Origin of the sequence: Maribacter chungangensis (assembly GCF_042676845.1) — a bacterium.
GTDB classification, from domain to species: Bacteria; Bacteroidota; Bacteroidia; order Flavobacteriales; family Flavobacteriaceae; genus Maribacter; species Maribacter chungangensis.
The window spans coordinates 1-57,671 of sequence record NZ_JBHTHY010000007.1; the positions used below are offsets into that span (position 1 = coordinate 1).

Sequence of the window (57,671 nt, forward strand, 5' to 3'; positions counted from 1 at the left end):
TACGATCAATCGCCCCATAGGCAAAATCGAAAAGCAACTTTTTTGCCTATCTTGTGCAACAGGCACACCGTATAAAATTAGTTGCTTAAAACAAGCAACTAATCATACACGCAAACCGTTGGGCTTAATTAAAACGATGTACTTTCCTGAAATAGGTTGACCAAAAATTAAACACTTTTAGTACCCTATGGAAACACCTAAGAATGGTGCCTGCCGAAAAAATATTTCACGCTCCCAGGAAATTCCATCCTTTACTTGCGATACCAGGTTAACCTATACCAAAAGAGGAAAGCGTATTTTAGCGTGGTTTAGGCGATGACAAGGAAACTTACTCGGAGTACTTTTCAACCGCAAAAATACCCCAATTTGTAATGGATTGTATTACTGGAATTAAGGTTTCTCCAAATTCGGTTAAAGAGTACTCCACTTTTAACGGTGGTTTTGAAGTGTAAACGGTTCTTTTAATTATTCCGTCTTGTTCCAAGGTTTTTAACTGTAGGCTTAAAGTCCTTTCAGTAACTGTTGGCATTTGTTTTCTTAACTCATTGTACCTTAACTCGCCTTCCATTAAATGAAATAAGATTACGGTCTTCCACTTACCCCCTATCATTCCCATTGTTAAGCTTGCACAACAAGGATACTGCTTCCCTTTAAATGTATACATAATTAAAATTATACTATCATTTTTGACCGTTATTGCAAAGGTAAAATACTATACTTACTTTTGCAACTATAAAAAATATAGTAGTAAAATGGATATACCGAATGTTTCAAAAAAAGATATTATAAAAGCATTTCAATATAGACACGCAACCAAAGAATTTGACGTTACCAAAAAATTATCCGACGACGATATTAATTTTATACTACAAACTGCTCGCTTATCCCCTAGTTCGTTTGGATTTGAACCTTGGCATTTTATTGTAGTTCAAGACAAAGCATTGCGTGAATTATTAAAACCGGTAGCATGGGGAGCTCCTTTAAAATTGGATACTGCGAGTCACTTTGTTTTGGGTTTGAGCATGAAGGCACCGATGATAAAATGGAATTCGGACTACATTGCCTATATGATGAGAGAAGTAAAGCAATTTTCAGAGGAAGTAATTGAAGTATATTTAAAATTCTACAGAGAATTTCAACAGCGTGATTTTGATTTGGATACTGACAAAAAACTTTTTGACTGGGCTTCAAAACAGACCTACATCGCCTTAGGGAATATGATGACCGCTGGCGCTTTAAACGGAATAGATAGTTGCCCAATCGAAGGGTTCCATCAAGAAAAAGCTGAAGTACTTTTAAGGGAAAAGTTCGGAGTGGATACAGATAAATATGGCTTATCTTTTATGGTAGCTTTCGGCTATAGAAAAGAACAACCGCCCCATGAAAAATCAAGACGAAATTTTAGCGATATTATAACTTGGAAATAAGTTGCTTTTTTAAGGAAGCCATTTAAACTTTTTCCGTTGGCTAAAAAATTGCTCCTTTTCACCGCGCGCTGCAGCTAGCTCCTCATTCAAAAGCCAAATAGTTGGCTTTTGTTTCGGCCCGGTCTTATTTACCTTCCGTAGCGATGCTATGCAACTCAAAAAAGTCCTCAAAGGTTCAAAAAATCACTAATTTTTGCTTGAACACGAAAAGTTTATACAAATTTAAGTTTTGAACGTCGTATTGAAAATTTGAATTAGTTTATTCTCAGTTTAGGAATAAAATCTAAGCATAGCATTAGCTATGGTTCTATTTTATGACGACAAATGAGTAAAAAAGAAACTTGTTTTATGCGACATCTGGAATTTAAATTGGTATTAAACCACTTCAAAAACAAATCACCGATTATACACTAAAACTAGTCCTGCAAAAGTAACAGCGATATGCCTAAGTAATTATGACGGACAATACTTTTGTTTAATCTCTTGCACTAACAAAATCAAGTAAATAAATCCAAGCGATTTTCCACAAAAAATTATGTCTAAACAAACTAGCAGGGTATTCGCAAGAAAACCATCCAATTATTACAGCGCAAAATCCAGTTTAAAACGACCATTGTAAATACTATTTAACGCTCTACCAGAGCGTAAAACACCTGAATTGTACCTCATAAAATATCTATTCCAAACTAAAATATTACCAGAAGTAGCCGCAAGAATCGAATATTGTTAAAATCATTTTGATATGAGCATCCATTCGCCATATATTTTCTTAATTTTATTCCTACTTTAGAATAATTTCATAAAAACAAGGACAATGAAAAAGATATTCAAGTTTCAATTAGCAGCTTTGGCAGTATTGGCAGTCGTTAGCTGTAAAGAGGTAAAAAAAGAAGCAACTGATGCCGCAACGAAGGTTGAGGCTGTTGTAGAAGAGGTAAAAGAAGAAGTGATGGCCCAGAACATCACCTTTAAGATGGAACCAAAAAGCGGCAGCGAAGTTACCGGGGAAGTTAGCTTTACCGAGGAAAACGGAACAGTCTCCATGACCGGAACCTTTAGCGGTCTTAGTGAAGGTGAGCACGCCATTCATATTCACCAGACAGCGGATTGTTCTTCGGACGATGGCACTTCTACCGGTGGACATTGGAACCCTACCAACGAGCCACATGGTGCATGGGGAGACAAAGAAGGATACCACAAAGGGGATATTGGGAACATGACCGCAGATAAGGACGGTAATGCAATCATAGAATTTTCTACAGATCAGTGGTGTATTGGCTGTGAGGATGAAAATAAAAACATTGTAGGTAAAGCGATAATCGTACATCAAGGTGTGGATGATTTTACATCACAGCCTAGTGGTGCCGCCGGAGCCCGCGTAAGCTGTACCGGTATAATTCAGTAAACGAAAGTTCAACAGTTAAAGGCCCTGGTAAAAACGGTTTCCCATATTTTTGGCATTCTGTTTTTACAAGGGCTTTTTTGTGCTAACATCTGCCGATCGGTGTTAATCCCATATTAGAGATTACTTTTTATTCTATGAAGTTTCAAGGTTTTTACCAACCATCTAGGTAGTGCTTTTTCGGGGTTTCGCTTGTTTAGGTTCAAAAATATACCCAGAGTTTTAAGGATAGGGACTTTATGGGTTTCTACAAACTCTATAAGCGTACCGTCCGGGTCTTCCACATAACTAAAGTGTCCGGCCGCATCGCCCATATCAAAGGAGTTGGCGCTATCAACTGTAAATCCATGTCCTAGCTGCGCTGCTTTTTCGCGTAAAGCTGCCATACCATGGACATCAAAACAAATATGAATAAAACCAAGGTCTCCCCAAAGCCGGTTTTCATAGATTTTGTTGGGTACCCTATCCAAGGATTGGATGAGTTCTAATTCCGTAGGCCCCAATAAGTCCCCAAATCCTCCAAACTTGGGTCTTGCGTGTTGCAACAGCACCCTTCTAAACCTACCTTTCGTCCCAGTTTCCGAGGATAATGGCAACAGTACCGTTTCATCTATAATGGTTTCCTTGTACCCAAGCAATTGGCTATAAAATGCGAGGGATGTATCCATATCGGATACACCCAGAACGGCACCCATTACTCCTCCCGAGGCACTAGCAGTAGTACAAAACTCATAGGTATCCTGAACCACTTGCACCCGATTACCCCATGGGTCAACAAAATAAAAGAATTCTCTTTCTGTAGCGTTAGCACCAATTTCAGATAAGTAACTTAGGTCAAGGTTCAATAACGTCTTGTGTGTAGATGAAATATCCGTACTTCTTAACGTCATTGCGTTAATGCCTAAATCGCCTTGCTGAACCCGTTTTTCCGGCGGAGTGGGAACACGATCTTTGAACTGCCATATTTCTAGACCACCGCCACCGGTCATGTTCAAGGATAAGAAGGCTTCTCTTCTTTGTGCTTGACCCTTGGTATAGTTGGTCATTAGGCTAGCCGTTGCTTCGTCTCGAAACAGTAAAATATCAAATCCTAAGTACTTTCGGTACCAATTAAATACATCCTTTGTATCCGCTACTCCAATTCCTATCTGTTGTATACCGTTTATAATGACTTCCATACTATTACCTGCGAATCAATTTATCGTGAATGGACTTTAATTTACTGGTGGGATATCCAAAATTAAAAAGTAACACTAATAGTAAATTGGATATGTTGACCCGAAGATAGGAATTACGTTCATACTTTCGTGCAGATACTACAAGATTGCTTTTTATGATGGTATATGGGACCTTAGCACGTTTCATTCGTTTAAAAAAGTCGAAATCTTCCATCAACAGTTGCGCTTCGTTGAACCTGTTTAACTGTTCAAAAATAGATGTACGAATAAAAAGACATTGGTCGCCCCCACCCGTAAAAATACCATCATGTCCGGTGAAAGAGGCGTTAATATTCAACCAAAAGTTGTCTTTATCAAATATGTAGGAAAAGAAACCTGCATCAAAATTGCTAGTTAGCGTACTTTTTATATCCTTTAAAAAAGTTGCCGGGGGTTTTACATCCGCATGTAAAAAAACCAGTGTATTCCCTTTTGCAAGCATAGAACCTTCGTTCATTTGGGCAGCTCTTCCCTTTTTACGGCACCTTAACCATTGTACCTCTAAATTAACCTTGGCCGTATCCGCCGCTATACTTTCGGGCGATAATGCAATAATTATTTCCGCATCCCCGATACCGGCTACCGTTTCCATAGTTTTAAGCAATGCTATTAAATTATTTTCCTCGTTATGAGCGGGAACAATTATACTGATCATGCAATTAAAGGTTTTATGGAAGATTATACCGTTTTTCGACTTAACCGAAATTAGCATAGCTTTGATCGTTTATAAAACTACATAAAACGAACGTAATGGGTTTAATTCTGCTAAGAAAACGCCTTAGTACGAAAGGTAATGGCATAATTACGACCTATTAAGGAACAGATTAACCTCGTTAATGATAACCAGTATTATGAGCTACATCAATTACCTATTATCCTTTGTCTTTTTGATATTAATCTCGTGCAGCCATCCGGCGGAGGCACAGACGAGCACTGCCAAACCCCTCGATTTTAACGCACTGTCCGAAACACTATTGCAAGACATACAGGCGAACAAAAACACCAAGGCCATACAACACACCCTTGCAAAAACAACCATCTCCGAGCTAGCGAATACGCTCGATACCGATGCAAAACGATTTGCCTTTTGGACGAACATCTACAACGCCTACATTCTCATACTTCTTAAAGAGCAACCGGAACTGTATGATGACCGTGGAACTTTTTTTAAAAAGGAGCAGATAAAAATTGCGGGCAAAAGCGTTTCTTTTGCCACCATAGAACATGGCATACTAAGAAAATCGCAATGGGAGTATGGGCTTGGCTATGTTCGTAAATGGTTTCCCAATAAGTTTGAACGAAAATTGCGGGTAAACAAAAGAGACTATCGCATTCATTTTGCACTTAATTGTGGCGCAAAGGATTGTCCTCCGGTAGCAATTTACGAATGGGAACGATTAGAGGAACAGTTTACAAAAGGTACTGCGGAATTTTTAAAAAATACTACGGTATATTCTGAAGATAAAAAAGAAGTCGCAGTAACCTCTTTATTTAGTTGGTTTCGAGGTGATTTTGGAGGTAAAAACGGAGTAAAAAAAATATTGATGGAACAAGGCTTGATACCATACACAAAAGGTATGGACCTTAGTTATAAAAACTACGATTGGACACTGGATATCGATAATTTCACAAAGCTTTAAACCATTCGAAAAATAGAAAGGTAGTTGAGACACACCAGCCATGGGGTTTATACCCCACAATTGAATTTCTTTCATTAATTTGCGCACCAATGAACGTAAGCACCCCCAACACCCGGAACAGGCTATGAAAAGTCTGGCTTTTCTACGAAAAATAAGTATTGTAGTATTTCTTGCCCTAGGAATCTTGTCGGCCTCCGTCGTTGGGGACCTAAAATTTTCCTTTGATTTTAGTCAATTTTTTCCCGAAGAAGACCCTGACCTCACCTTCTACAATGAATTTGTTGCCGAATTTGGAACGGACGACAACTTTTTGCTCATCGCCGTTAAAAATGAGAACAATGTTTTTGAACAAGCTTTTCTACAACGTTTTAAATCTTTTTCAGAGGAAAGTAGATCCTTCAAATTTGTAACGGAAAACAGTTCCTTAACCACGTTATCCTATCCGCTAAAGACATCTTTCGGATACACCTCCTTACCTATTATTCATATTACCGATACCACACAATACCAAAAGGACTGGAACAAGATACAGGAAGACGACCTCTTTGTAAACGTATTGATAGACGAAAAAGCAAACTCCCTCCTACTGGCACTTAGCACGGAAGACAATCTGGATTACGAGCAATCCGAACTATTGTTGAACCAAGTAAGAACTTCTCTTAAGGAGCATCGTTTTATCGACTACCATATTCTAGGAAGGGCTTTCTTCTATGAAGCCATTGTAGAAATGCAAAAAAGCGAGGTCCTTAAGACCACCATCATAGCATCGATACTCGTGTTTATCATTTTATTATTGGTGTACCGAAGCATGCCCGTTGTGCTCATCTCTGTAAGTTCCATTGCATTATCCCTACTGTTGTTCATGGGCATGTTGGCCGTTCTAGGAAAGGAACTGAACGCTATGGCATCTTTTTATCCCGTACTCATGCTTATTGTAGGCACGTCCGATGTCATTCATCTGACGGATAGTTTTATTCGTAAAATACAAGGTGGGACAGATAAATATGCGGCAATACGTTCTTCTCTTAAAGAAGTAGGTCTTACCACCTTGTTAACCTCGGTAACGACTGCAATAGGTTTTATTACACTTATCTCCTCCAGACTAGTAAGTATACGCGAATTTGGCATCAACGCCGCCATGGGTGTTATGGTCGCCTACGTAACGGTCATCTGTTTTACCGGGGCGCTATTGATCAGTATGCCCAAAAGACGACTTGTTGGACAAAAAAGTGTCTCCAAAAAATGGGTAGCCCATTTATTAGGTGTAAACCATCTTACGAAGAAACACCCCAACACCATAATCATAGGCGCTGTCCTGTTTGCCTTGTTCTGTGTTTACGGGGTAAGTCTTATTACCACCAACCATGAGTTTAAAAATGCCCTGCCCAACCATAGCAAAATAGCCACCGACTTTATTTTTTTCCAGGAGAACTACGCAGGGTTTAGGCCGTTGGAAATTGCGATTTTAGCCAAAAACGGGCATCAAGTGACGGATTATGAGGTAGCCGTGGAAATTGAAAAATTAACGGAACATCTAAACGGCATCCGAACCATAGGGAACCTGCAATCGCCCAACCTGCCCTACAAAATAATCCACAAGGCGAATAATTTAAATAAGTCGGACTTCCTACGCTTACCCGATAATAAGGCAACCTTTATCAAATATCAAAAAGATGTAAACAAACTAGCTCGCAAGCAACTGGGACGGTTCGTAAACAAAGCCAAGGACAAAGCAAGAATAAATGCCAAACTCCAAGATGTAGGTACGGACAGCCTTAAAAGACTATACGCCTACATAGAACACTTTGCCAATACCGAGACCGATACCACAAAAATGATGGTTAAAGTTACCGGAAAGAGTATGCTGTTGGACAAAAACTCCGAATACATACGCAAAAGCCTTTTGGAGGGACTTTTCTACGGCCTTATCATTATAGCAATCATCATGGTATTGGTGTTCAGGGATTTTAAAATGTTCTTGATTTCCTTGGTACCCAATGTCCTACCCATGTTATTTGCGGGCAGTATCCTTGGATTCTTGGGAATCCCTTTAGAAGCGGGATTATCGGTTATTTTTGCTATTGTATTCGGTATCGCTGTAGACGATACCATTCATTTTCTTGGCAAGTACAAACTGGGAATCACACAAGGATTATCAAAAGAAGCGGCGCTGGAAAAAACATTTACCCATACCGGCAGGGCCCTCGTCATTACAACGATTATTCTTTTTTTCGGATTCATGGTAATGTTGTTCTCCATACACCAACCCAGCATAACAATAGGAATAATCATAAGTGTCACCTTGGTCGCGGCCCTTGTCATAGACCTTCTACTACTTCCCGTATTACTGAGAAAGTTTACCTAAACAATCCTGTTTTTTCCGTTAATGGTACGTTGCAGCGAACGGTAGGCCAAGATACTTTTGCCGATCATAAAAGCCATAGCTATAACCCATAGAGAGAAGAGAAGATATTCCATATAGTAGATTAAAGGTTGGTTTCTGTTAGATAATACATTGGTATCCATTTATCGCTAAAAAGCTTATAAAATAGCAATGAAGCGTCTTTCATCGATAAAAATATACTTTTCATCAGTAACATTCTTAAAAAAACCTTAATTTTCGATGAATTACACACTTTTACCATAAACCTCGGAATACAAGCCCATTCTCAAAGCTTTGACCCGTGAAAATGTGCTAATATGCTGAATTTAGAGTAATTTGGTCTCCTAATTATAATTAACCAACACCATGAACCCGTCGTCTAGCGGTTGGATATCGAAATTTGAATCGGTCATTGAGGAGTTTCAGGATACGTATACCGACTTTTCCATGTTGTATTCCGATTTGAAACGTACGGGTTTTGTCTACGGAATAAACACGGAAGTACCATCGTTTATCCTTTCCGAACATACCTTATCGGAAGATGAGAAGGCAAAACTAAATCTGTTCACCGCGTTGTACTATACCTATAGACTGGAAAGCAATAACAATTTTAAACAGTTTTTAGAAGACCTGTTCGCATTCTACGATACCCTACGCGTAGCAAATATGACCTTTTTAGGTAAACTGTTAAGCGGCAATACGACCATTGCTAAACTAGAAAAGCTTATTGATTCACGTGTTTATTTAGAGGACAATGTCATCAGCAAAACCTTTAATAGCATCATTACCAATTCGCTTTTATTTACTGATATTTTATTGTTCAAAAGGTATTTGAACAATTCGGTGGGGATAAAGACCTATGCATATAACTTAGAATACTTAGCGATAAATGTGACGTATCACGCATTAAACTCAAAACAAAAGAACAAAAAGGACGAAAAACTGGCAGAGCTTTTTGGCGCCAGCCTATCGTTTATAAATCCGGAAACGCAATCCTTTGATGGCTCTTACAGGGAACTCTTGTTAAAGGAACGGCCTGTTTGTGAAAATGTTTACTTGTTGGATATGGCCTGCCTAACCGTTTGGGAAGATTACTCCTTGGACTACAAGGAGTCCAAATTCATTTTTGATATTGGAAAGGAGTTGAAAATGTCCTACGAGACCATTGCAAGGTCATTGGAAGATGTAACAAATTTCTTTGACAAAAATGCTAAAATAGTTCCCTTTCTTAAGGACGATAACCTTGCCATAAAGTTTTACGATAGTATGAGCAAGGTGGTGAACAAGCTTATTTTAAGGAACAGTAAACGGCTCCAAAAAGAACTTTCGGAGAGTGCGGAACTGGTAGCCCTTTTAAGCAAATCTACCGTACGGGACCTAACAAAAGAGGAGAAGAAAAAAGTTCAAAATCAGCTTATAGACATCTTTAAAAGCATCCCTTCCTTAGCTATTTTTATTCTTCCCGGAGGTGCTGTTCTACTCCCTATTTTCATTAAATTAGTGCCGAAGTTATTACCCTCTTCCTTTGACGAGAACAGGGTTGAAAAAAACAAAGAAAACAAGTGAATTCATTATAATAGAAAAAATCTATAGCTATGATTAACTATTTTTAAATCAATATATTAACATCTATTACTCTAACCAAAGCTTAAAGTCTTTTACGCGCTCCCTACTCACAATAATTTCTTGGTCCTTAACGTTGTTCAGCTTAATTTGAAGGCGAGAATTGGTATAGGAAATGATATCTTTGATGTGATTGATATTGACGTAAAACTTCCTACTAACGCGAAAGAAAATCTTGGGTTCCAACTCGGTTTCCAAATGCTCTAAAGTAGTATCCAAAAGATAATTTCTACCATCGGTCGTTGCCGCATAGGTTCCTTTGTTTTCGCTATAAAAACACGCTACCTCATCGGCATTTATAATTTTAAGGTGCTGCCCTACCCTGGACGTAAATCGTTTTTTGAATTCACGCTCCACGGGGTTTACCAACAACTTTTTAATATCCTCAAAATCGAGTGCCAATTTTGGTGCAGGCGCATCTGGTTTAAAACGCGACTTGTATTTTTTAACAGCGTTTTCCAAGTCTTCATCGTCAATCGGTTTTAACAGATAATCTATACTGTTCAGCTTAAAAGCCTGCAAGGCATATTCATCAAAAGCGGTGGTAAAAATAATGGCACTGTGCACCTCTATCACATCAAAGATTTCAAAGGAAAGTCCGTCCGACAATTGTATATCCAGAAAAATAAGATCGGGGTGCTCGTTGGTTTGAAACCAGTCTATAGCATCTTCAACGGAATGTAACATCGTCGATACTTCTACGTTCAAATCGGTCAACATTCTATTTAGTCTTCTTGCAGCCGGTTTTTCGTCTTCAATAATTATGGTTCTCATTGGTTGGCTTAATTTAATTACGTCTGTATTGCTATTTGGTTTTAGTCGCCGCTTTCGCTCAAATATTTTTTAATCTGGCGTTGCTCCCATTCCTTTTTGAACAAAGGCCAGTTACCTAGCACGTTTAAAGCATGTATTACGAGAATAACACCCCAGATAATGGTCGTGCCAAAAACGTTCCAATCTATCCACTCCAAAAACTTGGGATTATCAAAGGTGCTTTCATTAATGAGGATAATCGTAAACTTATTACGCAACAGGTAGAGTAAGATATTAACAATTACGAAAACCGCCAAGTGATTATAAAAGCCCCTTAAGGCGATTACCCGCAACTTGGCTCTTTCATATTTTGAAATATTCATAGTTTCTTTTATTTTTAGATTGAAGTCTTATCTGAATTTTTCTGATTCCTTTTTATACTTCTCCATATATTTTTTAATTTGACGTTCCTCCCATTTCTTACTGAAAAGCGGACTAAAATTATAGACCTTGGCAGCGTGAAACCCTAGGCCTATACCCCAAAAGATAGCGGTGGAGAAGGACGCAAAACTAAAAAAGGCTTCACCAAAGCTTTCACCTCCATTGATTCTGGCAATAACCGTTACCGAGGTAATAAAGATATTTACCAAAACATATACAATGAGATGAATATAAAAACCCTTTAGTTCGTCTACCTGTTTTTTGGCACGTATCAGTTTATCTGTACTATTCCTATATTTTAGTTCCATTTTTTGCGTTTTTCGTCTTCCTTCATTAATTCCTGAATCTTGCGCTCTTCCCAGTTCTTTCCCATAAAAGGATTCAGGTTAAAAATTTTAATAGCCTTGAAGAGCAGACTAAGACTTACGCCGAACACTACCCATAAAAACCAAGGATTGGCCCATTCGTTAAGATAGTAATTAATACCTCCGGTAATCGCTATTGCGGTAAGGCCGGAACCGACCTTGCCATAAAATTTTTTAAGCGTATCGACTCTTTCTTGTGCCCTATAATATTTATGCTCTTCTTGTTTATTTTCCATGATGATATGTTCTTTTGCTTATTGCTTTTGCATGAACTCTTTTATTTTTCGCTCTTCCCAATCCTTGCCAAAGAACGGATTGTATTCGTAGGCACTTAATCCGTGCATAAGAAGACCAAAGCCCCAACCCAAGGCCGGGAAAAGAAACCAGGCAAAACTTGTGGTATTATAATTTATAAAAGCGAGTACCGGTATCACAATACAATAGGCCAATAAATTCCCATAAAAGCCTTTTATGTTTTCCACTTTTTCCTTTGCTTTTAAATACTTGTTGTTTGCGTTTACATCTTGATTTTCCATTTTTATATGTTTTAAAATTAATTTTTCTTACACTTCAAATTTGCGAAAGAAAGCCTGTAATCTAAAAAAGGAAATACCCAATTGTAATTTATTACCGCTGAACTGTTATTACCGGTGTTATACACCCCATACAGGTTAGGGGTAAATCAAAAATTTTCGTCATCCATATACTGTTTGATCTTGCGCTCCTCCCAAGACTTTCCTAAAATAGGATTGTAACCATACGCCTGTAAACCATGCCCCAATAGCCCAAAACCCCAACCAATTGCCGGAAATAGAAACCAAGCAAAACTAGTAGTTCTGTAGTTTATATAGATCAATATGGGTATAACAATTAGGTAAGAGGTCAAATTCCCATAAAAGCCTTTTATGGCCTGTACGCGCTCTTTTGCCTTCTCGTAACGCTTATCCTCAATATAAGATTCCTGTGTTTCAATAACAGCCGTACTTTTGGACAGCATAGGTAAATGAACATTAAAGTTAGACGTGGTTTTTTCTATGCGTACCTCCCTATCCGTAAGTATATGGTACCGTTGCCGTATGTTCTGCAGACCAACACCGGTACTCTTTTTTACCACCTGCTTTTCTTGCAGATTATTACTGATCACCAACATATTGTTAACCTCTTCCACTTTGATCAACAAAGGTTTTTTAGCAGTTACGATGTTGTGTTTTACCGCATTCTCCAATAATAATTGAAGGGATAAGGGAACGATTTTGGCCTCGGGATTTGAGCAACTATCCGGAATTTCCAGATGTATACTGTCCTCAAATCGCATTTTCAATAATTTCATATAGGTCCTTGCGAACTGTAGTTCCTCATCTACCGTAACCAAATCCTTGTTCTTTTGTTCCAGCACATAACGATACACTTTGGATAAGGAGGTGGTAAACTTTTGTGCCTGGGTAGGATCTTCTTCAATAAGACTTGTGAGGACATTTAAACTATTGAACAAAAAATGGGGGTCCAATTGATTCTTTAGTGCATCGAATTTTGCAGATGCAGTACCCGCAATGATCTTTTGTTCCTTGACCTTGGTATCTTGGAGGGCTTTGTAGAAATAAAACGCATGTAAAATAGCGGATACCAGAATAGCAATGACCAATACGAATACATAGTCGGAAATTTCCTCGTTATTGATAAATTGCACAACACTGGCACTATAAAACACAACCTCTTCCAGCATCCTTGCGATACCATAAGCGAAAACCGTTAGTAAAATAGATCCAATAGCACCGGACCATAATCGTTTTTGGGTCTCTTCTTCCCAACTATATCTTTGGGTTATATACTGATGAAAGTAAATGTTGGTAGCCGTAATAATTAAAGCATATACAAAGCTGATCGCCGACCCGATAAGCTGGTCCATCCAAACGATGCCCTCATTAAAACTGCTGAGGACCCTCCAAACGAATATCCCAGCGGTAATGTATAGACTTACCCTTAAGACCCTCCAAACAACTATTTTATTTTTGTTTTCCATCTTTGCCCGGTTGGAACTTTTCATTCACGTACACTTTAGAAACTATCCATAATTATCTGATCAGGCTTTCCTTTAATTGATTTTCGAATTATTGCCTGCAATCGTCAAGTACCTGTTCCGCCCTTTCTTTGCCCCAATTTGGGTAAAAAGCCGTTTCTGCCTTAAAGGTATCAAAAAGTTCCAAGGAACGCTCAATATCATTACAGTAGGGCGCGGTGTCCTTACCAAAATATGCAGCTGATCCCATATCCCATTCCGCCTTTGAGAAGACCACCCTTGGGTTTTCTGGCGCCAATTCCAGTGCTTGAGCATAAATGGCCGCTACTTTACCCGAAAGTGTCATGCCATAAGTGGCACCGTCAAAAGCGATCCATGCGGTGTGGGTCATGGCCTGCTGCACCAATATTTCCGGGTTGTTGGGCGATATTCGGTTGGCTATATCTATAAACTGCTGTGCCTTTTCCAGCTTTTGGGTTAATTTCTCCTTGTTTCGCTCCCCAAAAGCGGCGATGGTATTTATAGATGCCACATAATAGTGGGGCAACCAATTATCCATTTCCGCATTTGCAATGCGTTCGAACATATTGGAGGCCTCTACATTTTTACCTTCGCCCCAAAGCTCAAATGCTTTTTGCATTCCTTTGGTATAGGCGTCTTGGGCAATCCCTGCTGTAGTTATGAATAGGAATAAAATCAGAATTACTTTTTTCATGATATCGGTTTTTATGAATGATTAGATATCAAATTTCAGCCTATGATGGCGTGTACAGAAAAAAGATGCGCCCAGTTGTCGATTTTAAAGACCGAATTGCGGTAATTTTGTACTGTGATCAAAAACCTACAGCTACGATTGTCCTTGACCGAGGAAGCCCAAGAGGGCAGCCTTAAAAATAGAACGGCCCAATTTTTAGGTTTGGGCGACCAAGCCTTCGCCGTAAAAATACTTCGAAAATCGATTGACGCCCGAAAACCGGAAATCGTTTTCAACTATAAGCTAGCCGTTTATATTGGGGAAGATGCACCCAAAGAAAATTACGCATTTGATTACAAGGATGTTTCCAAGGCAAAACCGGTGCATATCATCGGTTTCGGTCCTGCCGGTATGTGGGCTGCCCTACGTTGCTTGGAATTGGGCTACAAGCCTATTGTCCTGGAACGGGGCAAAGACGTACAAGAACGACGAAGGGATTTGAAAGCAATAAATCGCGACCATATTGTAGGTGAAGATTCCAATTACTGTTTTGGCGAAGGCGGTGCCGGTACCTATTCGGACGGAAAACTGTACACCCGCAGCCTAAAACGCGGCGATGTACGCCGTGTTTTCGAAAGTTTGGTACACCACGGTGCTACGGAACAGATTCTCATAGATGCCCATCCTCATATTGGCACCAATAAACTTCCGAAAATCGTTCAGAATATTCGCGAAACGATTATCGAATGCGGAGGTGAAATTCACTTTAACTCGAAAGTAACGGATTTCATCATAGACAAGAATCAACTGAAAGCCATTATCTTAGATGACACCAAAGAACTAGAAACGAAACGGGTAATCCTAGCCACCGGACACTCTGCCCGTGATATTTTTGAATTGCTGCACAAGAAAAACATCGCCTTAAAGGCAAAATCCTTTGCCATGGGCGTGCGTGTAGAGCATCCGCAACATATCATCGATTCCATACAATACCATTGTTCAGGAGATCGGAACAAATTGCTTCCGGCAGCGGCCTACAGTCTGGTGCATCAGGTAAAAAACAGAGGGGTATATTCTTTTTGCATGTGCCCTGGCGGATTCATCGTGCCCGCGGCAACAGCTCCGGGTGAAGTCGTTGTAAACGGCATGTCGCCATCCAAAAGAAATAATCTATATGCCAATTCGGGTATTGTCGTAGAAATCAATGTCGACGAGGACATTCCCAAACTCGAGAAATTTGGTGCTTTAAAAGGCTTGGAATATCAAAAGAGCCTAGAACGCTTGGCCTTTACATCGGGCGGAAGAACACAGACCGCTCCCGCACAACGATTAACGGATTTTGTGGACGGTAAACTATCCTCCGACCTCAACCCCACCAGTTACCAACCCGGTCTAAAATCCGCACCTATGCATTCTTTATTACCTAAACTGATTGGCAGTAGATTGCGACAAGGCTTTGCGGAATTCGGAAAAAAAATGCACGGCTACCATACTTCCGAGGCCAATATCATTGGTGTGGAATCGCGTACTTCCTCTCCGGTGACCATTCCCAGAAACGAACACTTGGAGCATCCACAGATAAAAGGGCTTTTTCCTTGTGGAGAAGGTGGTGGTTATGCCGGTGGCATTGTATCCGCGGCCATGGATGGCGAACGATGTGCGGAGGCCGCAGTTGCGGGTTTATAAGCTAATTGTCTCGAACATAAATGTATCGATATTACATTCCATTGTAAAATTCAAAGATGAATTGGATAAGGTTTAAAAGTTCATAGGTTTAGTCGGGATTTAGCCTAAATGTAATTCTTCTGTTCGTAATCACAGTACCTGGGGAAACCGCAAGTAGGCTGTTCCCCGAAACTAATGGCGGACAAGATGAAGCGGAATGAGACATCAACACACGATAGAGGTATCCATTTTGAGCAGTTGTGACAATACTGCCATTTAAAGACAACATACTACTCTGTGCACCTGAATACCCAGCTCCGTTAACGATGTTGGTATATGTAGTACCGCCATCGGAGCTTAATTGCCACTGAAATGTGTTTACATTGGATGCAACGACCGAAATACTGACCGCGGTTCCCACTATAGCATTTATAGTAGGTTGTGGCTGTGTAGTTATTGTAAAATTAGAAACGGTAATTATCTGCGTTACGTCGGTAGTATTACTGGCGCTATCCGCAATACGATAGGTTCTTGTAATGGTTTCCGTAACGGTTCCTCCATCGGAAGAATCACCAACATGTGTTACAGTAAGACCTCCCGCACAATTATCTGCTCCGTCCGTTACTACGGTTATATCCGGTGAGGGTACATTCGAACTACAAAAGACATTTATAGCTGCGGGATTACTGGCTGTTGGGTCTATGGTATCCATCACGGTTATCGTTTTCACGAAAGGAACGGAGGTGTTACCCGAGGCATCTACCGCCTGATAGGTTATTACCCTAACGAAGTCGTTGGTGCCGTTGTTAACAGTTATGGCATCACTCAATTGGCTAACGGTAACAGTACTACAATTATCGGTAGCTACAGGAGGAGTAAACGGTGGGCTCCCGCAGAATATTCCCCTTGATGAGGAGGAGATGCCCGCTCCAAAATTAACTCCCGGCCATTGAATTGCCCCGCCGGGAATTCCACCCCATGCAGGGATAGCCGATGTCCCTGTCAGCAGTAACTCATAGGTGCCATCACCATTATCGATCTCCGTATAGGTAAACGCGGAAGAATTGCTCAATTGACCTGCATTTAATTGATAGTTTGCACGCGAAATGCGAACTTCCCAGTTAGGCACTGCAGTTCCGGTATTGTTTTGTATTCCAAAGCCCCAAGCATACTGCTGTTCATTAAAAAAAGTAAAGCTTAAATCGGAACAGTTGCTTAGTGAAGGAAGATCGGAGGCGCACTGAAAATTCTCGTCCAGAGCACCGACACTGGTTACCCAAGTAGGTGCCAGATTATCGATTGTAATGCTTGTAGTAGCGGAAATATTAAGAACCGGATCACCGGGCATGCCGCCGTATTCCACAACATAGCCTTGGGAGGCATAAGCACCGCCACCACCGTTATTAGGCAAATCGTTCCAAGCCCCTATGGGTGCTCCACCACGAATAACAGATGCCGCTGCAATATGAGCATAATCCTCTCCTCCACCGCCTACATTGTTAGGTTCTCCCCCGTTCCAGTTTGCAAAGGTCAACTCTGTGCCATTGGCCAAGCCTTGCCAAAATTGAGTCCCGGCTTCTGGCCCGGTTACCCAACGCCATTCCCCTTCTACAGCTAGATCGGTGGCACCTATCCAACCAAAGCCACTGGCTTGTGCTCCGGAAAAATCGGCTTCTTCTTGGGACGTAAGCGTAACCAGATAGCCCTGTAATCCAAAGTATGTTCTCGACGAAGCTGCGGCTTCAGCATCTGTCCAGGAAATCCCTGGGTCGGATACAAACTCGTAATAGTGTTGGGTAGCGGGTAAAAAATTAGCCTCCCCCACCGTAATGGAAAACTGTCTGCTACCTGATGGGTTTGGCGAACTACTAGAAAATTCAGTAGCTAAAACTGCTGCCTCAAACTCCGTATACGTGGCCGGGCCCTGCAGTGTTAATTCACCTTGGACGACATCCCAACTTGGTGTAATGTTCGGATGACTACCCGTAAGGGTTAATAGATCTTCCCCGTTTATATATCCGTTTGATATTTGAATGTACACGGCAGATGTAGTGGTATCGTCCGGATCGGTTATACTAATGGTCTGTGCTATGGGAATAGAAGACCCAGCACAATAATTTTGATTCCCGGTTGCCGATACCACTGGGGGCTGATCGGGATATTGTACCGTAAAAAGAATATTATCGATTGTTGCGGTCTCAGAACCAGACCATCCTCCACTAGCGGTTACAAAACGGATACCGGCACTTGCTGATAGTTGGTTTGCGTTCAAGTCATAAGTAACATTGGTAGACCCCCCTAAGGTTTGTACCGTTGCATAATTGGAACCGTTATGCAATTGTAAAGCTATGGACTCATTCCCGCTTACCCGTGTATAGTTAAATGTTAATGTTGCCGATATAGCAGTGGACAGATCTAAGGTTCTTTCAATGGTTCTGTTGTCTAAATTTCTGAACCGAAGTTGTCCCGAAACTATTTGAATTCTACCTGAACTTGAATTATTTGATTCTCCTGTTTCCGTCCATCCAGTGCTAAAATTCATGCTACCGGTATTGGAAGTATAGTTTCCCGACTGAAAATCATCTGCAAAAGTATCCTGTCCATAGCCGGTTAAGACCAAAGAAAGCAATACCAGGATACTAAGCAATAGCTTTTGGGACATAACTCTTGAGTCAAGATTAGTGTTAAAAGTACAAATACCTAGCTGCTACCCTGTATAAATGTTGTGTAACGGACAGATTGCGATGTAAAGTTTAATTAATTGTGAGTCAATACCCTATGCTATAAAACTTTGAACAAGAAATTGTTTTATTGCTAGTAGCTAGAATAGCTGTAACTTCGCGACTTATTTGAAATTATGACATTTAAAGAACTCGGCCTGGCCGAACCAATTCTTAAAGCCTTGGAAACAGAAGGCTACACCAATCCCACTCCAATACAACAACAAGCCATTCCCATTTTATTAAAAGGCAAGGATTTATTGGGCGTAGCCCAAACAGGTACGGGAAAAACAGCCGCCTTTGGTATTCCCATATTACATCACTTATACGAACGCATCAGTTTAAGTCAGAACAAACGAAAAGTGAAGGCCCTAGTGGTAACACCCACTAGGGAACTCGCCATACAAATAGGCGAGAGTTTTACCGCTTATGGCAGACATACCGGGTTAAAAAACACCGTGATATTTGGCGGTGTAAAACAGGGAAAACAAGTAAATGCCCTGCGGGGAGGTGTAGATATCATCATCGCTACCCCAGGACGCCTCTTGGACTTAATGAATCAAGGATTCATCACCTTTAGGGACTTGGAATTCGTGGTACTGGACGAGGCCGACCAAATGTTGGACATGGGTTTTATCCATGATATTAAAAAAATAATTGCCAAACTACCGCCCAAAAGGCAATCCCTATTCTTTTCGGCCACCATGCCCAAAAGTATCGTGGAACTATCTCGTAAAATGCTGGGCGATTTTGAGCGGGTCACCATTAAACCCGAACAGGCTACGGCAGAAAAAGTGGAACAAGGGGTCTATTTTGTGAGCAAACCCAACAAACCAAAGCTTTTGGTACACTTGTTAAAACAGCGGGCCAATGATTCGGTTTTGGTATTTTCACGCACCAAGCACGGAGCCAATAAAATAGTCAAGAAATTAGACCAAGCAGGCATACGCTCGGCAGCTATTCACGGCAATAAATCCCAAGCTGCCCGTCAAAAGGCATTGGGTGCGTTTAAAGATGGAAAACTAAAAGTTTTGGTCGCGACGGATATCGCCGCGCGCGGTATCGATGTAGAAGAACTTTCTTTAGTGGTCAACTATGACCTGCCCAATGTATCGGAAACGTATGTACACCGAATTGGTAGAACAGGACGCGCAAGTGCCAGCGGAATTGCGATTTCTTTCTGTGACAAAGAAGAACGTCCTTACCTTAGGGATATTGAAAAATTGATCAAACAGGAAGTACCTCGCATGCCAGAGCATCAATTTGTAGATGAGGGCGATGACCAGCAGCAATCCGAACCTCGGCGAAGACCACAACAACGAAATAGCAGGCCTAACCCCAATAAAAATAGGAACAGGTCTGGAAACTCTAATTTCAGAGGTAAAAATAATCGAAACACCAATAAACCGAAACCCAGAAACTCTAAAAGTAACAACGAATAGAATTTTCGATTTTTTTAAGTTACCCGTATCTTTCTATTCAAATGTTTGAAATATGAAAAAACAGTTACTGGTATATGGTAGCGGAAGACACACAGTTCCGTTTCTAAATTATATGGTTGAGGCCACGGGAAAATCCAGGCCTAACATCTGTTTTATTCCCACGGCCAGCGGAGATGATAAGGCGTACTGTATTCGGTTTTATGAGGTCTGTAAACATCTGAACGCCATACCGCACGTTTTGGAAGTTTGGGTAAACTCGTATGACCATCAGGAAAGTTTTACGGATCAAATAACCCGTATGGACGCTATTGTTGTTGGTGGAGGCAATACGCTGAATATGCTTGCTATATGGAAGGCTCAAGGTATAGATGTAGCCCTTAAAAATGCCTATAACAACGGAACCGTTATGGGCGGTGGTAGTGCAGGTTCCCTTTGTTGGTTCAATGGCGGTACTACGGATTCCAGACCCGGTAACTTGAGCATTGTAGAAGGTATGGCATTTATAGCTAAAAGCCATTGTCCGCATTACAACTCGGAACTTACACGACGTCCTCTGTACCACGAAAACATCCTATCCGGTAAACTTTCCGATGGCTATGCCTGCGATGATCGTTCCGCTATCCACTTTATAGATGGAGAAGTGCATACCTCTGTTTCTTTGGACAAGGAAAACCATTCCTATTACGTGTATGCTACTGATGGTAAAATTGTTGAGGAGCGGATTTCTGGCAGCATAATAGCTTAAACCACGTGGTTCTAAGATTAAATTCGTTATTTAGGTCAATGATTTATGACTTAGGATATGACCAAAAAGCCTAAGACCGGCTTGGATGTCGTGCAGACATAAGAATGTTTACTTATAGATATTTGAATTATAATCACTTCTATTCCGGGCATTTGCAAGCATATATCCTTCATTCTTATACCATCTGACCGTTCTATCTAAGCAAAATCCTAAAGTCCTCTTTAGAACCAATCAAACTCATGTTACCGCAACATACGTAGTAGCATCGTTTACCTATGATGGCAAGGACGCTTACTGAACCAATAGAGCAGAACACCCTCTTTTTTAACTATAATTGCCAAACAGGAATCTTAAAGCGCTGAAAAAAATTGGCATCCTATTGAACCTGAAATATTGTTATTACCTATACTTAAGTTAAAATAAGCATCAAGTTACTGGACCATACCCAACTACTTCATTATAATACAAGTACCCCTATGCTGTTGGTATAGAATTTTTAGAATATCTTTAGGGAATTCCCCCTGTAAATAATCTTTAACCGCCGACCAATACCCAATACAATGATCCAAAGATCACTACCCGTTTGTTGCCAGAAAACACCTTATAAAAGGCAATACCCGAACGTGGTGCTGATTGTAGCGATCGTACTTGCCTTTTGCCATAGTGCTTTCTCACAAACCAATACCAGAAGTAGCACGCAAATAGACAGCATTACCGCAATGCCTCTAGACTCCGTGCTTTCATGGATGCGAACCAATGTCTACCTAAACACGACAACCTACCCTGAAATCGGCTTAAAAATCCTACAAAAAATAGAAAAAGAAGAAGCACCTGTTAAGGTGGCCGAGTTACACGAGGAAATGGCTAACTGGTACGGCTACCACGGCCTATTTCCACAAGATTCGGTCGTATATCACAGTGAAAAAACATTGGAATATTACCAAAAAACGGGAAATAACACAAAAATAGCCGATTCCTTTAGGGTACTGGCCATCGATTACCTTAACCAAAACGAACTGGCCAAAGCCCAAGAATTGGTATTCAAAGCCTTACCGCTTTTTGAAGCCTTAGAAGATGAGCAGGGCATGGCCAAAGTTTACCGTGTCTTAGCGGATTTACACGAGAAAATGCTAAAACCTGAAGCCTCCATAAAATATGCACGGCAGGCGATTGCGTTGTTCAAAAAATCCGGTAACCATTCCGGTACATGCATTGCACTTTTTAACGTAATCAAGGGCTACACAAAACTTGGTGAATACGACAAGGCGTATAAAGCCGCAGATGAATGTATAGCCATTGTAAACAACAAAGTGCCAGATGAGATTTTTGTGCTTATCCGCGCCTACTCCTACAGGAGTGATATTTCTGTACGAACAAAAGACTATGACCAAGCTTTGGCAGATTGCACAACGGCTTATGAACTGGCCGTAAATACGGTTGGCGAGGAAAGGGCGGCAACCTATCGCACAGCTATTGGAAACGTTCTTAAATTTCAAGGGAAATATACCGAGGCAATAGGACATTTTGAGGTGGGAATCGCAGCCTTGGAAAAGCAAGAAAGCGAAAACACATGGGAGGCGTACCAACAAGTATCTGAATGCTATGAGCAATTAAGCGACCAAGAAAATGCCTTGCTTTATTATAAAAAGTCGGTTGCGATAAAAAATAAGGTCATGGCAGATAAATTGGCCAATTTGGAAAGCGAAGCGGTCATAAAATATGAGACGGGCAAAAAAGATGTAGCCTTGGCGGCACAGACCGTATTGTTAGAAGAAAAGAACAAAACGCAACAACTCATGATAGGCATCGGGGTTTTACTTTTAGCATTGCTTGGTGTGGTTTTCTTTTTCCTCAATAAGAGCCGTAAGGCCACTAGCGTTATTGCAGCAAAAAACGATGAGAACGAACTATTGTTAAAAGAAATCCACCACCGAGTAAAAAACAATCTGGAACTTGTTAAAAGTTTGATCAGCCTCCAATCTGCACAATTAGAGGATTCGGCCACCAAGGACGCCATGATCGCGAGTCAGAATCGGGTACAGTCTATGGGAATCATCCATCAACAATTGTATCAAGGCACTAATTTGGGAAGTATAGAAATGAAGAATTATTTTGTTAATTTAGGAGAAGGTATTCTGGACACCTTTAATGCAGAGAACAAAGTAAAGATAGCCTGCGCCATGGACAATCTGGAATTGGATGTAGACACCGCAGTGCCTATTGGGCTTATTGTTAACGAATTACTGACAAATGCGTTGAAATATGCTTTTCCGAAAAACGCAAAAGGACAGATTGAGATACGTTTGGCTAAATTGGATGCACAGACCTTGACCCTAAAAGTAACGGATAACGGTGTGGGAAAACAACAAGGTTCAGCGCCGGCAGGCAGTGGTTTCGGAACCCAATTGGTTTCCTTGCTTACCAAGCAACTAAACGGTAAGATGCAGGAAGAAGTAGAAAACGGAACCTCGGTTTCGTTTGAGTTTAAATTGGATATAGCTGCCTAGACCATGGACAAAACTATATGGATAGAACGATAAAGATTACGATTGTAGAAGATGAGATGGTGATTGGGGCCAATATTTCCCTACAACTGTCCAGTTTGGGTTATGAAATTACGGGTATTTTACCAAGAGGAAAAGAGGTTCTTGCGCATGTAAAGCAGAACGATCCGGATATCATTCTCATGGACATTAACCTGAAAGGTGAATGGGACGGGATACAAACGGCGGAACACCTTCAAAAAGAGCACACTATCCCTATAATATACCTAACCGCAAATGCGGATGAACATCATTTTAACCGAGCCAAAGCTACCAATCCCTATGCCTTTATTTCTAAACCCTTTAAAAAACTGGACCTACAAAGGGCCGTTGAACTCACTATAAATCACATACAAAACGAAACAGATAATACTACGGCCATCCAAGAAACCGCAGCGCCTTTCATCTTGAGCGATAGCATTTTTGTGCGCCATCATGAAAAGATGGTGAAGGTAGTTATACAGGATATTCTATATATAGAGGCCGAACGCAATTATTGTCGCATCCATTCCAAAGGCAAAGAATACCTATTGGTAATGACTTTAAAAGATATGGACGATAAACTGCCCAACAAACATTTTCTGCGCATACATCGTTCGTACATCATCAATATTTCCCAAATAGACGAAGTGGCCCAAAGCCATGTTGTCATTTCCAAAAAAGCAATTCCTGTAAGCAAAGCCCAACGGGAAGAGTTGTTAAAACGCTTACAGACCATTTAAGTCCCAAGTCCTAGGCTGTTCCATTTGAAGTAAGTTACCGTACCTGTGCAAAACCTTTGATAAATAAAAGGTGGCATTGGGACAGTAAACGGTATCCTTCGTCCTACATCAATAGTATTCCGTTACAATTATTATTTTCTTTAAAAAGCCTTGAGCAGATAAGGCCAAACAATTACTAACCAAAAAACACGATATTATGAAAAGATTAAAGAACGTATTGTTATCGTCAACGGCACTGTTTTTACTTCCAATGCTTATTGGAGCGCAAGAACCGCAGGTTACCTTGGATTTTGATAATGCAGAAACCGCCAGCCAGATAGTACAGAAATATGTAAAGGCATTGCATGATGAAAATGTATCCGAAATGAATGCTCTGTTAGCGCCAAACGCTGTAGTTAATGGACTTGGTAGTGGCAGTGTATCAGATTCCTTGAACGTAGCGCAACATAAGGAATATTTTACCAACAGTACTTCGGCCTATGACCATTCCATTACTAGAGACGTGTATTTACCGGTAAAAGTAAACAACAACTGGAACGAAGGGGAATGGGTACTTACATGGGGACTTAATACGTTAACCGACAAAGAAAGTGGAAAGGAAATTCCGGTTAGCTATCATATCGCCAGTATAGTACAGAACGGAAAAATAGTACGAATGTCATACTACTACGATATGCTAAATATCATGAATTTACAAGGGTATACATTTATGGAGCCTACGAAATAATCAGGTAGGATTAACAGGACCCGCCAACCGTTTAGCAGGGTTCAAGGTTCAATATGAAAAAAATAAAAGTTTAATAATTAAAAAATAATATAGGTAGGTCGGCACGTTCGGGGGAATACGTGGCAATGAAAAGAAGGTTGATATTTTAGTGTTTTCATTTACAAACCAATAATCGCTGTCATGGTCGGCCTACCTAATTATTATCACAACAAGAAGACCTCTAACCATTTGTTTTAGGGGTTTTTGCCATATAAGCACCTTCAAGATAACAGAAATTGTAGCCTTGTGTTTCATTGAAATAAAGCTAAAAGTCCTGATACAATACGATAAGCAATAATGCATCATCCACACCACTAAGCAAAGAAGTAAAACATAGCGCATCTACTTTACTAATATGAGCGTACCACCGCCTTCAGGTTTAAAGAACATCAAGTTTTTATCATGACCATCAAATACATCGATTCCCTAAAAGATAATCAGCATATAAACCTCATCTATTTATTCACTAAATTCAAAGAAAATACGGTCAACAGTAAAAACCCATTACAATGAAATTGAAACAGATGAAGAAAGTTACACTAGCAGCAGTGCTAACCCTCTGCTTAACAATGAGCTGTAAAGACTCACCACAAACTAAGACCACAGCTACTGAAAAAAGCGGTTATTTTGATTATTCCCTAAGCAATGATCAACAGACTGGTGGTATTAAGATGATTCCTATTGAGACCCCGAAAGGAACCTTTAAGGTTTGGACAAAGCGGATGGGAAACAACCCAAAAATGAGGGTACTATTGCTTCATGGCGGTCCGGGAGGGACGCACGAGTTTTTTGAGAATTTTGACGGTTACCTCCCAAATGAAGAAATAGAATACATTTATTACGATCAACTGGATTCGTATTACAGCGATAAGCCCAACGATTCCACACTTTGGACCATTGAACATTTTGTAGAGGAGGTAGAACAAGTCCGCAAGGCTTTAAACCTAAATAAAGACAATTTTTACCTATTGGGACAATCATGGGGAGGAATCCTGGCCATGGAATATGCGCTAAAATATCAGGATAATTTAAAAGGCCTTGTCATTTCAAATATGATGGCTAGCATTCCAGAATACGAAAAATACGCCTCCGAGGTTTTGGGGCCCCAACTGCCACCTGAAGTTTACAAGGAAATAAAAGCCATGGAAGTTGCTGAAGATTTTGGCAACCCCCGTTATTCAGAACTCGTTACGCAGCACTATTATCCCAAACACGTTTTGCGTAAGCCCTTGGAGGAGTGGCCAGAATTCCTAAATCGCGCTTTTTCCCATCTAAATCCTAACATTTACATTTACATGCAGGGCTACAGCGAATTTGGTATTACCGGTGATGCGACCTTAAAAGGATGGGACATTTCCGGCCGGTTGAACGAATTGAAAACACCCACTTTGATGATCGGTGGCACCTACGATACCATGGATCCGAAATATATGGAATGGATGAGTACCGAAGTTCAAAACGGACGGAGTTTGACTACGGAGTCGGCTCACATGTCCCAATACGATGACCCTGATGCCTATTTCTCCGGACTGATAGAATTTATAAAGGATGTTAATAATGGTGACTTTTAAGCGCGGGCGATTTAAACGAAAGTAGTTGACTTTATAAAAAGTAGAACCTTGGTTTCCAAAGCTTTAAAACAGCTGGCAGGAAATCCAATCGTATAGAAAAAATGAAAAAAGCCCTATTTATTTCCATGGTGTTGATTCTTGCCCAATGCGCCTTTGCCCAACAACCACGTGCCCGAGACCTTGGCGTTCCTTTTGATGGGAAAACGGGCCCATTAAATACTATAACGGATATAGCCGGGGTTGAAGTAGGCTATAGCACTATAATTTCGGGCGAAGGTGGCAATCTTGTGGGCAAAGGACCGGTTAGAACGGGGGTTACCGCGATTTTCCCGCGAGGAAAAGCAAAAAAAATGAGTCCGGTCTATGCCAATTGGTACAGCCTTAACGGCAATGGCGAAATGACCGGTACTACCTGGGTTACGGAATCGGGCTTTTTGGAAACGCCAATTATGATCACCAATACCAATAGCGTTGGAGTCGTTCGCGATGCGGTGCTAAAATGGTACGTAGCCACCGACTGGTACAATGGAGAAGATTGGTGGTACACCTATCCCGTAGTGGCAGAAACCTACGATGGATTTCTCAATGATATTTACGGATTTCACGTAGAAGAAAAACATGTTTTGGAAGCCATCACAAATGCATCCAACGGAAAAATAGCCGAAGGCAATGTTGGTGGAGGAACAGGAATGATGTGCCTAGGATTTAAAGGAGGTACGGGAACTTCCTCAAGGATAGTGACCGTTAATGATAGTACCTATACGGTTGGCGCCATTGTACAGGCCAACTTTGGGTCTAAAAAGAACCTCACCATTGCGGGAGTTCCCGTTGGTATGGAATTAAAGGACACCTTAAATTCGGTATTCAATGCGCCTCCGCAATCCAAAAGAAAGGAAGGAGACGGTTCCATTATCGTCATTGTAGCTACGGACGCCCCGTTTCTCCCACATCAATTAAAAAGAATTGCACAACGCATTCCTCTGGGCATCGGTCTTGTAGGTGGCAGGGGAAGCAATGGTTCCGGGGATATATTCTTTGCATTTTCAACCGCTAATGAAGGTGCTTTCAACAGGGACAATACTACCGTAGTGGAAACATTCCCAAATGACTTGATGACACCATTTTTCGAAGCAACGGTGCAAGCGGTGGAAGAAGCCATTATCAATGCCATGGTGGCCGCCAAAACTATGGAGGGCATTAATGGAAACAAGGCCTATGCCCTACCTCATGATCTCTTGATCGAGGTGTTGAAAAAATATAATCGATTTGAAAAACTTAACTAATGCCACCGATGGCAAACAAGATATACCCCATCGCCCTTTTGCTAGTTGTTGCAATGCTGTTCGGCAGCACCAAAAACTATGATATGCTAACTAAAAACGGCCAACTATTCCACGGTTCCGGTGATTTTGAAAACTAGAAGTTGGAAAACCTAGTACTTGAAATAGAACAATCAAAAAAAATGAACATCTCAACAAGCATCGCCGCACTATTCTGCGCTAGAGCTTTTGCCAAGTGGAATCGCAAAAAATTAGGCGCTAAGACTAGTGATGCAATAATTAAGACAAGTGATGCAGTAATGAGTAGTGAAAGTGTTGAGATAGCTATGCTAAAACCAAACGCAGTGGTTCATATTGGGTGCCATGGCCAGCTAAAAGAAGTACTTAAATTAAATGCCATGAAATTCATTTTAAAAATAGGTTTAGGATTTATTTGTTCACTGGCTTTTTATACTACCGCTCAAACTCCGGGCACTACTGCCTCGAATCTCGTAATCAAAAGTGCAAAAAACTACCAAAACAAAGCCCTGTTCTTTAGGGAAATTCCGCAGTTTAACAGAGATAGTACGGTGTTTTACTTTGATAAAGCTACCGCGGTATTAGAGAATTCCAAACCGGTACAACACCAACTTTTAGCGGAAATCTATAATGATATAATTGATAGGGAAAACCGTTCTCACCCGTTTGTTGCGGTAGATTCTTTGGCAGCCAAAGGCATGGGACATTATAATCGTATTCCAAAAAAAAACCAGGATATACTACTAAAATACGAACTGCTACGACGTTGGTCGGCTATAAAAGTGGAGAAGGGGGATTTGAAAGAGGCCATTGCCTTATTCAGCCAAGCATTGGCCCTTATCCAAGATGATAATAGACCTGCGGTACGGGCTAAATTTTTGAACGACAAAGCCTATTTTTTAGAACGGTACGATAATACGGACGAAAAGAAAAATGCCCACCACTATCTAGATGAAAGTATAGCCATTTACAAAAAGCAGGATCCGGTAAAATATGCACCCGAAATTTTTAGAAATAATCAGCTAATGCTTTTGAAATATGACGGACTTAACGAGGATTCATTGCAGTATTATCTAACAGTGCTTAAGCAAGATCTACCCCAAACAAAAAATCCATTTAAATATGGATGGATGTATTCGGTGGAAGGCAGCATTCTCATCGAAAGAAAGAAAAATTCCGAAGCCAAACAGGTTCTGCTGGAAGGAAAAGCTTTTCTCGAAAACTATAAAATGACCAACGTAGATAGTTATGCCTCCATCGTAACCAGCCTAGGGGAACTATTACTAGAAGAAGGGAAATACGAAGATGCAATCGAACTGTTTATCAAAATACGAAGAATAAGTGAAGAAAATAATTTTAAATACTCTGGTATTGAAACCCTTTACTTCATTTCCAAGACCTACGAAAAGCAAGGCGATTACAGCAAAGCCTTAGAATTTTATAAACAATACGAGGCAGAAAACTTGCTCCTTGAAACTGAAAAAAACGCCCGAAGCCTCCGCGAAAATGAATTGAAGATTCATGTAATGAATCGGGATAAGGAGCTATCCCAAAACAAACAAACGCAATTTATTTTAATACTCTTCATGTTTGCGGCTGGGGTTTTACTTGCTTTATTGTATCGAAACTATCGGCTGAAACAGCGCAATAATCAAACCTTAAAAGTCCTTAATTCGGAGTTGAATGCAAAAAATGGGTTGCTCGACAAAAAGGTTGCCGAAAACGAGCTACTGCTCAAAGAAATCCACCATAGAGTAAAAAACAACCTTGAAATCGTGTCGAGTTTATTGGAATTACAATCGTCGCAAATTGATGACCCTTCCATACAGGCGGCGATGCTTTCGAGTCAAAACAGGGTTCATTCCATGGGGATTATTCATCAAAAACTATATCAAAGCGACCATTTGACCTCCATAGAAATGCGGGATTATTTTGTGAACCTTGGCGAAAATATCCGCAACTCGTTCGATGCCGAGGGAAAAATTAAAATTGACTGTGAAATGCCCGAACTAGTGCTGGATGTTGACACCGCGATTTCGGTAGGTTTAATTACCAACGAACTGCTGACCAATGCGTTTAAGTATGCTTTTGAAGGAAAAAAGGACGGAACCATTAAGGTAAATTTAACCCGAAAAGGACCGAACGACGGCAACCTTGAGCTACGGATTTCGGACAACGGAATCGGAAGAATAATTGATAAAAACAGTAAAGGAACGGGCTTCGGAACCATGCTCATTTATTTACTCACAAAACAATTGAACGGCAGTATAAGCTATCAAATAGAAAACGGTACAAAGGTATCGCTGGTCTTTACCAAACCCAATACTCCTTGATCTTGTGAAATGCTCAAAATAGCGCTATTTATGTTTCATCGATACAGGAACGTAGTTTGGCCTACACACGGCCTCAACAAAAAACAACTTTGATATCTAAAGAATGAATACTTGCAAATGTATTTTGTAATTTACTGGAACAAAAGGTATGACCGCTATGAAATTAGCGATTTCAGAAGTATGGACACCCACCAAACTTCAGGCTCATGAGTACCTAAAAAACAGCTATAAAGCGATGAACCAACCAATATTCACTGCCTAATCCCGATCATAAAAAAACCACAGATGAGAACCTTGATAAAAACTTGCCTTAAACTGCCGCCATGCCTTGTTTGCCTCATGCTGTTTTGCCAAATATTTTATGCCCAACAAGATAAAATTAAATTACCTGATTTTCAGTCTTTTCCAATAGATACGGCACTAGTGAAATTAGCTGATGCCATCAATCAAATGGATGGGGGCAACGATGCCCAAATTAAAAAGGAATTATGGAATACACTGCACCGAGCAAGGGCGATGAATAAACCAAAGCTGTTAGGCAAGGTTTTCAAAGAATTAGCAAACTGGCATTACCTTAGTATCTCCTCCGAAAACAAGGATTCTATTTATTTTTATGATAATAAAGCATTGCAAGAGTTTCTAAAAACCGAGGATAAAGAACTCATAAGTAGGGCATATAGAACGGTGGGCTTTGACTTGGATTTTATGCAGCGGTATGCAGAAGCCGAGGTTCAATTCTTTAAAGGGCTCAAAATTGCGCAGACCATTAATAACCAAAAAACGATCAATGCCATACATGCATCTTTAAGTAACCTATACGGCAACACCAAGGACTACACATCGGCATTGAATTATAGCAAAATGGTAGTTTCTGCCTACGAAAAGGAAGAAAACACCCATCCTTTGATACGGGCATTATTGGGCCAAAGCGATATATATCTTAAAACAGGAGCGCCAGAAGAAGCCCTAAAAGCGGTAAACAAGGCTTTAGCCCTAATTCCTAAATTGCCCGAATCTTACCAAAAATCAGAAACTTTAAACGTTAAAGCTTGGCGAGCCCGAGCTTACAGAGATTTGGAAAGATATGACGAAGCGCTGTCGGATTTTGAATTCTCATGGAACGGTATGAGAGAAAAGTACGGCGATGAAATGGCAAACGGCTGGAAAGGCGGCATTGGCAGCATCTATTATTTACAAGGAAAATATGTCGAAGCGATTCCATACCTGGAAGACTATGTAGCACATTTCAAAGAAAAAAAGGTGTACAGTTCAGAGGAATTAAAGGATCATTATATATGGCTCGCAAAAAGCTACAAAGCACTAAATCAGCCAGATTTGGCCTTCACATACCTATCGGAAGGAAAAGATATTGCCATCAATGCGCTAAGTCAAGAAAATAAAGCACTGAAAAGTGAACTGAGGGTGAAGTACGAAACCGAACAAAAAGACGAAACTATTTCCTCGCAATCGGATTTGATAACACAGCAGCAAAAAAATCAATTGCTCAGTTACTTGGCAGGGTCACTATTGATCATCATTTTGGGTGGTTTGTTGTATGCCTTTAATAAAAACAAGAAAAAAAATCTGCAATTGGAAGAGTTGAACAACAACCTGGAAAATTCAAATAGTCAACTTGCCAAACGCCATAAAGAAAACGAACTGTTGCTAAAGGAAATCCACCATCGGGTAAAAAACAACCTTGAAATCGTGTCGAGTTTATTGGCCCTTCAATCGTCGCAGATTGATGATCCTTCCGTTCAGGCGGCGATGCTTTCCAGCCAAAATAGGGTGCATTCCATGGGGATTATCCACCAAAAACTCTACCAAAGCGACCATTTGACCTCTATAGAAATGCGGGATTATTTTATGAACCTTGGCGAAAATATCCGCAACTCGTTCAACGCCGAGGGAAAAATAAACATTGACTGCGATATGCCAGATCTTGTGCTGGATGTTGACACCGCAATTTCGGTGGGCTTAATTACCAACGAACTGATGACCAATGCGTTCAAATACGCATTTGAGGGAAAACAAGAGGGCACTATCAAGGTAAATTTAACCCAACAAGGGCTTAATAATGATAAGCTCGTACTCCGTATTTCGGACGATGGTATTGGGAAAATTAGTACTGCACCGATTAAGGGAACCGGCTTCGGTACTATGCTCATAGACCTGCTCACGAAACAATTGAACGGCACCATCAGTTATCAGATAGAAAATGGAACAAAAGTTTCCATGGTTTTCGGAAAGCCTACTATTCCTTGATCTTGTAAGTTTTTTAAAATAGTTTTGCATTACTTTCCTCCAGTCAGGATGGTCTTGCCCCGTAAACAACATAATTGGGCAATACCGCATCAATTGCGATAGCGATTTGTACACTTTCCTCAAACCTCAAAATTTCCCTCGGTAAGAATTATGCCCGCTTCGGAAAACAAAAATGCGCATTCGTCCTTGATTCATAAATTTCCTAAAAGTTTTAACCTATTTTTATTGGAGTGGTTCAAACCTTTGGGGTTCAATCGAAAACTAGTGATTTTTTGAACATTTGAAGACTTTTTTTAGTTGCATAGCATAGCTACGAAAGGAAAGGAAAAAAAGACAGGGCAAAACAAAAGCCAACAATTTGGCTTTTGAATGAGGAGCCAGCTACAGCGCACAGTGAAATAGAGCAATTTTTTAGCGAACGAAAAAAGTTTAAATGACTTCATTTTATCAAGGGCAACTTATTGCCCTAGAATCGTACATTTTACAAGAACCTATAGTTAGCGATACCTTACTTCGAGTGCCTGCCACAAGCTATCTCAATTATTTAGTGACCAATGGGATCGTATTGGTATCATGTTATATTTCCAAAGGCACATCAAAAGAAAAGGAAGACCGTGTAATAGCAATATTTGAAACTCAATTTCTCAATAGAAAAACCGTCTTCATCAACGCTATGCCACAAAACTGTGACGGTGGCGGTATTCATTGCTCAACACGGCAACAACCTAGTAAAAAATAACGTATTTTTCATTCGAACTACACGAACCTAAAAACCAATAGTACCAACAAATTAAAAACATGAACATGAAAAACTATTTGACCTTTGCCTTATGCGCCTTAACAAGCCTTGTAACAGCTCAAACAGATACCGAAAAAGCAGCAGAAACCGTAGACAAAAATACCGTTGAGGGGCACATCTATTTTCTGGCCGATGACCTGTTAAAAGGTCGTGATACAGGCACCCCGGAAAACAAAATTGCCGCCAGTTATTTGGCCAATGCCTTGCGAAGTTATGGTGTAAAACCAGAACCATCGAGCGGTACCTATTACCAACAATTTAATTTGGTGCAGACAGCAGCGCCTAGTATGTTAAAAGTTGTAATCAATGGTACCGACCATCCACATCGTATAGCGGTGAAAGCCAAAGCGACCTCCCTTTCCGGTAATGCGGTATATCTTGGTTTTGGGACCGAAGAAGAGTATAAGGGAAAAGATGTGAAAGGGAAATTAATTATAGTAAAAGGTGGTACCCAAGAGGCTTCGGATGCCAGAGCGGTTTATCGTGCCCATTCCAACAAACAAGCACTAGCAATGAAAAACGGGGCTATCGGCCTTATTGAAATGACGGTATTGGAAGAAGATTGGTGGTCGCGAATTTCGCACGTTATGGGAGAAAGTGTAAAAATTCCGGATGCAACCGACACCGAAAACCCTACAACGGATTTTATCCACCTATGGGTAAACACAACTTCGGAAAAACTAACTGGAATGGCTAATACTACCTTATTCTACACCATTGAAACCGACGGAAAAAAAGAAAAAACCCTTACCACACAAAACGTAATTGGCGTTCTAGAAGGTACAGATCCAAAACTAAAGGATGAGTACATTATGTACTCGGCACACTACGATCATGTAGGTATTGGTGCCCCGGATTCAAAAGGGGATAGTATCTACAACGGTGCACGCGACAATGGTATAGGAACCACCGCCGTTTTGAGCATGGCAGAAAACCTGGGAAAATATCCCACAAAACGATCGGCTGTGTTTATCTTTTTTACGGCAGAGGAAAAAGGATTATTAGGCAGTAAATACTATGTTCAAAATCCGGTATTTCCCTTGAAACAAATCGTTTATGGCTTCAATACCGATGGTGGCGGCTACAATGATACCAGTTTGGCAACGGTCATTGGTCTGGGTAGGACCACGGCACAAAAACACATCATTAAAGGAGCCGAAACTTTTGGACTTACCGCCATTGATGATCCGGCACCGGAACAAGGACTTTTTGACCGAAGCGACAATGTTAGTTTTGCCAGCGTGGGTATTCCTGCTCCCACCTACTCTACTGGTTTTAACGCCTTTGATGATGAAATCAATAAATACTACCATCAGCCTGGTGATGAAGCCGATAGTCTGGATTATGACTATTTACTAAAGTTTTATCAAGGTTATGTACTCTCCGGTAGGTTGATAGCCAATGACCCGGAAAGACCTTTTTGGGTAAAAGGCGATAAATACGAACCTGCAGGTAATGTACTCTACGGAAATACACCAGAGGCTCCGATAAAAAATTAAGTGTCTTCCAAAAATCCCTACACACTAAAACCAATCTAAAAAATGTACTGGATTTTTATGATAAAATAACAGCTAGTAAAGATATACGAGGCCTTACCATACATTACAAAAGCTGAATGCAAGCCCAAAACTTTGAGCATTATCCTACTGGTGATATGGGCAGAACATCCTATACTATTGGAAAAATAGACCAAAGACTATTAGTTATAAAAACAGCTTAAAAAACGATTGATAAACGATGCTAAAGCGCTATAGAATAATCCGGTAGAATCTTTTGGTTGAAGGAAAACAACATAATACATCACAACCCTAAAAAAGACTATAAACGCCAAGCCATCCGCTGGTGGAATACTAGTAAGCTTTACATTAAACCGGATCATTGGTTCGCACCAATGCTGTAAAATTAGCCACTGGGTTTTTTATTCAAAAATGACATGAAAAGCCCTATACCTATTGTTTTTTAACAACAATATAGTATCTTAGGGTTTATAAGTTATTCCCCTATAGTATAGTTTAAACGAGAAGTCCGCAACACGCTATATATCATAGCGTTGACTATTCTTGTGCACGCATACGGTGCGATTAATCGCTATAAATACAGGGTGAAAATGACTAAAAATAAAGAGGACGAGATCCTCAAGGTTTATGATATTTGGCTACATAGCTACCTTAATGGTGATGTAGCAACCTATCATCAATACTTAGATGATACATATCATTTTATTGGTTCTACGAACAATGAAGAGTTTCTAGACCGGAATGCAACCACCCACTTTTTTGAAGCCACGACAGACCAACTTGCAGGAAAATGCCAGCTGAAAGAAGAAAAAAAAACAGTAGAAACTTTCGGCAATCTTGTTCTTATCACCCATATTTTTGATGCTTGGTTCTTAAATGCTAGCGAGTGGACCTATTACAGTCGGTTTCGATTTTCATCTGTATTACAAGAAAAAAAAGCCGGTTGGCGTTTTATCTATCAACATTTTTCCACAACAGGTAATTCGAACACCGGAGAAACCATTGGTTTAGACAAAGTACACCTAGAAAACCAAAAACTACGCAAGGCCATAAAACGGACAACGGTTGAACTGGAAGCCAAGAATCGTGAACTGGAAGTTGAAGGAGCATTAGAGCGTATTCGTACAGAAGCAACGGCTATGAAGAAATCTTCCAACCTGTTCGATGTGGTAGTCCTAATGCGAAAAGAGTTCTTATCCCTAGGACATCAAGCAGATTATTTTTGGCACATGAGCTGGGAAAAAGATTCCTACAACATGTCTATGACCTCTCATGATGGGAGTCGTGTGGGCATGGTAATTACAGTTCCAAAGTTTGTTCATGATACGATTATCCCCTTGGCCAATTGGGAAAGAAGTATGGCTCCTACATTTGTATTGGCTCTAAATGCCAAAGAAGCTTGGGACTATTTAGAGCAAATGAATACCTATGGGCACTATCAGCAAGCCGACCCACATGCGCCAACCCAAAAAGATATTGAGGAAATTGGTGGACTTACTTTTATTATAGCGCGCACAAGTCATGGTGAAATTGGTTATAGTTTGCCTGGTGTAGTGTACAACCCGCCTACTGAAGACTTACATATTTTAGAACGTTTTGCCAGCGTCTTTGACCTGGCGCACAGACGCTTTTTGGATTTACAAAAAGTAGAAAAACAATCACGGGAAGTTGAAATAGAATTAGCGATTGAAAGAATTCGAAGCCGTACTATGGCCATGCAACATAGTGCCGAATTACAAGAAACATCCGCACTACTGGACGCCCAAGTAAGATCCTTAGGCATTGAAACTTGGGGATGTGCATTTAACATCTATGGTGAAAATGATTCTTCGGAATGGTTTAGCTCACAGGCAGGTATTATACCACCTTATAAAACACCTAGGGAAAACTTCTTTAAAAAATATTATAATGCAAGACAAGAGGGGGATGCTTTACATATTGAAGAGTTTGAGGGAAAAAAATGCATTGAACATTATGCCTATTTGTGTACGCTTCCAGAAGCTGGCGAGGCCTTACGCGCCATTAAAAAGGCAGGCGGTTCGTTTCCGGAGTATCAAATAGATCATGTTGCCTATTTTAAACAAGGGTACTTGTTATTTATTACGTTGAAGCCGGTCCCAGAAGCACACGACATTTTTAAACGTTTCGCCAAAGTCTTCGAACAAACCTACACCCGTTTCCTTGACCTCCAAAAAGCAGAAGCACAAGCCAGGGAAGCGCAAATTGAAGCTGCCTTGGAAAAAGTGCGTTCACGGTCCTTGGCCATGCACAACCCCGAAGAACTGCAAGAAGTGGTTGCCGTGGTGGCCAAAACTTTAAAGGAACTGGGGGTAATTTTCGATGCAGGTGGTGTAATTCTGTGCACCTATTTTCCAGATAACAAAGATGTTGTGCATTGGATTTCCGTTGATGATTTTTCAACTTCGGGAAGGTATTATGTACCTTATTTTGATACCCCTATTTTTAACGATGCCTGGGATTCCAAGATGAGGGGCGATGCTTATTTTTCAAAATCGTTTCCCGTAGCGGCAAAAAATGATTTTTTTGCACATGCCTTTGCCCATAGTGATTATAGGCAAATGCCAGAGGACTATAAGCAGTTTGTACTGCAAGCGGACAGTCATAACCTATCGGCAGCTTGGTCTAAAAATTCAGCGATTATTATTCCTTCCCTCACCGGTACCGCTCCTTCTGAAAGGGATGCCAAGATACTGATCCGTTTTGCCAAAGTTTTTGAACAAGCTTACATCCGTTTTCTAGACCTTAAAAAAGCAGAGGAACAGACCCTGTTGGCCGAGCAAAATCTAATTAAGCTAAAAACCCAAAAACAGCGGGCAGAGGAAGCACTGTCCGAACTGCAGCAAACGCAAAAACAGCTCATCCAATCGGAAAAAATGGCTTCTCTTGGAGAATTGACGGCAGGCATAGCCCATGAAATCCAAAACCCGTTGAACTTTGTCAATAATTTTTCAGAAGTCAGTAAAGAACTTTTAGAGGAAATGCTTGAAGAAATGGCAAATGGCGAGTTGGAAGAGGTCAAGGCTATAGCAACCGATATTTCACAAAACCTAGAAAAAATAAACCACCACGGTAAACGTGCAGATGGTATTGTTAAAGGGATGTTGCAGCACAGCCGCAGCAGTTCCGGAACCAAAGAACCTACGGATATCAATGCTTTGGCAGATGAATACTTGCGATTGGCCTATCATGGGTTGCGAGCCAAGGACAAAAGCTTTAACGCCACCCTGGAAACTGATTTTGACGAAAACATTGGCAAAATTGCTATAATTCCACAAGACATGGGCAGAGTCATTCTGAACCTGATCACCAATGCTTTTTATGCGGTTAATGATAAAAAGAAGAGCCCCCATGCCCCCATAGGGGGAGCACAGGAATCTGTATCCAAATATGAACCTACTGTAACGGTTAGCACTAAAAAACAAAAAGACAAAATAGAAATCTGCGTAAAAGATAACGGGAAGGGGATTCCTGCGGCCATTGTGGACAAAGTTTTCCAACCCTTTTTTACCACCAAACCCACCGGGCAAGGTACCGGCTTAGGACTGAGTATGAGTTATGATATTGTGACCAAGGGCCATGGTGGGGAGCTTAAAGTAGAAACCAACCAAGCGGTAGGTACTACATTCATCATATACCTACCCATACAAAACAACGTTAACGCTGTCGCGATAAATCAACCTCAAACATGAAATCATTACATCTATTAAAAATGAAAGACCAAAAAATGACCCTGAATATGAATGCCCATGTGAGCTTAAACGTAATGGGGATGTTTATTTTCGTTCTTTCAATACTACATTGTAGTACGGCCGCCAACGCCCAAATCAACGCAAGTAAAGGCGTTCCCAGCTTTACGAACTATGTCATAGGTGATGATAACCCCGCGGGCCAGCAAGTTTGGAATGTTGGCCAGGACAAGGAGGGTTTTATTTACGTAGGAACCTCGAGCGGCTTGCAGAAATTTGACGGGGTTAACTGGGAAATTCTTACCAATCCGGAACAGGATTTTAATACCAATGTTAGAGCAACTTACCTCGCTACCAATGGTACGTATTATTACGGAACGATCAGCGATTTTGGAATCGTTACCGCGGATTCCTCAGGTACTTCTTTGCTTACATCTTTAATTGAATTTTTACCAGAAGAAATTCCATTTAATGATATCTGGTCCATTAGGGAGGTGAAGGGAAAAATCTACTTCCAATCCCGAGACGCGATTTTTATTTATTCCCCGGATGCGCAAGATGAAAAGAAATCTATTCGTATCTGGAAACCGGACACCAACTTTATGTATGCCTTCTCCCTGGACGATACCTTTTATGCCCACCAAAGCGACCTTGGTTTGTTTCGAGAGAAAAATGAACGTTTGGAATTGATTCCCGGCAGTGAATTTTTCGGAAACGATCGGGTACAAGTACTCCTGCCCTATAAAAATCCCGGGGAGTTCCTTGTAGGGGCCTTTGCGGGCGGTCTTTTTCATTTTAACGGAACTGACTTTAAGCCGTTCAGAACCGAAATCGACTCCCTATTGCAAACTAGAAGTTTATACAAAGCCCTGGCCTTACCCGACAATACGTATGCGATCAGTGTATTGGGAAGTGGCTTTTTTATCATTGATCAAGAGGGGAAAGCATTATCCCAATTTACCACTAAAAACTCCATTCCGGACCAAAGCGTTTATGCATTTTATCTAGACCGTACGCAGAATCTTTGGGTGGGCACCAATTCCGGACTTTCCAAAATTGAAATTTTTTCCCCGGTCACCAGATTTGATTCCGAGGAATATGAAGTGGGGAACGTACTTTCTGTAAATGCCTATGGAGATGATCTGTATATTGGCACTTCTACTTCCATACTTTACATAGACCATGCGGATGGTATCATCAAAAAGGTCCAGAACCTTCCCAATGCCCAAGTTTTTGATTTGGAAGCGGATGGTGACCAGCTCATATCCTCTGGGCCCGGACTTTATAAAATTCAAGGAAATAAAGCCAGTGTCATCCAAGGTACGGAATCGTTTCAAACGGTTGAACTTCTCATCTCTAAAAAGTATCCGGGCTATGTTTTTTTAGGTGGAGCCTCTGGCCTACATGTGTTAAAACGTTCCCCCAACCAGTTTGGTTTGTATGCATACCAATCTATCGGACCTATTTCGGGGGTAACCCGTAGTGTCTATTCGGTGGTTGAAAACAGTTCAGGTGAAATCTGGGCGGGCACACAGTCGGGCGTTTTGTATAGGGTTCAAATGCCAAAAACGGCTTCCGGCAATCTAGATATTTCAAATGCCATAGTTAAAGGATACACCGATGCAGATGGTATAGAAGGGCTATCTGGAACTGCGAGAATAATTAGAGGACAAGTATATACTTCTGGCATCGAAGGCTTTTTTTACTTTGATAACGCATCAGAATCCTTTGAAAAAGATACCATCTTCAGCTTTTCGGACGAAATTGCCGATATCAATTGGGATCTTAATGGGCTTCTTGGAAATCAATTTGGAGATGTTACGCTCCTTTTTAAAGGGGAAAAAAGATTGGCCAAACTACAACCGGACGGCAGCTATATCTTAGCAGAATATCCCTTTAATTTAATTACTGCCAACTTTACCAATGCAGGCTATACAGAACCCAGTGGTGTTTTTTGGTTTGGTACCGATGAGGGATTACTGCGATTGGACCCGAACATGGAATACAAGACCGATTATGTTAACCCCCTATATTTCAGAATAGTAAAATCGGCTGACAGCCTTCTGACCTTGCCGGAATACCATGGAGATGATATTCCAGAACTGTTGTACAGTAATAATAACATAAGCTTCAATTACGTATCGCCATTTTTCGTCAAGGAAAATAGGATACAGTACCAGACCTTTTTAGAAGGGCTTGATGAAGATTGGGGTGCGTGGGGCAGCAAAACCTCCCGCGAATTCACCAGTCTTCCCTTTGGCACCTATACCTTCCGGGTCAAGGCTAAAAATACCTTCGGCATCCACTCCGAAGAAATCGCCTACCCTTTTGTGGTCCTACCACCATGGTATGCCACTTGGTGGGCCTATCTTTTATATTTGTTAGGTTTAGGCTTCATAGTTTATGGCTTGGTTAAAATGCAGACAAAAAGTGTACTTGCCAAGGAAAAAGCCAGGAACCAAGAGAAGGAATTGGCACAGGCCAAAGAAATTGAAAAGGCCTATGAAAATCTTAAAGCCACTCAATCCCAGCTCATACAATCCGAGAAAATGGCATCCCTAGGTGAATTGACCGCCGGCATTGCCCACGAAATCCAAAACCCGTTGAACTTTGTCAACAACTTTAGTGAGGTGAGCAACGAACTTGTTGATGAAATGAACGAAGAATTGGAAAAGGGCGATATTGAAGAGGCCAAAGCCATAGCCAAGGACATTAAACAAAACCTAGAAAAAATAAACCACCACGGTAAACGTGCCGACAATATCGTAAAGGGAATGTTACAGCATTCCAGAAGTAGTTCTGGCGTAAAGGAACCTACCGATATCAATGCCTTGGCAGATGAATACCTGCGTTTGGCCTATCACGGCCTGCGTGCCAAGGACAAATCCTTTAATGCGGAACTGGTAACGGATTTTGATGCATCCATCGGCCGGGTAAAAGTGATTCCCCAAGATCTGGGCAGGGTAATTTTAAACCTGATCACCAATGCTTTTTATGCCAGTAAAGAACGAAAGCAAGCCGCTATGGATAAGGCGTTTAAGCCAAAAGTTACCGTCAGTACCAAAAAAACAAAAACCGGTATTCAAATTTCCATAGCAGACAACGGAAAGGGCATTCCCAAGCAAATTTTGGATAAAATATTCCAACCCTTTTTTACAACCAAACCCACAGGGCAAGGTACCGGCTTGGGACTGAGTATGAGCTATGACATTATCACTAAGGGGCACAAAGGGAAATTGTCCCTGGATACCAAAGAAAATGAAGGCACCACCTTTACCATTCTATTACCAAATGACACCAACACCAACTGAGTAAAAATGAAGACATCAAGATCAACGACCTATCGTATTCTCGGGTCCTGTATAAGCGGCCTACTACTTTTTGCTTGCCATACCACAAGTACATCCGAGACAGAGACCACGGTGGGCGACTATAAGGTGCCCGAGACCATACCCCTGGTATTTACGGAACCAGAGCCCTTTGAGTGGGAAACCATTACCTCGGATAGCTTGACAACACCGGTAACCCATGCGCTAGATGTGGATGCCCTGCCCAGCAAACGCTTTGAGCTGAACACCTTTAAACCGCTTAAGGCTCCCATGAAGGAGTACGATCTGGAGTGGGACAGTTATCCTACCGAGGCCTTAAAATTTGATTCGGTTCCCTTTACGATTACTAAAAGCACGATTAAGAAGCCGACCATTACCAAAATGAAGCCACCGGGAATTATGGACGGTACCGATGTAAATCTCTTGCAACTCTCCACAAATGAGGGCTTGCCAACAAATGACGTTACCTCTTTTTTAGAAACGGAAGATGGTGGTGTTTATATCGGGGCTTCCAACAGTACCACACCCCTTACCTACTATGATGGTGAGAACGCCTTTGTTTACGACTATCCTGGCGTCTATAAAATGACCTTTGACAAACAAGGCAAGCTTTGGTTGGTAAGTCCGGTAACCCGTGTTTTAACCGTATTGGATTTTAAAAACGATATAGCATATACGATTACCAAAACCGACAGTTTTATACCCTTCGACATTCTTTGCGACCATACGGGTATACTCTATATGGCTTCCCTTAACGAAGGGTTCTACGCGATGGACCCGGAAATGAAAAGTCTCCAAAGAATAGCAAATAAAGATAGCTCTCGTCCGTGGAGACTCATAGAAGATAGCAAGGACAACCTGTGGTTAGGTTTTATAAATGGGATCAAGATGCTGGACAAAGATAGGGATGAGCTTAAAACACTTACCCAGATAGCAACTATGGACACGAACTCCGGGGTTACGGATATTACCGAAGAACAGTCGGGCGATATCTGGTTAGGTTTACCTGTTATTTCTCAAACGAACACTATAACTTCTTCAACTCTTGTAAAGCTATCATTAGAGAAAGGCACGGTAACCGTTTTGAGTGCTGAAAACGGCTATACTAGTGTGGCTACGGAAATAGTAGAAGACAACCAAGGCAAGCTATGGATTTTTGGAGTTCAAGAAGCCTTTATTTTGAGTGAAAACCGGAACAGGCACAAAACAATCCCCTTGAATAGCACATTACAAGCTTCCCTTAAAATACCCAGACCCTTAAAAAGAAACGATGGTTCCCTATGGATGGCCACTATAGACAAAGGCGTTGTGATCGCAAATGATTTCACCCTAAAAACGGAATATTTTGATACCTCCAAAGGATTGATAAATGACCAAGTTTGGGAAATTGAAGAAAGCACACGAGGAGAAATTTGGCTGGGCACAAACAATGGAATCAATATAATTGACGTAAAAAACAACGCTATAAAACCAATCAGTACCGAAAAATTGAACAGTAGCCCCAATAACACAATCAATTTTATAGAAGAGGTTTCCAAAGATATTTTCTTTTTGAATACGAGGCCCGGGTTTTCCATTCTTGATCGACAACAAAATACGATTACCCATTATGACACCTCTCTTGACCTTTTTGGTGCAGGTATTTCAGCTCTAAATGAACACACCTTTGCCATATACACAAATCAAGGTCTATTTGTGTATGATATTAAGGATAATATCTTAAGAAAAGTCGTGTCCAAGAATGACCCAGATACTCTAATAGCGGGGAGCGGTTCCATTATGGTTTATGACGAAGACACACTTTGGATTCCCACTACTGATGGCTTAGCTAGATTGAATCTAAAAACCAAAACAATTAGCTATCTAAAAGAGGAGCAGGGTATTTGTGACAATGATGGAACTGTTGCACTATTGTCAAAAGAGGGGGGAATATGGATTGGGACACTAGATGGAATTGCCATCCTAAATGTCAAGGAAAATACACTCACCAATATTAAGGAAGAGAATGGATTGATACCTGCAGAGATCTACGACCTAATTGAGCGGGATACGTTAATTTATGCTGCAAGTGTGGATGGCCTACTGCCCATTTCCAAAAAAACTGCTAAAACCAACAAAGACGGATATAACAATTTCAATGCAGGCCTAGGCTTTAAATCGAACGACTATCTGCAAGGTTCACCCATGTTTTTACAAAATGGACAGTTTTGGTCGGGAGTTGTTGACCAATCATCTAAATATAAACTAATGGTTCTGGACGGCGCTCCAAAACCGGATAATCTTGAGAGTTCTGTTTACATTACCAACATGTTCGTCATGGACGAAAATCCAAATTTTAATGAGAGAACTAGCATTGATTCCCTGAACAATAAGGTAATGTCTTATGCAACGGAGCACAATATTAAGTGGGATTCCGTAAAGCAACCTTATCATCTTCCGACGGGGCTTGTACTCCCGTTTGACCAGAACAGTTTAAGCTTTAGCTATGCCAGTGGAGACCTATTCAATAGAAATCAATTGAGCTATCGCTTTATTCTTGATGGGGAAGATGAAGATTGGACCTTTGCCGGCAGCAATACCAAAACCAAAAATTACTACAACCTAAAACCGGGTGAATACACGTTTAAGGTAGCTGCAAGAGGGTTTAACAAGGAGTGGTCTATTCCAGCGAGTTTCGACTTTACAATAAATCCGCCATGGTGGCAAACCTGGTGGGCCTACCTCCTATTCGCTTTTATTTTTGGTGGGGCTGTTTGGTCCTTTGTAGCCTACCGTTCGCGTTGGCTTCAAAAGGAAAACCGGTTGTTGGAAGAGCGGGTAACCCACAGAACGTCCCAGTTAAAAAGTAAAATGGATGAGTTAAAGGCTACCCAGTCACAATTGATTCAATCCGAAAAAATGGCATCACTCGGAGAACTCACCGCTGGCATTGCCCACGAGATTCAAAACCCGTTGAACTTTGTCAATAATTTTTCAGAGGTAAACACCGAGCTCATCGATGAAATGGAGGAAGAAATAAAAAAGGGCGACTATGAGGAAGTCTTGGCCATCTCTAAGGATATCAAGGAAAATCAGAAAAAAATAAATCACCACGGCAGGCGTGCGGATGCCATTGTAAAAGGAATGTTACAGCACAGTAGAACCAGCAGTAGCGAAAAAGAACCGAGCAACATAAACGCCATTGCCGATGAGTATTTACGCCTATCCTATCACGGTCTGCGTGCAAAGGACAAATCGTTCAACGCTACCTTAAATACAGACCTGGACGAAACCATTGGGAAAATAAATATAGTTCCACAAGATATAGGCAGGGTTATCCTTAACCTGATCACCAATGCTTTCCATGCCTGTATAGAACGTAATAAAGAAGAAAAAAGCAAAGGGGAAAGTGAGTACAAACCTACAGTTTGGGTAAGTACCAAAAGAATAGGAAATACGGTCGAAGTGGCAATCCGAGATAACGGAAATGGGGTACCGGACCGGGTGAGGGATAAAATATTCCAACCTTTCTTTACCACTAAACCATCGGGAGAAGGTACTGGACTAGGGCTATCCCTCAGCTATGATATCGTAAAAACACACGGCGGCGAGCTACGTTTGGATACCAAGCAAGGCGAGGGCACTACGTTTACTATTTCCTTACCGGAAGTGTATTGAGTGAGATGTTAGATGTTAGAGGTTAGAGGTTAGAGGTTAGAAGTTAGAAGTTAGAAGTTAGAAGTTAGAAGTTAGAAGTTAGAAGTTAGAAGTTAGAAGTTAGAAAAAATACTGGAAATAATGTCGAATTCAGTAATCAACAGTTACTTTTTACTAATTACTACTTACTAATTACTGTTTGAACTACCCTCTACCCTCTATTATAACAAGTGACTGAATAAAATAATTTAAAAAACAGATAAATACCAACAGATGAAAATATTAGTAGTAGATGACGAACAAGATGTAAAAGTGTTATTTCAGCAACGCTTTAGAAAGGAAATCAGAAAAAAGGAGCTCTATTTTGTGTTTGCGTTTTCCGGTGAAGAAGCCTTACAAAAAATGGCAAGCATGGAACAAGAGGCCGTGCTTATCCTCTCGGATATCAACATGCCCGGTATGAGCGGACTGGAACTTTTAAAGAATATTAAAGAGAACTATGTGGCACCTCCACCAGTTGTGATGATGGTTACCGCTTATGGGGACGAAGAAAACAGGAATACCTCCAAGCAATTGGGCGCCGATGATTTTTTGACGAAACCCTTGGATTTTAACGAACTTAAGAACAAACTTAAAGACTTAACCTAATGGCAAAAATAATGGTAGTGGATGATGAGACGGATTTGGAAATGCTCATCAAACAAAAATTCAGAAAACAGATTCGGCAAAACGAATACGAGTTCTTGTTCGCCATTAACGGACAGGATGCTCTGGACAAGCTAGATGCCAACCCTGAAGTAGATATCGTACTCAGCGATATTAATATGCCGGAGATGGACGGACTTACCCTCCTCTCCCGGCTTCATGAGTCCAAACCCCTCATTAAATCGGTCATTGTTTCGGCTTACGGTGATATGGACAATATCCGTGTAGCTATGAACCGTGGAGCCTTCGATTTTATTACCAAACCCATCAATTTTGAGGACCTGACCATTACCATGGAGAAAACCTTGAAATATGCTTCCGAAATCAGAAAAACACTTAAAGCCATTAAAGAGAACAATATCCTTAAGATGTATGTGGATGAGAACGTCCTCAATTTTATGGGAGGCCAGGAATACGAATCCAAGATCATGGCCAATGAGAGTATAGAAGGCACGGTGATGTTCGTAGATGTATGCGGTTTTACCAAAATCAGTGAAACAACGGCACCGGATATGGTGGTAGGCATGTTGAATACGTATTTTGACGCCATGGTCAAAGAGATCATGGAGCAGGATGGTATCATAGATAAATTCATCGGTGATGCGGTTATGGCGGTTTTTAGGGGAGAGTACCATCTAGATCGTGCCATAGACGCCGCCTTGGCGATACGTAATCAAGTCAACAATTTTCCCGAAGTAACCGGTGAAGAAAGTTTTAAACCAAAAGTATCCATAGGTATAAAAAGCGGGGAAATGATTTCGGGCAATATTGGCTCGGCCACCTTGCGCAGATTGGACTATACCGTTATTGGCGATACCGTAAATACGGCTGCCAGATTACAGGATGCCGCCGAAGAAAACCAAATAATAATCTGTGAAGGATGTTACGAAAAAGTAAAAGAAGCTTTTAAATGCCAAAGCTTAGGTAGTGTAGCGATGAAAAATAAAGAAAATGAAATAACCATATATAATGTTGTTGAATAGTATGCCAGTAGCTAATATTTAGTTTGAAAGTAAAACATCATGGAGCAGGCCCAAGTGTATTAAAATCGAGATTATCGCGTAAAGCCATATCGTCGAAACAAATCAAAATAACCAAACATTATGGAAAAACCAGAAAATGAGATCATTCTAAGCTTACAAGAAAAGCTTATTGCGCAGCTAGAATCCAAAGGCCATGCAGAAGAACTGGTGGATCATTATTGGGGCAGCATTAATTATGTACTGGGTCTCATACGGGCGTCAGAGGTAAAAGCCGGACTTATTCTTTCCTTTTTCGGTATTCTTTTGAACTTTATTTTTCCACAAATCGAAACCGTAATCCTTGCCGGATCTGGCCATCTACTCCTTTACTTACTTTTAGGTGTTTGGTTTATATGTATCGTAACCTCCATCTATTTTAGTATTCGCTGTTTTATGCCGCGTATAGAGGGAAAATATGATAAGAATGTTTTCTTTTTTGGTGACGTGATTTCAAAATTCGGTACCATCAAGGAGTTTTCAAAAACATTCTATAACATCAGTTTAAACGAAGAAGAATTATTCCATCAATTAGGACAGCAGATATTCATCATCTCTAAAATTGCCGCCCAGAAATTCAAATATGTGAACCTATCGCTGCGATTTTTGGCCCTCGGTCTTTTAACGCTCTTAATGATGGTCATCTATTACACAGTACTCGTAGTTATTTAAATCGATTTCTAGAAAACCATAAAAAACACGTATGACAACCAACAAAACTACCTGGAACAAAGAAGAACTGCACACCTATATCCTATTGCTCTGCGCAAATGCAGATGATGTGGAAGGCGAAGAGGAAATCAACCTTATCAAACGTAAGACAGATGCTTCTACATTTCACAAAATCTATACTGAATTCTCTGCAGATAGCGAGGAAGAACGCTTGGAAAAAATAAACAGGACCGTTCAGCGCTTTAATTACAGCCACATGGAACTTATTGCCCTTCGCAAGGAGATGGATGCCATTTATTTTGCAGACCAGAAATACGATATGCTAGAACGGAATTTGGACCGTATTTTGGATAATATTATTTATTAGCAACAGGCAATGGTAACTATTATACGATCGTATTTGAATAAATAAGGTAGCGTAAGGCAACCAAGAAAACAAGAATTGTAAACCAACAACAAAACAGTTCACATCAAAACTATCAAAACTATACTGCTAGGGACCGTCTTTATGACTACCACACTATTCACCGGTCGTAATGAAGCCCCAAAAACAGCAACGGCAATGGAAAATCCTATAACTCTTGAACCCGCAGAAGAACGAACGCCAGACTACTTTCTCCTTCGCCCGGAAGTAGAAAAAGCATTTGGCTGTTCGCACGCCGTAAAAATCGGTAATTCCATAAAAATCCCAGGAGCCGTAAGTATGGACGGTGAAGGCAAGCCCACCACAATAGGTGATTTTGAACAACAGATGAAAAATTGCTACGCAGATCTGGACAAAATCTTAAAACATTATGGCTGCACTTTTGACGATGTAGTGGTAGAGAATATATTTACCACGGACATGGGCAAATTTTTAGAATTCGCCGGCTAAAGAACTGAAATCTATAAAAACTATTTCCCAACAGGCTCATGCTTGGCGTAAGAGAATTGGCCATACCCGAGTTTATGATAGAAATTGAATTAGAGGTACATAAATCAAATTAAAAGACGTCCTTTAGGAAAAATAATATCTTGGCACTATGAAGCACATACCACAATTCACCCTTATGACCCTCATCGTTTTACTGCATGTAAACTTAAGTTACGGACAAGTTTACGCCAGAAACGGAATGGTGGTTTCAAGCAATAAATTAGCCTCACAAGTGGGCATTGATATCCTCAAAAAGGGCGGCAACGCTATTGATGCCTCCGTTGCTACAGCGTTCGCCCTTGCCGTTACACACCCTACCGCCGGAAACATTGGCGGAGGAGGATTCTTGGTGTTTATGGATTCTACCGGAGTAACGACCACCATCGATTTTCGGGAAAAAGCCCCGCTAAAGGCTTCTCCCACCATGTTTCTCAATGATGCCGGAACTATTATCGAAGGAAAGAACTTATACGGATCGGCATCCACAGGTAACCATATCGGAGCTAAATCGGTAGGGGTTCCCGGTACGGTAGCGGGTCTGTTTTTGGCACATGAAAAATACGGAAGTTTACCATGGAGAGATTTGGTACAGCCTTCGATTGATTTAGCCAACAATGGTTTTCCACTTTCTTGGGCCCTATATAGATCGGCCAGTTTTTTTAAAGCCAACTCCCCTATTCCTTTTTTACAGGATTATTTTAATAACGATAACGGAGAAGTTACGGAATTTGGAGAACTATGGACGCAACCGGAACTTGCTGTGACCCTCAGTGAAATTCGCGACCATGGTAAAGATGGTTTCTACAAAGGTAGGGTTGCGAAAGAAATAGCCCGTTTTATGAAAGCGAACGGTGGCATCATTACCACAGAAGACCTAAAACGCTATACAGCGATCGAAAGAAAGCCGATCAAGGGAACCTTTAAAGGTTATGACATTTACTCCATGCCGCCGCCAAGCTCAGGAGGTGTAGCCCTTTTAGAAATGATGAACTTGATGGAACTGGCGGATCTAGAAACTATAGAGTTCAACTCCACTGCGTATGTCCATTTAGTGGCCGAAGTTATGCGCAGGGCTTTTGCGGATAGGGCCGAACATTTGGGAGATCCGGATTTTAATCCAGACTTGCCTTTGAAAAAACTCACATCTAAAGACTTTGCCAAAATCCGATTTGACAATATTGATATGACCAAAGCCTCTGTAAGCGACAGTACTAAATTTGGACAGCTTTACGATGGGGAGCATACCACGCATTTTTCCGTTACGGATAAGCATGGTAGCGCCGTATCCCTGACCTACACCCTAGAACACAGCTATGGTTCCGGGATCGGCTCCAAAAAACTCGGTTTTATTTTTAATAATGAAATGGGCGACTTTAATCCACAACCTGGTACCACCACAAACTCCGGTCTAATTGGTACGCATCCCAACCTGATTCAACCCGAAAAAAGAATGCTCTCTAGCATGACACCTACTATTGTAGCCAAAGATGGCAGGCCTTATCTTTTAATTGGAAGTCCGGGCGGAAGAACTATCATAAATACCGTTTTTCAAACCGTATTGAACGTACTGGCCTACGACATGCGGGTAGACAAAGCGATCGAGGCCATGAAGATCCATCACCAATGGTTGCCAGATGAGATTAGATATGAAGAAGGACTTTTATCGCCAGATACACGCAAAGCGCTTGAGGCTATGAATCATACCCTTGTGCCCCGAAATGCAATGGGAGAGCTAATGGGAATTCAAATAGATGAAAAAAACAATATCCTAATCGGAGCTTCGGATTCTTCAAGTCCCGATGGGGCGGCCGTAGGCTATTAACAAACCTTTGAAATAAAAAAACGAACAAGTCCTATACCGATACAAGTAAGCTACCTCGGGGCAAGCCCGCGAGGCATTCGAAGGAAACGAACCTTTAATTTCGAGGCAAGCCTCGGGGTATTATACCCTTTGGCGGCGCCAATAATACTAGTTCTCCGTTACTTTTGCGCACATTAAATACCTAACATCCTAAAACCACAAATATGAATAACATTGAAGACATCAACAATTTATACGCTGCGTTTGCAACAGGAGATATACCCACCGTTCTGGGTTCCATGCACCCCAATATCTAATGGAACAATGCTGAAAGCAATGCGCTGGCAGATGGCAACCCTTATGTAGGGCCAGATGCCATCTTAAAAGGCGTTTTTGCGCGTCTTGGTGCCAACCACGACCATTATGGCCTGCAGGATGTGAACGTTCACAACATGGATAACAATATGGTTTTAGCCACCTTACGGTATGACGCCAAGGTAAAAGAAACAGGAAAGAGCTACAATGCACAAGCCGCACATTTATGGACCCTTGACAATGCCGGTAAAATTATTGCCTTTCAGCAATATGTGGATACAAAAAAACTGGCAGAGGCAAAGCAATAAGGCCTCAAGTTTTTTGAAGCATCACAAATCGATCAAACCCCAAAAATCAACCTACAAAATTATTAAGGATACAGGAAAGCAAAACCTAGTTTCACTAAAAACTAGGTCATTGCAGGGCTAACTTTGTCTTTTTTAAATTCCCAAGGCGGAAGGAGCGCCCAAAACCGAAATAATAGGAGACATTGGTTTATAGAAAATAAACTAAAGGCAGCAACAACAACGTAATCAAACCAGTAATGAAGTCATTTAAACGTATCACAGGATAATAGTCTTTGAGTCTGCGCCTAAATCAAATAGTACATAAAATTAATTAATGTAATTAATTAATACTATAAATAAAAATATATACAACGTAGTCACTAACTTTATAAAAAGAATGATGGGTGATCATGTAATGTGACTGCGTTATGAAAAAGATAAAAGTTCCTCAATTACCATTTAAAAATTTAGCTTTCGACGTTTTAAACCGTGGGCAGATCAATGCAACTGCCATGAAATTCCGAATGAAGATAGATACACTTTCGGAACTTCACAAACAACTACTGCATCACGAATACAAGGACTACCCGGCATATTCAAAGACACAAAAAAGCATGGCTTTAAAATCCGTTTAAACCTTATAAAGCCTTGATATAAAAGAAAAGGTTGGGAAACCAGTTTGTTTTCACTCTTGCCAACAGGCAATAATTTAAAATTCCCAAGGCCTTTAGTTTAAGCAAATCTTATTCAACAACAGCGATTAAAACAGCATTGATATTCCTAAAAGTTCATCGTTATGGCATGCCTGTTCTGTAGTTGAGCAATCACCTAATAAAAATTAAAAAAAATGAGCAAATTGAAACATATAATAGCAGTAAGTGTAGCAGTAGTACTTTTTAGTAGTTGTGCGGTAATCCGCCCGGGAGAGGCCGGTGTGAAACAAACACTGGGTAAATTTTCCGACAATATTATTACAGAAGGCACCATGGTTTATAATCCTTTGATAAGCAGGGTAATAAAGGAATCTACCCAAACCAATAACATCAAGTTGATACTAAGTTTACCGAGCAAGGAAGGTTTAAGTGTTGACTCGGAAATTTCCATACTATACCGGTTGGACAAAAAGAAGATTCCTTCCGTTCTAGAAAACCTAGGACAGGAATACGAGTCCGTCATTACCAGTGTATTCAGGTCTGCCTCCTCGGATGTTTGTGCCAAATTCTTTGCTAAGGATATGCATTCTGGCATGCGTGCGGTAATCGAGGAAGAAATAAAAGTAAAAATGGACGAACTCCTATTAAAACAAGCAGATGGTATAGAACTTATTGCCGTTTTAATGAAACGCATACGACTACCAAGGGGTTTGGCCAATTCCATTGAAGAAAAACTACAAGCAGAACAAGATGCCATGCGACTGGTATTCGTTTTAGAACAGGCAAAGTTGGAAGCGCAGCGTAAAATAATAGAAGCGGAAGCAGAACGCGATGCGCAGATAATTTTAGCGAACGGACTAACCCAGGAAATTATTCAAATTAAAAGTATCGAGGCTTTTAAAGAGCTTTCAAATTCTCCAAATAGCAAAGTAATTATTACCGATGGAAAAACACCGCTCTTAATAGAACCGCAAAACTAACCTACCGATCTAAGTATTTTATTTTTAGTCTAAAGGTGTCTGAACAATTTGATTTTCGGACACCTTTTTTCGTTTTTCAGCAGGTATAATCCGCCTAATACCAATTTAAGTTTTGAATGTCGTATTGAAAATTTGAATTATTTTTTTCTCAGTTTAGGAATGAAATCTAAGCATAGCATTAGCTATGGTTCTATTTTAGGACGACAAATGAGTAAAAAAGAAACTTGTTTTATGCGACATCTAGAAGTTAAATTGGTATAATTGGAGCCAACTGTACAAAAGATAAAAACAGAACTGCTGAATCTGTGGGCATTTAGGACTTTTAAAGTATTTTTAAACCATGAAAGCCGCTACCGTAGTACAGCTAAAGAAAGAACTCCAGCACAAAAATCCGGAAGAATTAATGGAATTGTGCCTGCGCCTCTCCAAGTTCAAGAAAGAGAACAAGGAACTGCTTACCTATTTATTGTTCGAAGCGGACCATGAAGCGGGTTTTATAGAAAGTGTGAAAGCTGAAATGGATGAAAGCTTTGCCGACATCAACACCCATAGTTATTTCTATATCAAAAAAAGCGTCCGTAAAATTTTAAGGAACGTAAAAAAGTACATTCGCTACTCAGGGAATAAAGAAACCGAGGTGGTGCTGCTACTCTACTTCTGCAAGAAATTAAAAGACTTCTCCCCTTCCATACGAAAGAACACCACCTTAATCAACATTTATGAGCGGCAATGCCTTTATATAGAAAAGAAATTGACCCTATTGCACGAAGATCTGCAGTACGATTACAGTTTGGTTTTAGAGGATTTAAAATAGACCGATATTATGTTTGACGAAGAAGACAGTTCACGAAAATCACACGAAGAAATACGAAAAACACCCATTTTCAAAAAAGGATGGCAGATTTTTAAACTGGCGGATAAAATAGCGGAACTGGTAAAAGAGGAGGAAGAATATGAGCACTTGCAGGAAATGGAGCGTAACCTCTTACTACATCAGGCAGAACAACTACGCGGGGATGCCATGATGATCTGCCCAAAAATATCGGGTGCTATGGGAGGCGAGCTTTATGATCTTAAGATGGAAAATGCTGCCTTGATCCGTAAATCGGCACGCGAGGTACAAACCGGATGCAGCGGTCTGGAACTATGGGGTTTTAAACACCCGGAATACTTGGAACTGTTACGGGACGAAGTCGAAGAATTTCGACTGCTCTTTGCAGAATGGATAAAGACCTTTGATGTGTGGAACTACACCATAGACCGATGGGGACTATTTAACCCGCCCGGTATCAATTACGACGATAAAGACCCGGATGATGATCTGCCGTTTGATCCGGATAATTTTCCAATTTAATGGTTTGGCAAACTAGAATTCATCAGTTTTAAAAATCTGAGCAATGACTGCATTATATATAAATGCTATTAGCATAAGGCAAAAATTAATGTAAAGCGAATGGACCTATTCACAGCCCCCGAAGGTTCGTGTAAAATATCACTAAAACTCTAGTTTTCTGGACCTTAGAACCTCCCGAACAGGTGCGCTTCAAAATAATATTTTTGCTCCATGTTATATACTGATACAAATACTACTACCCCAAAGCCCTATAAGCCTTCAAAACAGCTTCGATATCAGCTTCTGTTTCGGCATCAATATGCTGTTTGGCAGGGTTTTCCTCCAGCCATTTCAAAGTTCGCTTTATACCTTCGGCAAACGGAATAGTGGCCTTAAAGCCCGGTACAAAGGTTTTGATCTTGGTATTGTCAAAAAGTACACTTTCGGCCTTGTCCGCCAACAGGGTGCCCGTAAACGATGGGGCGACCTTACAGATAAAATCGGAAGCAATATGAACGACCTTGGCCTCTTTACCTACGGCATCGGCCAAAATCTTGTAAATCATATTCCAGCTCAACACCTCATCCGAGGTAATATGAAAGGGGTGGCCAATGGCCTGGGTAAGTCCTAACAAACCAATGAAGCCCTTGGCAAAATCGTCGGCATGGGTAACGGTCCACAAGGAAGTACCGTCTCCATGAACAATGATTTCCTTGCCTTTTTTGATTCGGTCAACGATATTATACTTATCAAAACCACCAATAGCGACAGGAATTACCGTGTCGTAAGTCAATGATGGCCTAACGATAGTCATTGGAAAACCTTCGGCTGTATACGCTTTTTGTAAACGTTGTTCGCACAAAATTTTATTGTGGGAATAGTCCCAGAGATTATTGGATACTGGGGTAGATTCGGTAATAACGGGATAACTTAAAGGAGTTTGGTAACATGAAGCGGAACTGATAAAAATATATTGCTTGGTCTTCCCCTTAAACAGGGCCAAGTCGCGTTCAATATCTTGCGGGGTAAAAGCGATCCAATTCACCACCACATCCCATTCGTGCTTTTTTAATTCCGTTAGCGTTTCGGGTTTGGTGATATCCCCTATAATGGGCGTTGCCCCGTTGATGGTCGTTTTTGAATTTCCGCGATTCAACAAAAAGAGTTCCATGCCCTTTTCAACGGCCAATCGGCTGGATGCCGAACTAATATTCCCTGTTCCCCCTATAAATAAAACCTTCATATATCTCCTGATTTTAACTTACTTATATATCCGTAAAGTTCTAAAATTATTTCGAGTAATTCGTTACCTTCATGGCATACTTAAACAATCTTTAAAACTACCCTTATGTTGCGTCCATTAGTTATTTTATTCCTGTTTACCTCAAGCCTTGTTCTAGGTCAGACCAAAACCAATCTTCAACTGACCGATATTTTTAATATGGAGTATGTTTCCGACCCTCAGATTTCGCCGGACGGGAGTCAAATTCTCTACGTTCGGAATTTTAAGGATATTATGACGGATAAAAATTTATCCAATATTTGGTTGGTGAACAGCGACGGTTCCAACAACAGACCCCTCACCACCGGGAACCAGAACGACTTTTATCCACGTTGGTCCAACGCAGGCGATAAGATCATCTTCAAATCCAACCGGCAAGACGAACGTATGAAACTCTTTGTGATGTGGATGGACTCCAAAGAAGTTGCTCCGCTCACCAACACGCCCAAAGTACCCGGTGCGGTAAGCTGGTCACCGGACGACCGTTACCTTGCATTTACCATGTTCGTGCCCAAAGCGGAGGAATCCATCATAAAAATGCCCGCTAAACCAGAAGGCGCCAAATGGAACACACCGCCTACGTACATAGATAAACTGAATTATAGAGGGGATGGCCAAGGCTATATAAAAGGGGGACATACGCAGTTATTTACCCTGTCCATTGACGGCGGAACACCAAAACAACTTACCGAAACGGATTTTGACCACGGCGCGCCAGAATGGTCCAAAGATGGTAAAACCCTTTATTTTTCGGCCAATTTTAATCCCGATGAAGCCTTTGAACCCAACGATAGTGAGATTTATGCCCTTAGTTTAAATGACCATAGCGTAACCGCACTTACCGATCGTTATGGCCCGGACGGTTCTCCAAGAATTTCTCCCGACGGTACCAAAATGGCCTACACCGGTCTGGACGATAAACTGTTAGGCTACCAACAGAGCCAACTATACGTGCGTGATATTTCCGGTGGAACCCCGACGCTTTTGTCCGAAGATCTTGACCGCAACATTTCCAATATCCAATGGGCCGGCGACGGGAAAGGGCTTTTCTTTCAGTACGACGATAAGGGCGAAACTAAAATTGCGCATATTTCGCTCACAGGCAAGGTAACGGACAAAGTGGGCAAGGTAGGCGGACTCTCCCTAGGCAGGCCCTATAATTCAGGCACCTACACGGTGGCTAAAAATGGTGCTATCGCCTATACCTTAGGAACCACGGAGCATCCAGCAGATCTGGCCGTACAGACAAAAAAAGGAACAAAGCGACTCACCTTCGTAAACGACGACCTTTTTTCCGCTAGGCACTTAGGCAATGTAGAAGAACTCTGGTGGAAATCATCGCACGACCAGCGAGACATACAGGGCTGGGTGGTAACACCTCCCAATTTTGACCCGAACAAAAAATATCCGTTTATCCTAGAAATCCATGGCGGTCCCTTTACCAGCTACGGCCATGTGTATTCCGCAGAAATTCAAGCCTTTGCAGCGGCAGGGTATGTGGTATTGTACGCCAATCCGCGCGGGAGCACCAGTTATGGTTCGGAATTTGGAAATCTTATCCACCACAACTATCCCAGCAACGACTATGACGACCTGATGAGCGGTGTAGATGCCGTAATAGAAAAAGGCTATGTAGATACCGACAATTTATTTGTTACCGGTGGCAGTGGCGGTGGCGTGCTTACCGCATGGATCGTGGGCAAAACGGACCGTTTTAAAGCTGCCGTAGTAGCCAAGCCCGTTATCAATTGGGCAAGTTTTGTATTGTATGCGGACGGCGCGGCGTTTTTCTCCAAATATTGGTTCGGAAAAAAACCATGGGAGGATCCGGATAGCTACTTTAAGCGTTCCCCTTTAAACTATGTGGCCAATGTAACCACACCTACCATGCTGCTCACGGGCGAAGAAGATTACCGTACGCCTATTGCGGAATCCGAACAATACTATACCGCCTTAAAACTAGAAGGCGTGGAAACGGCCTTGGTCCGTATTCCGGGAGCATCCCATGGTATTGCCAATAGGCCAAGCAACCTTATTGCCAAGATAGCAGGGATTTTGGCTTGGTTCGAGAAGTATAAGGAGTAACGGAACAAAAGTAACCGTCCCCTATAGTTCTGCCTTGTCAAAATGGGCAGTTAACGTAGTAACTAAACCCATTCAATTGAAATTAGGAAAACCCAGTAGCCCATTATTTCAATATAGCAAGAACAGTCAAAAATTGTTCTTGCTATTACTGTTTTGTCAAGGGGCGCTTTCCGCTCAAGTAAAGTTGGACTCATTATACAGAATCTGGCAAGATCAAAGTAAACCGGACTCCACGCGTGCCTTAGCGCTAAAAGATTACATCCAAGAGGGTTCTTTCCACAGCCAACCCGATAGTGCCATAGTGCTTACCGATCGTTTATACCAGTTCACAAAAGAAAAAGGATATGGTGAAGGAACAGTTGACGCCCTTTTGCTTAGAGGCTATGTTTATTCTAGAATGGGAAACTATCCCAAGGCATTATCTTCTTATGAAGAAGGACTTACAATTGCCGAAAAAATAAAGTATAAACTTGGGGCGGCAGACATTTTGCTTAGGACCGGATACATTTACCATGATAATTCGGACATTATAAATGCATTGAAATACTACCAAAAAAGCTTTACAATTTATGAAGAATTAGAGGATATAGAAGGTATTAGCAATAT

At 41.0% G+C, this 57,671-nt stretch carries 46 protein-coding genes (1 of these 46 running past the window's edge); 34 read left to right on the top strand and 12 right to left on the bottom strand.

All coding sequences use genetic code 11. The features are described 5' to 3' along the window. Positions 1-328 precede the first annotated feature (328 nt). Complete coding sequence (locus ACFQZJ_RS10695) at positions 329-664, bottom strand: winged helix-turn-helix transcriptional regulator (RefSeq protein WP_379934436.1); 336 nt, start codon at positions 662-664, stop codon at positions 329-331. A gap of 88 nt (positions 665-752) precedes the next feature. Between ACFQZJ_RS10695 and ACFQZJ_RS10700 the strand changes: the two genes are divergently transcribed. Then, positions 753-1,427 carry an NAD(P)H-dependent oxidoreductase gene (locus tag ACFQZJ_RS10700; RefSeq protein WP_379934437.1) on the top strand — a complete coding sequence of 225 codons (675 nt, stop codon included), beginning with the start codon at positions 753-755 and terminating at the stop codon, positions 1,425-1,427. 814 nt (positions 1,428-2,241) lie between these two features. Further along, positions 2,242-2,832, top strand: a complete 591-nt coding sequence (locus ACFQZJ_RS10705; RefSeq protein ID WP_379934438.1) for a superoxide dismutase family protein — start codon at positions 2,242-2,244, stop codon at positions 2,830-2,832. Between the two features lie 113 nt (positions 2,833-2,945). Here ACFQZJ_RS10705 and ACFQZJ_RS10710 read toward each other — a convergent pair whose 3' ends face one another. Together ACFQZJ_RS10710 and ACFQZJ_RS10715 are read right to left on the bottom strand one after the other, a co-directional pair. Beyond that, complete coding sequence (locus ACFQZJ_RS10710; protein WP_379934439.1) at positions 2,946-4,007, bottom strand: VOC family protein; 1,062 nt, start codon at positions 4,005-4,007, stop codon at positions 2,946-2,948. A gap of 4 nt (positions 4,008-4,011) precedes the next feature. Continuing rightward, on the bottom strand, positions 4,012-4,701 hold the full coding sequence (locus ACFQZJ_RS10715; RefSeq protein ID WP_379934440.1) for a glycosyltransferase: 690 nt from the start codon (positions 4,699-4,701) through the stop codon (positions 4,012-4,014). Positions 4,702-4,882: 181 nt separating this feature from the next. Between ACFQZJ_RS10715 and ACFQZJ_RS10720 the strand changes: the two genes are divergently transcribed. The 3 genes from ACFQZJ_RS10720 (at position 4,883) to ACFQZJ_RS10730 (ending at position 9,635) form a co-directional block, all read left to right on the top strand. After that, the gene (locus tag ACFQZJ_RS10720) at positions 4,883-5,686 is read left to right on the top strand and encodes a DUF547 domain-containing protein (RefSeq protein WP_379934442.1); all 804 of its coding nucleotides are present in this window, start codon (positions 4,883-4,885) and stop codon (positions 5,684-5,686) included. A 124-nt stretch (positions 5,687-5,810) separates the two neighbouring features. After that, positions 5,811-8,051 (top strand): efflux RND transporter permease subunit, encoded by a 2,241-nt coding sequence (locus ACFQZJ_RS10725; protein WP_379934444.1) that lies wholly within the window; start codon positions 5,811-5,813, stop codon positions 8,049-8,051. A gap of 384 nt (positions 8,052-8,435) precedes the next feature. Further along, on the top strand, positions 8,436-9,635 hold the full coding sequence (locus tag ACFQZJ_RS10730) for an LETM1-related biofilm-associated protein (protein WP_379934445.1): 1,200 nt from the start codon (positions 8,436-8,438) through the stop codon (positions 9,633-9,635). A 66-nt stretch (positions 9,636-9,701) separates the two neighbouring features. Here ACFQZJ_RS10730 and ACFQZJ_RS10735 read toward each other — a convergent pair whose 3' ends face one another. From ACFQZJ_RS10735 to ACFQZJ_RS10765, 7 genes are all read right to left on the bottom strand, one after another. After that, on the bottom strand, positions 9,702-10,466 hold the full coding sequence (locus tag ACFQZJ_RS10735) for a LytR/AlgR family response regulator transcription factor (RefSeq protein WP_379934446.1): 765 nt from the start codon (positions 10,464-10,466) through the stop codon (positions 9,702-9,704). Positions 10,467-10,507: 41 nt separating this feature from the next. After that, entirely contained in the window at positions 10,508-10,828 is a 321-nt protein-coding gene (locus ACFQZJ_RS10740; protein WP_379934447.1) for a 2TM domain-containing protein, read from the bottom strand. 27 nt (positions 10,829-10,855) lie between these two features. After that, the gene (locus tag ACFQZJ_RS10745) at positions 10,856-11,194 is read right to left on the bottom strand and encodes a 2TM domain-containing protein (protein ID WP_379934448.1); all 339 of its coding nucleotides are present in this window, start codon (positions 11,192-11,194) and stop codon (positions 10,856-10,858) included. Beyond that, entirely contained in the window at positions 11,185-11,487 is a 303-nt protein-coding gene (locus ACFQZJ_RS10750) for a 2TM domain-containing protein (protein ID WP_379934449.1), read from the bottom strand. Before ACFQZJ_RS10750 ends, ACFQZJ_RS10745 begins: the two co-directional genes overlap by 10 nt. A gap of 18 nt (positions 11,488-11,505) precedes the next feature. Further along, positions 11,506-11,787, bottom strand: a complete 282-nt coding sequence (locus ACFQZJ_RS10755; RefSeq protein WP_379934450.1) for a 2TM domain-containing protein — start codon at positions 11,785-11,787, stop codon at positions 11,506-11,508. Between the two features lie 146 nt (positions 11,788-11,933). Beyond that, positions 11,934-13,295, bottom strand: a complete 1,362-nt coding sequence (locus ACFQZJ_RS10760; RefSeq protein WP_379934451.1) for a 2TM domain-containing protein — start codon at positions 13,293-13,295, stop codon at positions 11,934-11,936. A 64-nt stretch (positions 13,296-13,359) separates the two neighbouring features. Beyond that, the gene (locus ACFQZJ_RS10765) at positions 13,360-13,983 is read right to left on the bottom strand and encodes a hypothetical protein (protein WP_379934452.1); all 624 of its coding nucleotides are present in this window, start codon (positions 13,981-13,983) and stop codon (positions 13,360-13,362) included. Positions 13,984-14,097: 114 nt separating this feature from the next. Between ACFQZJ_RS10765 and ACFQZJ_RS10770 the strand changes: the two genes are divergently transcribed. Next, positions 14,098-15,648: an NAD(P)/FAD-dependent oxidoreductase gene (locus ACFQZJ_RS10770; RefSeq protein ID WP_379934453.1), complete on the top strand. Its 1,551-nt coding sequence runs from the start codon at positions 14,098-14,100 to the stop codon at positions 15,646-15,648. 88 nt (positions 15,649-15,736) lie between these two features. Here ACFQZJ_RS10770 and ACFQZJ_RS10775 read toward each other — a convergent pair whose 3' ends face one another. After that, entirely contained in the window at positions 15,737-18,289 is a 2,553-nt protein-coding gene (locus tag ACFQZJ_RS10775) for a C-type lectin domain-containing protein (RefSeq protein WP_379934454.1), read from the bottom strand. A gap of 195 nt (positions 18,290-18,484) precedes the next feature. Here ACFQZJ_RS10775 and ACFQZJ_RS10780 point away from each other — a divergent pair, with 195 nt between their 5' ends. The 26 genes from ACFQZJ_RS10780 (at position 18,485) to ACFQZJ_RS10905 (ending at position 53,719) form a co-directional block, all read left to right on the top strand. Further along, positions 18,485-19,789 carry a DEAD/DEAH box helicase gene (locus tag ACFQZJ_RS10780; protein WP_379934456.1) on the top strand — a complete coding sequence of 435 codons (1,305 nt, stop codon included), beginning with the start codon at positions 18,485-18,487 and terminating at the stop codon, positions 19,787-19,789. Between the two features lie 52 nt (positions 19,790-19,841). After that, positions 19,842-20,534, top strand: coding sequence for a Type 1 glutamine amidotransferase-like domain-containing protein (locus ACFQZJ_RS10785; RefSeq protein ID WP_379934458.1), 693 nt, complete (start codon positions 19,842-19,844; stop codon positions 20,532-20,534). A 560-nt stretch (positions 20,535-21,094) separates the two neighbouring features. Continuing rightward, positions 21,095-23,041, top strand: a complete 1,947-nt coding sequence (locus tag ACFQZJ_RS10790; protein WP_379934460.1) for a tetratricopeptide repeat-containing sensor histidine kinase — start codon at positions 21,095-21,097, stop codon at positions 23,039-23,041. A gap of 17 nt (positions 23,042-23,058) precedes the next feature. After that, positions 23,059-23,799 carry a LytR/AlgR family response regulator transcription factor gene (locus ACFQZJ_RS10795; protein WP_379934462.1) on the top strand — a complete coding sequence of 247 codons (741 nt, stop codon included), beginning with the start codon at positions 23,059-23,061 and terminating at the stop codon, positions 23,797-23,799. Between the two features lie 196 nt (positions 23,800-23,995). Next, entirely contained in the window at positions 23,996-24,526 is a 531-nt protein-coding gene (locus ACFQZJ_RS10800) for a nuclear transport factor 2 family protein (RefSeq protein ID WP_379934464.1), read from the top strand. Positions 24,527-25,074: 548 nt separating this feature from the next. After that, positions 25,075-26,136, top strand: a complete 1,062-nt coding sequence (locus ACFQZJ_RS10805) for a proline iminopeptidase-family hydrolase (protein ID WP_379934466.1) — start codon at positions 25,075-25,077, stop codon at positions 26,134-26,136. 101 nt (positions 26,137-26,237) lie between these two features. Continuing rightward, the gene (locus tag ACFQZJ_RS10810; RefSeq protein WP_379934468.1) at positions 26,238-27,419 is read left to right on the top strand and encodes a DmpA family aminopeptidase; all 1,182 of its coding nucleotides are present in this window, start codon (positions 26,238-26,240) and stop codon (positions 27,417-27,419) included. Between the two features lie 8 nt (positions 27,420-27,427). After that, a complete protein-coding gene (locus ACFQZJ_RS10815; protein WP_379934470.1) occupies positions 27,428-27,556 on the top strand; it encodes a hypothetical protein in 129 nt (42 codons plus the stop codon). 42 nt (positions 27,557-27,598) lie between these two features. Further along, positions 27,599-29,767, top strand: coding sequence for a histidine kinase dimerization/phosphoacceptor domain -containing protein (locus ACFQZJ_RS10820; RefSeq protein ID WP_379934472.1), 2,169 nt, complete (start codon positions 27,599-27,601; stop codon positions 29,765-29,767). 285 nt (positions 29,768-30,052) lie between these two features. Continuing rightward, complete coding sequence (locus tag ACFQZJ_RS10825; RefSeq protein WP_379934473.1) at positions 30,053-32,032, top strand: tetratricopeptide repeat-containing sensor histidine kinase; 1,980 nt, start codon at positions 30,053-30,055, stop codon at positions 32,030-32,032. A gap of 433 nt (positions 32,033-32,465) precedes the next feature. Further along, the gene (locus ACFQZJ_RS10830) at positions 32,466-32,771 is read left to right on the top strand and encodes an agmatine deiminase family protein (RefSeq protein ID WP_379934475.1); all 306 of its coding nucleotides are present in this window, start codon (positions 32,466-32,468) and stop codon (positions 32,769-32,771) included. Between the two features lie 65 nt (positions 32,772-32,836). Continuing rightward, positions 32,837-34,330, top strand: a complete 1,494-nt coding sequence (locus ACFQZJ_RS10835) for a M28 family peptidase (protein ID WP_379934476.1) — start codon at positions 32,837-32,839, stop codon at positions 34,328-34,330. 608 nt (positions 34,331-34,938) lie between these two features. Further along, complete coding sequence (locus ACFQZJ_RS10840) at positions 34,939-38,058, top strand: ATP-binding protein (RefSeq protein ID WP_379934478.1); 3,120 nt, start codon at positions 34,939-34,941, stop codon at positions 38,056-38,058. After that, positions 38,055-41,366, top strand: coding sequence for an ATP-binding protein (locus tag ACFQZJ_RS10845; RefSeq protein WP_379934480.1), 3,312 nt, complete (start codon positions 38,055-38,057; stop codon positions 41,364-41,366). Before ACFQZJ_RS10840 ends, ACFQZJ_RS10845 begins: the two co-directional genes overlap by 4 nt. A 6-nt stretch (positions 41,367-41,372) precedes the next feature. Next, positions 41,373-45,041 (top strand): ATP-binding protein, encoded by a 3,669-nt coding sequence (locus ACFQZJ_RS10850; protein WP_379934482.1) that lies wholly within the window; start codon positions 41,373-41,375, stop codon positions 45,039-45,041. A 252-nt stretch (positions 45,042-45,293) separates the two neighbouring features. Then, on the top strand, positions 45,294-45,668 hold the full coding sequence (locus ACFQZJ_RS10855; protein ID WP_379934484.1) for a response regulator: 375 nt from the start codon (positions 45,294-45,296) through the stop codon (positions 45,666-45,668). Further along, complete coding sequence (locus ACFQZJ_RS10860) at positions 45,668-46,708, top strand: adenylate/guanylate cyclase domain-containing protein (RefSeq protein WP_379934486.1); 1,041 nt, start codon at positions 45,668-45,670, stop codon at positions 46,706-46,708. Before ACFQZJ_RS10855 ends, ACFQZJ_RS10860 begins: the two co-directional genes overlap by 1 nt. A 120-nt stretch (positions 46,709-46,828) precedes the next feature. Next, positions 46,829-47,416 (top strand): Pycsar system effector family protein, encoded by a 588-nt coding sequence (locus ACFQZJ_RS10865; RefSeq protein ID WP_379934488.1) that lies wholly within the window; start codon positions 46,829-46,831, stop codon positions 47,414-47,416. A gap of 31 nt (positions 47,417-47,447) precedes the next feature. Then, positions 47,448-47,783: a hypothetical protein gene (locus tag ACFQZJ_RS10870; RefSeq protein WP_379934490.1), complete on the top strand. Its 336-nt coding sequence runs from the start codon at positions 47,448-47,450 to the stop codon at positions 47,781-47,783. 141 nt (positions 47,784-47,924) lie between these two features. After that, the gene (locus ACFQZJ_RS10875; protein WP_379934491.1) at positions 47,925-48,290 is read left to right on the top strand and encodes a RidA family protein; all 366 of its coding nucleotides are present in this window, start codon (positions 47,925-47,927) and stop codon (positions 48,288-48,290) included. A gap of 148 nt (positions 48,291-48,438) precedes the next feature. Next, positions 48,439-50,151, top strand: a complete 1,713-nt coding sequence (ggt, locus tag ACFQZJ_RS10880) for a gamma-glutamyltransferase (protein ID WP_379934492.1) — start codon at positions 48,439-48,441, stop codon at positions 50,149-50,151. A gap of 431 nt (positions 50,152-50,582) precedes the next feature. Beyond that, on the top strand, positions 50,583-50,753 hold the full coding sequence (locus ACFQZJ_RS10885; protein ID WP_379934494.1) for a nuclear transport factor 2 family protein: 171 nt from the start codon (positions 50,583-50,585) through the stop codon (positions 50,751-50,753). Between the two features lie 407 nt (positions 50,754-51,160). Further along, a complete protein-coding gene (locus tag ACFQZJ_RS10890) occupies positions 51,161-51,367 on the top strand; it encodes a hypothetical protein (RefSeq protein ID WP_379934496.1) in 207 nt (68 codons plus the stop codon). Between the two features lie 212 nt (positions 51,368-51,579). Continuing rightward, a complete protein-coding gene (locus ACFQZJ_RS10895) occupies positions 51,580-52,365 on the top strand; it encodes a prohibitin family protein (protein WP_379934498.1) in 786 nt (261 codons plus the stop codon). 340 nt (positions 52,366-52,705) lie between these two features. Then, positions 52,706-53,179: a hypothetical protein gene (locus ACFQZJ_RS10900; RefSeq protein WP_379934499.1), complete on the top strand. Its 474-nt coding sequence runs from the start codon at positions 52,706-52,708 to the stop codon at positions 53,177-53,179. Between the two features lie 9 nt (positions 53,180-53,188). Further along, positions 53,189-53,719, top strand: a complete 531-nt coding sequence (locus ACFQZJ_RS10905) for a hypothetical protein (protein ID WP_379934501.1) — start codon at positions 53,189-53,191, stop codon at positions 53,717-53,719. A 235-nt stretch (positions 53,720-53,954) separates the two neighbouring features. Here the strand turns inward: ACFQZJ_RS10905 and ACFQZJ_RS10910 are convergent, their stop codons facing one another. Further along, positions 53,955-54,941 carry an NAD-dependent epimerase/dehydratase family protein gene (locus ACFQZJ_RS10910; RefSeq protein WP_379934503.1) on the bottom strand — a complete coding sequence of 329 codons (987 nt, stop codon included), beginning with the start codon at positions 54,939-54,941 and terminating at the stop codon, positions 53,955-53,957. A 105-nt stretch (positions 54,942-55,046) separates the two neighbouring features. On the opposite strand from ACFQZJ_RS10910, the gene ACFQZJ_RS10915 reads away from it, so the two are divergent. Further along, positions 55,047-57,065, top strand: a complete 2,019-nt coding sequence (locus ACFQZJ_RS10915; protein WP_379934505.1) for a S9 family peptidase — start codon at positions 55,047-55,049, stop codon at positions 57,063-57,065. A gap of 76 nt (positions 57,066-57,141) precedes the next feature. Further along, on the top strand, positions 57,142-57,671 hold the start of the coding sequence (locus tag ACFQZJ_RS10920; protein ID WP_379934506.1) for an adenylate/guanylate cyclase domain-containing protein. It continues 1,462 nt past the right edge of the window; the window shows 530 of its 1,992 coding nt (coding positions 1-530); its start codon is at positions 57,142-57,144; its stop codon lies beyond the right edge, outside the window.

Bases quoted from the DNA above. Each gene is read 5' to 3' on its own strand.
- ACFQZJ_RS10695 (WP_379934436.1), bottom strand. From the start codon at position 664: ATGTATACATTTAAAGGGAAGCAGTATCCTTGTTGTGCAAGCTTAACA.
- ACFQZJ_RS10700 (WP_379934437.1), top strand. From the start codon at position 753: ATGGATATACCGAATGTTTCAAAAAAAGATATTATAAAAGCATTTCAA.
- ACFQZJ_RS10705 (WP_379934438.1), top strand. From the start codon at position 2,242: ATGAAAAAGATATTCAAGTTTCAATTAGCAGCTTTGGCAGTATTGGCA.
- ACFQZJ_RS10710 (WP_379934439.1), bottom strand. From the start codon at position 4,007: ATGGAAGTCATTATAAACGGTATACAACAGATAGGAATTGGAGTAGCG.
- ACFQZJ_RS10715 (WP_379934440.1), bottom strand. From the start codon at position 4,701: ATGATCAGTATAATTGTTCCCGCTCATAACGAGGAAAATAATTTAATA.
- ACFQZJ_RS10720 (WP_379934442.1), top strand. From the start codon at position 4,883: ATGATAACCAGTATTATGAGCTACATCAATTACCTATTATCCTTTGTC.
- ACFQZJ_RS10725 (WP_379934444.1), top strand. From the start codon at position 5,811: ATGAAAAGTCTGGCTTTTCTACGAAAAATAAGTATTGTAGTATTTCTT.
- ACFQZJ_RS10730 (WP_379934445.1), top strand. From the start codon at position 8,436: ATGAACCCGTCGTCTAGCGGTTGGATATCGAAATTTGAATCGGTCATT.
- ACFQZJ_RS10735 (WP_379934446.1), bottom strand. From the start codon at position 10,466: ATGAGAACCATAATTATTGAAGACGAAAAACCGGCTGCAAGAAGACTA.
- ACFQZJ_RS10740 (WP_379934447.1), bottom strand. From the start codon at position 10,828: ATGAATATTTCAAAATATGAAAGAGCCAAGTTGCGGGTAATCGCCTTA.
- ACFQZJ_RS10745 (WP_379934448.1), bottom strand. From the start codon at position 11,194: ATGGAACTAAAATATAGGAATAGTACAGATAAACTGATACGTGCCAAA.
- ACFQZJ_RS10750 (WP_379934449.1), bottom strand. From the start codon at position 11,487: ATGGAAAATAAACAAGAAGAGCATAAATATTATAGGGCACAAGAAAGA.
- ACFQZJ_RS10755 (WP_379934450.1), bottom strand. From the start codon at position 11,787: ATGGAAAATCAAGATGTAAACGCAAACAACAAGTATTTAAAAGCAAAG.
- ACFQZJ_RS10760 (WP_379934451.1), bottom strand. From the start codon at position 13,295: ATGAAAAGTTCCAACCGGGCAAAGATGGAAAACAAAAATAAAATAGTT.
- ACFQZJ_RS10765 (WP_379934452.1), bottom strand. From the start codon at position 13,983: ATGAAAAAAGTAATTCTGATTTTATTCCTATTCATAACTACAGCAGGG.
- ACFQZJ_RS10775 (WP_379934454.1), bottom strand. From the start codon at position 18,289: ATGTCCCAAAAGCTATTGCTTAGTATCCTGGTATTGCTTTCTTTGGTC.
- ACFQZJ_RS10780 (WP_379934456.1), top strand. From the start codon at position 18,485: ATGACATTTAAAGAACTCGGCCTGGCCGAACCAATTCTTAAAGCCTTG.
- ACFQZJ_RS10785 (WP_379934458.1), top strand. From the start codon at position 19,842: ATGAAAAAACAGTTACTGGTATATGGTAGCGGAAGACACACAGTTCCG.
- ACFQZJ_RS10790 (WP_379934460.1), top strand. From the start codon at position 21,095: ATGATCCAAAGATCACTACCCGTTTGTTGCCAGAAAACACCTTATAAA.
- ACFQZJ_RS10795 (WP_379934462.1), top strand. From the start codon at position 23,059: ATGGATAGAACGATAAAGATTACGATTGTAGAAGATGAGATGGTGATT.
- ACFQZJ_RS10800 (WP_379934464.1), top strand. From the start codon at position 23,996: ATGAAAAGATTAAAGAACGTATTGTTATCGTCAACGGCACTGTTTTTA.
- ACFQZJ_RS10805 (WP_379934466.1), top strand. From the start codon at position 25,075: ATGAAATTGAAACAGATGAAGAAAGTTACACTAGCAGCAGTGCTAACC.
- ACFQZJ_RS10810 (WP_379934468.1), top strand. From the start codon at position 26,238: ATGAAAAAAGCCCTATTTATTTCCATGGTGTTGATTCTTGCCCAATGC.
- ACFQZJ_RS10815 (WP_379934470.1), top strand. From the start codon at position 27,428: ATGGCAAACAAGATATACCCCATCGCCCTTTTGCTAGTTGTTGCAATG.
- ACFQZJ_RS10820 (WP_379934472.1), top strand. From the start codon at position 27,599: ATGAACATCTCAACAAGCATCGCCGCACTATTCTGCGCTAGAGCTTTT.
- ACFQZJ_RS10825 (WP_379934473.1), top strand. From the start codon at position 30,053: ATGAGAACCTTGATAAAAACTTGCCTTAAACTGCCGCCATGCCTTGTT.
- ACFQZJ_RS10830 (WP_379934475.1), top strand. From the start codon at position 32,466: ATGACTTCATTTTATCAAGGGCAACTTATTGCCCTAGAATCGTACATT.
- ACFQZJ_RS10835 (WP_379934476.1), top strand. From the start codon at position 32,837: ATGAAAAACTATTTGACCTTTGCCTTATGCGCCTTAACAAGCCTTGTA.
- ACFQZJ_RS10840 (WP_379934478.1), top strand. From the start codon at position 34,939: ATGACTAAAAATAAAGAGGACGAGATCCTCAAGGTTTATGATATTTGG.
- ACFQZJ_RS10845 (WP_379934480.1), top strand. From the start codon at position 38,055: ATGAAATCATTACATCTATTAAAAATGAAAGACCAAAAAATGACCCTG.
- ACFQZJ_RS10850 (WP_379934482.1), top strand. From the start codon at position 41,373: ATGAAGACATCAAGATCAACGACCTATCGTATTCTCGGGTCCTGTATA.
- ACFQZJ_RS10855 (WP_379934484.1), top strand. From the start codon at position 45,294: ATGAAAATATTAGTAGTAGATGACGAACAAGATGTAAAAGTGTTATTT.
- ACFQZJ_RS10860 (WP_379934486.1), top strand. From the start codon at position 45,668: ATGGCAAAAATAATGGTAGTGGATGATGAGACGGATTTGGAAATGCTC.
- ACFQZJ_RS10865 (WP_379934488.1), top strand. From the start codon at position 46,829: ATGGAAAAACCAGAAAATGAGATCATTCTAAGCTTACAAGAAAAGCTT.
- ACFQZJ_RS10870 (WP_379934490.1), top strand. From the start codon at position 47,448: ATGACAACCAACAAAACTACCTGGAACAAAGAAGAACTGCACACCTAT.
- ACFQZJ_RS10875 (WP_379934491.1), top strand. From the start codon at position 47,925: ATGACTACCACACTATTCACCGGTCGTAATGAAGCCCCAAAAACAGCA.
- ggt (WP_379934492.1), top strand. From the start codon at position 48,439: ATGAAGCACATACCACAATTCACCCTTATGACCCTCATCGTTTTACTG.
- ACFQZJ_RS10885 (WP_379934494.1), top strand. From the start codon at position 50,583: ATGGATAACAATATGGTTTTAGCCACCTTACGGTATGACGCCAAGGTA.
- ACFQZJ_RS10890 (WP_379934496.1), top strand. From the start codon at position 51,161: ATGAAAAAGATAAAAGTTCCTCAATTACCATTTAAAAATTTAGCTTTC.
- ACFQZJ_RS10895 (WP_379934498.1), top strand. From the start codon at position 51,580: ATGAGCAAATTGAAACATATAATAGCAGTAAGTGTAGCAGTAGTACTT.
- ACFQZJ_RS10900 (WP_379934499.1), top strand. From the start codon at position 52,706: ATGAAAGCCGCTACCGTAGTACAGCTAAAGAAAGAACTCCAGCACAAA.
- ACFQZJ_RS10905 (WP_379934501.1), top strand. From the start codon at position 53,189: ATGTTTGACGAAGAAGACAGTTCACGAAAATCACACGAAGAAATACGA.
- ACFQZJ_RS10910 (WP_379934503.1), bottom strand. From the start codon at position 54,941: ATGAAGGTTTTATTTATAGGGGGAACAGGGAATATTAGTTCGGCATCC.
- ACFQZJ_RS10915 (WP_379934505.1), top strand. From the start codon at position 55,047: ATGTTGCGTCCATTAGTTATTTTATTCCTGTTTACCTCAAGCCTTGTT.